The organism is Colwellia psychrerythraea (assembly GCF_000764225.1).
In the GTDB taxonomy this organism is placed as follows: Bacteria; Pseudomonadota; Gammaproteobacteria; order Enterobacterales; family Alteromonadaceae; genus Colwellia; species Colwellia psychrerythraea_D.
This window is the reverse complement of the sequence record NZ_JQED01000056.1, coordinates 1-57,671: the sequence shown is the minus strand read 5'-3', so window position 1 is coordinate 57,671 and position 57,671 is coordinate 1. Positions and strand designations below refer to the sequence as shown.

At 38.1% G+C, this 57,671-nt stretch carries 47 protein-coding genes and 1 pseudogene (1 of these 48 running past the window's edge); 23 read left to right on the top strand and 25 right to left on the bottom strand.

The features are described from left to right. A protein-coding gene (gene cysI / locus ND2E_RS01135; RefSeq protein WP_033095853.1) for an assimilatory sulfite reductase (NADPH) hemoprotein subunit crosses the window boundary here: on the bottom strand, positions 1-973 show its 5' portion. It extends 758 nt beyond the left edge of the window; the window shows 973 of its 1,731 coding nt (coding positions 1-973); it begins with the start codon at positions 971-973; its stop codon lies beyond the left edge, outside the window. Then, positions 973-2,784 (bottom strand): assimilatory sulfite reductase (NADPH) flavoprotein subunit, encoded by a 1,812-nt coding sequence (locus tag ND2E_RS01140; RefSeq protein WP_033095852.1) that lies wholly within the window; start codon positions 2,782-2,784, stop codon positions 973-975. The genes cysI and ND2E_RS01140 overlap by 1 nt, the downstream gene beginning before the upstream one ends. Positions 2,785-3,159: 375 nt before the next feature. Here ND2E_RS01140 and ND2E_RS01145 point away from each other — a divergent pair, with 375 nt between their 5' ends. Further along, positions 3,160-4,575, top strand: coding sequence for an aminotransferase-like domain-containing protein (locus ND2E_RS01145; RefSeq protein ID WP_033095851.1), 1,416 nt, complete (start codon positions 3,160-3,162; stop codon positions 4,573-4,575). A 574-nt stretch (positions 4,576-5,149) separates the two neighbouring features. Here ND2E_RS01145 and ND2E_RS23225 read toward each other — a convergent pair. The 4 genes from ND2E_RS23225 to ND2E_RS01160 all read right to left on the bottom strand — a co-directional run bounded on the left by ND2E_RS23225 (position 5,150) and on the right by ND2E_RS01160 (position 9,130). Further along, positions 5,150-5,317, bottom strand: coding sequence for a hypothetical protein (locus ND2E_RS23225; RefSeq protein ID WP_011044058.1), 168 nt, complete (start codon positions 5,315-5,317; stop codon positions 5,150-5,152). A 414-nt stretch (positions 5,318-5,731) separates the two neighbouring features. Next, entirely contained in the window at positions 5,732-6,655 is a 924-nt protein-coding gene (locus ND2E_RS01150) for a universal stress protein (protein ID WP_033095850.1), read from the bottom strand. 431 nt (positions 6,656-7,086) lie between these two features. Continuing rightward, on the bottom strand, positions 7,087-8,259 hold the full coding sequence (locus ND2E_RS01155; RefSeq protein WP_033095849.1) for a vWA domain-containing protein: 1,173 nt from the start codon (positions 8,257-8,259) through the stop codon (positions 7,087-7,089). 25 nt (positions 8,260-8,284) lie between these two features. Beyond that, complete coding sequence (locus tag ND2E_RS01160; protein ID WP_033095848.1) at positions 8,285-9,130, bottom strand: AAA family ATPase; 846 nt, start codon at positions 9,128-9,130, stop codon at positions 8,285-8,287. 448 nt (positions 9,131-9,578) lie between these two features. Here ND2E_RS01160 and ND2E_RS01165 point away from each other — a divergent pair, with 448 nt between their 5' ends. From ND2E_RS01165 to ND2E_RS01175, 4 genes are all read left to right on the top strand, one after another. Then, positions 9,579-11,186, top strand: a complete 1,608-nt coding sequence (locus tag ND2E_RS01165) for a methyl-accepting chemotaxis protein (RefSeq protein ID WP_033095847.1) — start codon at positions 9,579-9,581, stop codon at positions 11,184-11,186. A 288-nt stretch (positions 11,187-11,474) separates the two neighbouring features. Beyond that, on the top strand, positions 11,475-12,929 hold the full coding sequence (locus ND2E_RS0122065) for a cytochrome c peroxidase (protein WP_190277875.1): 1,455 nt from the start codon (positions 11,475-11,477) through the stop codon (positions 12,927-12,929). Positions 12,930-13,357: 428 nt separating this feature from the next. Further along, positions 13,358-14,809 carry an ATP-binding protein gene (locus ND2E_RS01170; RefSeq protein ID WP_052057033.1) on the top strand — a complete coding sequence of 484 codons (1,452 nt, stop codon included), beginning with the start codon at positions 13,358-13,360 and terminating at the stop codon, positions 14,807-14,809. Positions 14,810-14,840: 31 nt separating this feature from the next. Continuing rightward, on the top strand, positions 14,841-15,533 hold the full coding sequence (locus ND2E_RS01175) for a response regulator (RefSeq protein WP_033095845.1): 693 nt from the start codon (positions 14,841-14,843) through the stop codon (positions 15,531-15,533). A gap of 81 nt (positions 15,534-15,614) precedes the next feature. Here ND2E_RS01175 and ND2E_RS01180 read toward each other — a convergent pair whose 3' ends face one another. Further along, positions 15,615-16,436: a class I SAM-dependent methyltransferase gene (locus ND2E_RS01180; protein ID WP_033095844.1), complete on the bottom strand. Its 822-nt coding sequence runs from the start codon at positions 16,434-16,436 to the stop codon at positions 15,615-15,617. A 169-nt stretch (positions 16,437-16,605) separates the two neighbouring features. Here ND2E_RS01180 and ND2E_RS01185 point away from each other — a divergent pair, with 169 nt between their 5' ends. Continuing rightward, on the top strand, positions 16,606-17,694 hold the full coding sequence (locus ND2E_RS01185) for a Solitary outer membrane autotransporter beta-barrel domain (RefSeq protein WP_033095843.1): 1,089 nt from the start codon (positions 16,606-16,608) through the stop codon (positions 17,692-17,694). Between the two features lie 362 nt (positions 17,695-18,056). Beyond that, complete coding sequence (gene yghU, locus ND2E_RS01190) at positions 18,057-18,953, top strand: glutathione-dependent disulfide-bond oxidoreductase (RefSeq protein ID WP_033095842.1); 897 nt, start codon at positions 18,057-18,059, stop codon at positions 18,951-18,953. Positions 18,954-19,108: 155 nt separating this feature from the next. Here yghU and ND2E_RS01195 read toward each other — a convergent pair whose 3' ends face one another. Beyond that, positions 19,109-19,921: an enoyl-CoA hydratase/isomerase family protein gene (locus tag ND2E_RS01195; RefSeq protein ID WP_033095841.1), complete on the bottom strand. Its 813-nt coding sequence runs from the start codon at positions 19,919-19,921 to the stop codon at positions 19,109-19,111. A gap of 145 nt (positions 19,922-20,066) precedes the next feature. On the opposite strand from ND2E_RS01195, the gene ND2E_RS01200 reads away from it, so the two are divergent. The 3 genes from ND2E_RS01200 (at position 20,067) to ND2E_RS01210 (ending at position 24,215) form a co-directional block, all read left to right on the top strand. Further along, the gene (locus tag ND2E_RS01200; protein WP_033095840.1) at positions 20,067-21,017 is read left to right on the top strand and encodes a LysR family transcriptional regulator; all 951 of its coding nucleotides are present in this window, start codon (positions 20,067-20,069) and stop codon (positions 21,015-21,017) included. A gap of 325 nt (positions 21,018-21,342) precedes the next feature. Continuing rightward, positions 21,343-22,020 carry a DUF2913 family protein gene (locus ND2E_RS01205; RefSeq protein WP_033095839.1) on the top strand — a complete coding sequence of 226 codons (678 nt, stop codon included), beginning with the start codon at positions 21,343-21,345 and terminating at the stop codon, positions 22,018-22,020. Positions 22,021-22,382: 362 nt separating this feature from the next. Then, a complete protein-coding gene (locus ND2E_RS01210; RefSeq protein WP_033095838.1) occupies positions 22,383-24,215 on the top strand; it encodes a monovalent cation:proton antiporter-2 (CPA2) family protein in 1,833 nt (610 codons plus the stop codon). Between the two features lie 89 nt (positions 24,216-24,304). Here the strand turns inward: ND2E_RS01210 and ND2E_RS01215 are convergent, their stop codons facing one another. After that, complete coding sequence (locus ND2E_RS01215) at positions 24,305-25,225, bottom strand: MBL fold metallo-hydrolase (RefSeq protein WP_223303713.1); 921 nt, start codon at positions 25,223-25,225, stop codon at positions 24,305-24,307. Between the two features lie 344 nt (positions 25,226-25,569). Between ND2E_RS01215 and ND2E_RS01220 the strand changes: the two genes are divergently transcribed. Next, positions 25,570-25,749 (top strand): hypothetical protein, encoded by a 180-nt coding sequence (locus ND2E_RS01220; RefSeq protein ID WP_033095836.1) that lies wholly within the window; start codon positions 25,570-25,572, stop codon positions 25,747-25,749. Between the two features lie 59 nt (positions 25,750-25,808). Here ND2E_RS01220 and ND2E_RS01225 read toward each other — a convergent pair whose 3' ends face one another. Beyond that, entirely contained in the window at positions 25,809-26,744 is a 936-nt protein-coding gene (locus ND2E_RS01225) for a DMT family transporter (RefSeq protein WP_033095835.1), read from the bottom strand. A 393-nt stretch (positions 26,745-27,137) separates the two neighbouring features. Here ND2E_RS01225 and ND2E_RS01230 point away from each other — a divergent pair, with 393 nt between their 5' ends. Next, positions 27,138-28,031, top strand: coding sequence for a DMT family transporter (locus tag ND2E_RS01230; protein WP_223303712.1), 894 nt, complete (start codon positions 27,138-27,140; stop codon positions 28,029-28,031). Further along, the gene (locus ND2E_RS01235) at positions 28,024-28,863 is read left to right on the top strand and encodes a methylated-DNA--[protein]-cysteine S-methyltransferase (RefSeq protein WP_033095834.1); all 840 of its coding nucleotides are present in this window, start codon (positions 28,024-28,026) and stop codon (positions 28,861-28,863) included. Before ND2E_RS01230 ends, ND2E_RS01235 begins: the two co-directional genes overlap by 8 nt. 79 nt (positions 28,864-28,942) lie before the next feature. On the opposite strand, the gene arsJ is transcribed toward ND2E_RS01235, so the two are convergent. The 6 genes from arsJ to ND2E_RS01265 form a co-directional block, all read right to left on the bottom strand. After that, positions 28,943-30,226 (bottom strand): organoarsenical effux MFS transporter ArsJ, encoded by a 1,284-nt coding sequence (gene arsJ, locus ND2E_RS01240; RefSeq protein ID WP_033095833.1) that lies wholly within the window; start codon positions 30,224-30,226, stop codon positions 28,943-28,945. A 6-nt stretch (positions 30,227-30,232) separates the two neighbouring features. Continuing rightward, complete coding sequence (locus ND2E_RS01245; protein WP_033095832.1) at positions 30,233-31,243, bottom strand: ArsJ-associated glyceraldehyde-3-phosphate dehydrogenase; 1,011 nt, start codon at positions 31,241-31,243, stop codon at positions 30,233-30,235. 81 nt (positions 31,244-31,324) lie between these two features. After that, complete coding sequence (gene arsB, locus ND2E_RS01250; RefSeq protein WP_052057031.1) at positions 31,325-32,392, bottom strand: ACR3 family arsenite efflux transporter; 1,068 nt, start codon at positions 32,390-32,392, stop codon at positions 31,325-31,327. 19 nt (positions 32,393-32,411) lie between these two features. Then, on the bottom strand, positions 32,412-33,239 hold the full coding sequence (locus ND2E_RS01255; protein ID WP_033095831.1) for a metalloregulator ArsR/SmtB family transcription factor: 828 nt from the start codon (positions 33,237-33,239) through the stop codon (positions 32,412-32,414). 160 nt (positions 33,240-33,399) lie between these two features. Continuing rightward, complete coding sequence (locus ND2E_RS01260; protein ID WP_052057029.1) at positions 33,400-34,827, bottom strand: aldehyde dehydrogenase family protein; 1,428 nt, start codon at positions 34,825-34,827, stop codon at positions 33,400-33,402. 55 nt (positions 34,828-34,882) lie between these two features. Continuing rightward, positions 34,883-36,523, bottom strand: coding sequence for an acetolactate synthase large subunit (locus ND2E_RS01265; protein ID WP_263281893.1), 1,641 nt, complete (start codon positions 36,521-36,523; stop codon positions 34,883-34,885). Between the two features lie 259 nt (positions 36,524-36,782). Here ND2E_RS01265 and ND2E_RS01270 point away from each other — a divergent pair, with 259 nt between their 5' ends. After that, a complete protein-coding gene (locus ND2E_RS01270; RefSeq protein ID WP_033095980.1) occupies positions 36,783-37,610 on the top strand; it encodes a DUF3108 domain-containing protein in 828 nt (275 codons plus the stop codon). Between the two features lie 18 nt (positions 37,611-37,628). On the opposite strand, the gene ND2E_RS01275 is transcribed toward ND2E_RS01270, so the two are convergent. Beyond that, positions 37,629-38,048, bottom strand: coding sequence for a hypothetical protein (locus ND2E_RS01275; protein ID WP_052057026.1), 420 nt, complete (start codon positions 38,046-38,048; stop codon positions 37,629-37,631). 222 nt (positions 38,049-38,270) lie between these two features. Next, positions 38,271-38,531 (bottom strand): annotated as a pseudogene (locus ND2E_RS23430) (hypothetical protein). Between the two features lie 130 nt (positions 38,532-38,661). On the opposite strand from ND2E_RS23430, the gene msrA reads away from it, so the two are divergent. Beyond that, the gene (msrA, locus tag ND2E_RS01280; RefSeq protein WP_033095829.1) at positions 38,662-40,017 is read left to right on the top strand and encodes a peptide-methionine (S)-S-oxide reductase MsrA; all 1,356 of its coding nucleotides are present in this window, start codon (positions 38,662-38,664) and stop codon (positions 40,015-40,017) included. 233 nt (positions 40,018-40,250) lie between these two features. Here the strand turns inward: msrA and ND2E_RS01285 are convergent, their stop codons facing one another. After that, entirely contained in the window at positions 40,251-41,885 is a 1,635-nt protein-coding gene (locus ND2E_RS01285) for a peptide MFS transporter (RefSeq protein ID WP_190277874.1), read from the bottom strand. Positions 41,886-42,160: 275 nt separating this feature from the next. Here ND2E_RS01285 and ND2E_RS01290 point away from each other — a divergent pair, with 275 nt between their 5' ends. Continuing rightward, positions 42,161-43,573, top strand: a complete 1,413-nt coding sequence (locus ND2E_RS01290; RefSeq protein ID WP_052057024.1) for an alpha-amylase family protein — start codon at positions 42,161-42,163, stop codon at positions 43,571-43,573. A gap of 92 nt (positions 43,574-43,665) precedes the next feature. On the opposite strand, the gene ND2E_RS01295 is transcribed toward ND2E_RS01290, so the two are convergent. After that, positions 43,666-44,082, bottom strand: coding sequence for a MaoC family dehydratase (locus ND2E_RS01295; RefSeq protein WP_033095828.1), 417 nt, complete (start codon positions 44,080-44,082; stop codon positions 43,666-43,668). Between the two features lie 91 nt (positions 44,083-44,173). Next, the gene (locus tag ND2E_RS01300) at positions 44,174-44,542 is read right to left on the bottom strand and encodes a PH domain-containing protein (RefSeq protein WP_033095827.1); all 369 of its coding nucleotides are present in this window, start codon (positions 44,540-44,542) and stop codon (positions 44,174-44,176) included. A gap of 775 nt (positions 44,543-45,317) precedes the next feature. On the opposite strand from ND2E_RS01300, the gene ND2E_RS01305 reads away from it, so the two are divergent. Continuing rightward, positions 45,318-47,147, top strand: coding sequence for an SLC13 family permease (locus tag ND2E_RS01305; RefSeq protein ID WP_052057022.1), 1,830 nt, complete (start codon positions 45,318-45,320; stop codon positions 47,145-47,147). Positions 47,148-47,245: 98 nt separating this feature from the next. On the opposite strand, the gene ND2E_RS23655 is transcribed toward ND2E_RS01305, so the two are convergent. Then, positions 47,246-47,347: a hypothetical protein gene (locus tag ND2E_RS23655; protein ID WP_395858456.1), complete on the bottom strand. Its 102-nt coding sequence runs from the start codon at positions 47,345-47,347 to the stop codon at positions 47,246-47,248. A 624-nt stretch (positions 47,348-47,971) separates the two neighbouring features. Here ND2E_RS23655 and ND2E_RS01310 point away from each other — a divergent pair. The 3 genes from ND2E_RS01310 to ND2E_RS01320 all read left to right on the top strand — a co-directional run bounded on the left by ND2E_RS01310 (position 47,972) and on the right by ND2E_RS01320 (position 51,396). Continuing rightward, a complete protein-coding gene (locus tag ND2E_RS01310; protein ID WP_033095826.1) occupies positions 47,972-48,499 on the top strand; it encodes a cupin domain-containing protein in 528 nt (175 codons plus the stop codon). Positions 48,500-48,613: 114 nt separating this feature from the next. Beyond that, positions 48,614-50,479, top strand: a complete 1,866-nt coding sequence (locus ND2E_RS01315; protein ID WP_052057019.1) for an acyl-CoA synthetase — start codon at positions 48,614-48,616, stop codon at positions 50,477-50,479. Continuing rightward, positions 50,479-51,396: an SDR family NAD(P)-dependent oxidoreductase gene (locus ND2E_RS01320; RefSeq protein WP_033095825.1), complete on the top strand. Its 918-nt coding sequence runs from the start codon at positions 50,479-50,481 to the stop codon at positions 51,394-51,396. The genes ND2E_RS01315 and ND2E_RS01320 overlap by 1 nt, the downstream gene beginning before the upstream one ends. Before the next feature lie 80 nt (positions 51,397-51,476). On the opposite strand, the gene ND2E_RS01325 is transcribed toward ND2E_RS01320, so the two are convergent. Beyond that, positions 51,477-52,487 (bottom strand): AraC family transcriptional regulator, encoded by a 1,011-nt coding sequence (locus tag ND2E_RS01325; protein ID WP_033095824.1) that lies wholly within the window; start codon positions 52,485-52,487, stop codon positions 51,477-51,479. A 162-nt stretch (positions 52,488-52,649) separates the two neighbouring features. Here ND2E_RS01325 and ND2E_RS01330 point away from each other — a divergent pair, with 162 nt between their 5' ends. From ND2E_RS01330 to ND2E_RS01340, 3 genes are all read left to right on the top strand, one after another. After that, positions 52,650-54,848, top strand: a complete 2,199-nt coding sequence (locus tag ND2E_RS01330) for a TonB-dependent receptor (protein WP_033095823.1) — start codon at positions 52,650-52,652, stop codon at positions 54,846-54,848. Between the two features lie 79 nt (positions 54,849-54,927). Then, on the top strand, positions 54,928-55,461 hold the full coding sequence (locus ND2E_RS01335) for a hypothetical protein (RefSeq protein ID WP_033095822.1): 534 nt from the start codon (positions 54,928-54,930) through the stop codon (positions 55,459-55,461). After that, positions 55,424-56,089, top strand: a complete 666-nt coding sequence (locus ND2E_RS01340; RefSeq protein WP_033095821.1) for an alpha/beta hydrolase family protein — start codon at positions 55,424-55,426, stop codon at positions 56,087-56,089. The genes ND2E_RS01335 and ND2E_RS01340 overlap by 38 nt, the downstream gene beginning before the upstream one ends. 562 nt (positions 56,090-56,651) lie before the next feature. Here ND2E_RS01340 and ND2E_RS01345 read toward each other — a convergent pair. Together ND2E_RS01345 and ND2E_RS23650 are read right to left on the bottom strand one after the other, a co-directional pair. Beyond that, positions 56,652-57,110 carry a UPF0158 family protein gene (locus tag ND2E_RS01345; protein WP_033095820.1) on the bottom strand — a complete coding sequence of 153 codons (459 nt, stop codon included), beginning with the start codon at positions 57,108-57,110 and terminating at the stop codon, positions 56,652-56,654. Positions 57,111-57,227: 117 nt separating this feature from the next. After that, positions 57,228-57,530: a DUF6933 domain-containing protein gene (locus tag ND2E_RS23650; protein ID WP_395858455.1), complete on the bottom strand. Its 303-nt coding sequence runs from the start codon at positions 57,528-57,530 to the stop codon at positions 57,228-57,230. Positions 57,531-57,671: the final 141 nt, after the last annotated feature.

Sequence of the window (57,671 nt, the reverse complement as noted above, 5' to 3'; positions counted from 1 at the left end):
TAAACGTTTCAATGCCTACCCGATCTAAAGTGTATTTAGTTTTAGCATTTTTTCGGTTTACACGATTACCCCAATCACGTTGAGTAGTAACAACTGCAGCAGCAATTACTAAAGTATCTTTTAATGCGACATAACCAAAGTCGTCAGCTTTACGAGGGTAAGTTGATTTATCTCCATGAGTCATGGCTAAGCCACCTCCCACTAAAACATTGAAACCAATTAGTTTGCCATTTTCGGCTATTGCAACAAAATTTAAGTCGTTAGCATGAACATCAATGTCATTCTGCGGAGGTATAACAACGGTTGTTTTAAACTTACGAGGTAAGTAACTCTTACCCAGAATAGGTTCTATGTCATCAGTTTCCGTACCCCCTTCAATTTTCTCACCATCTAGCCATATTTCAGCATACGCGCGAGTTTTTGGTAATAAATGTTCACTTATTTTTTTCGCCCATTCATATGCTTCTTGGTGAAGTTCTGATTCAACAGGGTTACTGGTACATAAAACATTTCGGTTAACATCACCTGCAGTAGCAATAGCATCAATACCATAGTCATTTAACGTTTGATGCATTAATTTAATATCAGGCTTTAGTACACCATGAAACTGAAACGTTTGACGGGTTGTTAAGCGAATACTGCCGTAACTTGTTTTATCTTGTGAAAATTTATCAACTGCGAGCCATTGCGTTGGCGTGATAATACCCCCAGGCATACGAGCACGAAGCATTACATTGTGTAATGGTTCTAATTTTTGTTTCTGACGCTCTGCACGAATATCACGATCATCTTGCTGATACATACCATGAGTACGAATTAACTGGTAATTATCTGGCGTAAACCCTCCTGTCAGATTGTCTGTTAAATCTTCAGCAATCGTTCCGCGTAAATAGTTACTATCTAACTTTAAACGCTCGTTATCTGCATGTTTACCTTCAACAATCAGATCTTTTTCGTTGTTTGAATCACTCATTAGTAAACATCCTTCTGGTATCGTTTGTGACTACGTAATGATTTTAAGTAGTCTTGTGCTTGTTCTCTGGTTAATTGGCCGTGCTCAGCAATGATTTCTACCAAGGTTTGGTGAACATCTTTTGCCATACGATTTGCATCACCACAAATATATAAATGTGCGCCACGTTCTAACCATTCAAACACTTCTTTAGCGTTTTCTTTAATACGGTCTTGAACATAGATTTTCGCGGTTTGGTCACGAGAGAAAGCTACATCCATTTTAGTTAATAGACCTGACTTAAGGTAACCTTGCCATTCAACCTGATATAAAAAGTCTTGGGTTAGCGTTTGATCACCAAAAAACATCCAGTTGTCACCTTGAGCTTCTGAAGCTTCACGCTCTTGCATGAATGCTCTAAATGGAGCGACCCCCGTACCGGGCCCAACCATAATAATGGGCGTATTGCCGTCAGCAGGTAAACGGAAGTTGTCGTTATGTTCTACAAATACTTTAACCGTAGCGCATTCTTCTACATCGTTTGCTAAAAATCCTGAAGCACCACCAAAACGTGTAGCGCCTTCATGTTTGTAACTCACTAAACCAACAGTTAAATGAACTTCTTCTTCAACTTCTTTTTGGCTCGATGCAATTGAATATAAACGCGGAGTAATTTTACGAAGTGCATCAACAAAAGCTTGTGCTGTTACATCAGCTGACGCCGCTTTAACGATATCAACAATTTGATGCTTTGCAGAATATTCACGTGCTGCATTTTTATCTTTAGCTAGTGCTATTAATTTCTTATCACCTGAAACACCAGCCCAAAAGTTAATGAAGGCAGGAGGCGTTTGCGTAATTTCTAATTGAGCAGTAAGAGCTTCACCTAACGGTAAGCTTAAACCTTTAATACTTACTTTTTCGTCAGCACTTAATTTTAACGTTGTAATTAATTCTTTAACTAACGAAACTGAATTTACGAACCACACTCCTAACGCATCACCCACTTGGTAAGTTAAACCTGACTCACCTAAGTCAATTTCAACGTGACGAACGTCTTTAGCAGAGTCTCTACCGGTTATTTTTTGGCTGACTAAAAGTTCAGCTGGATATGGGTTTTGCTTAGTGTACTGACTTTCAACTTCAACATTACTTGGTAAGTTAACGACAGGCGCTGCACCTGTATCATCTGATTTAGTTAAGCCGTCTTTTAGTGTATCGGTAATACTCGTAATCCACGCTTGTGTGTCGTCTTCATAATCAACATCACAATCAACTCGAGGAGCAATAGATGTGGCGCCTAATGCTTTTAAGCGCTCGTCAAAATCTTTGCCTGTTTGGCAATAAAATTCGTAACTACTATCACCTAATGCTAATACGCTGTATTGCAAAGAAGGTAATTTAGGGGCTTTCTTAGAGCCTAAGAATTCATGGAATTCAATAGCATCGTCTGGAGCTTCACCTTCACCGTTAGTACTTGTAACGATAAGTAAATGAGTTTCTGACTTTAATGATTTTGGTTTGTATTCTGAAACATTTTTAATGTTAACAGTAATACCAGCCGCTTTTGCATGTTCAGCTAACTTTTGAGCAACGCCTTTTGCATTACCTGTTTGAGATGCATAAAGTATGGTTAATTTTTTAGCTGCAACAACAGCGGCAAGTTGAATACCACCTTGTTCACTTTTAGCTGCTAAGTAACCACTTGCCCACGCAAGTTGTAGTGGAGATAACTCAGTAATGGTTTGTTGTAAAGAGACTATTTGATTAGCATCTAACACACTATGGGTATTTGCTGAGTTTTGATTTAATGAACGTTGCTTTGGCAACATAACTATTTTCACCTATGTCAATCGATGGATGGGTCACGGCAAAATAAGATCCCAATATAATGTATTAAGGTAATTAACAAGGACGTGACTTTCTTAATTTACTTTTATTTAATTTCTTGAATACTAAGCCTCACGGCAATTATAAAAACTTACTTTTTTATAGTGATTTGCTCGCGATAGCATTAAATATAATATTCATTTTTATATGGGATAAGTTGGTCGTAACTTTTTTAATACGAATAGAGATAATAGTCATAATTATATCTACTGACACTGTCATTAAAATAGACAATAATATAAAAATATATAGGTACAGAATTAAGTTTGATTCTTTACGTTAGACATATCAAAGATTTATGTACTAGAAGGCTAGTAATGAAAGAGTTTGTTTATCAAAAATTAGCAACAACACTAAAAGAAAAGATAATGAGTAATGTATGGCGTGAAAATGAGCGCTTACCTTCTATTCGAAAATTAAGTGAACAATATGCCATTTCAAAAATTTCGGTACAAACGGCTTTACATAAGTTAGAAGCAAGTGGCCTTATTAAGGCAAAGCCTAAGTCAGGCTATTATGTACTTTCGCGGCAGAATAAAAGCCCAATATTAGACAAAGAAACTGAAATTAAATCTCCTTGTTTAGTTAAGGTGCCAAATGTTTTTCATGAAATAATGGAAAATGGAGCCGCATTTGATATTTATCCTTCGGCTAAAGTTCAACAAAACACCAACCATATTGAATTGTTGAATCGTCATATAAATAGAGCAATGCGCCAACAGCCAATAACAAACAGCCTCTATTATGATAACCCTGAAGGTGTAAAAGAATTACAAATACAAATTAGCGAACATTACCGCTCTCGAGGTTTATTTATATTACCAGATGAAATATGCATTACCTCAGGATGCCAAAATAGCTTATTTCTAGCGTTGTCTACATGCTGTGAACCTGGAGATATAGTTGTAATTGAAAGTCCTGCTTTTTATGGATGTTTACAGCTTTTACAATTATTAAAATTGAAAGTTATTGAATTACCTTCTTCATCAGACAGCGGTATTAAATCTGCCGATTTACAAAATATTTTAGATAAATGGAAAGTTAAGGCGTGTATTGTTACTCCTAACTTTTCTACCCCTACAGGTGTTTGTATTTCTTTAGAAGAAAAGAAGTCCTTGATTAGACTAGCTAACACACATAACTTTACGATTATCGAAGATGATATTTATGGTGACTTAGGGTTTCACTTTACACCTGAACCGTTAAAAAGTTTTGACACATCTGGCAAGGTAATATTATGTAGTTCGATTTCTAAATCCCTGTCTAGAGATTTACGTATTGGTTGGATAGTTGGAGGAGAAAAGCATAGTCAAATAATCCATCAGAAGTTAGTGAACTCTTTGGCGACTAATAAAACTATTCAACAAGGTTTGGCTAGTTTTATGGCAGAAGGGTTTTATCGACGACATTTAATACAATATCGACAAACCTTAATAGAACAACGAGATTTATTGATTAACAGTGTCAATGAGCATTGGCACTTTCCTTTTTATTTTACAATTCCTGATGGTGGCTTATCTATTTGGATTGAATTAGAACCGCACATACATACTACTTCGATTTATAAAAAAGCACTTAAATTAGGCATAATAATAACCCCAGGTATGTTGTTTTCTTCGAACAAAACATTTTTAAATTGTTTACGATTAAGCTTCGCTCATAAAGTTAGTGGCCAGCGATTAGAAGCTTTAAAAAGAATAGGCAGTATTATAGAGCATGAAAGTTTGTTGTAGAAAATCGAATTAGAGATTTTATTGATAAGGACTTTTGTTTCCAGATAAATAGGAAAAGTGTGGACTCTATATTGCAAGAAAACATAATTTGATCTGATCTAATGGCATAGGACACTTTGATAAAGGATAGTATCCTAACTAATCGAGATGTTTATAAGTTATGTCAAAGCATGTTACCTGATTACCATCAATTAGAATTTCGTATTTACCTGACTCATGTAGAGTTAATTGGTGATATTTACGCTTGATACTAGTTCCGTCGTTGATTTCTACATCTTTGCTCAGTTAACTTTATATAAATTAGGCCAATATAATCAAAAATAAAATGATTTACATGCCTGAAACTAAATTGAAGTTCGAACTCGAAAAAGAAACAATGGACAAAAGTGGTATGCAGGTAGTAGTAAATTCCTAGAAGTGACTGTAAATAAACTTGATTAGCTGACTGTAATACTTATCGTAATAAGATTATTTACTGCATTATAAAAAGCAAAAAACCAGAATTCCTTATCAAGGTCATTCTGGTTTTATTGGGTTAATCGATAGTAAATCTAACGATTATGACTTCTACTTGTTATGCTTGATATAACATAGCTAGAAAATCTTTAGACTCATTCAACTGGCTAAATTTAAACAATTTTGAACCTGCTTGGTCTTTAACAACAACATTTAATTTATTGATAGAAATAGACTTTACTGGTGCTTCAATAGCGTAAATCTTACCTTGATAAGTATAAGACATAATGTAACTCCTTTAGTTGCTTTGAGCGCAACATTAAAAAGCCGATAACTGCATATACATAAATGATAATAATACAATGAACTAACCGAAAATGACTCGGGATCTCATGCAGCAAAAAGCTTTAATTTAATAACTTTTTCTTAAGGTGTTGGCTGACTGTGAAAGGGAAAGACAAAACACGAAAAATCACTGGGGATTAACATCAATTAGATGAGGTAAGCTAATTGATGTTGGGCAATATACGGACCTTTGTTGATAAAGTAAACATTTATTTTAAAAAGGTACCGTAATCGATCGATCCCCTTCAAAATTTACTAGATAATCCTCGGTAAATAGCTATCGAGTAAAACTCAATAAAATCATAGAATAAAGGCATTCACAAACACTAGCGTTAATCATCCATGCCAATATCAATTACTTTAGACACCTGATTGATAAAATATCACATTCAACATTATCAAGAATTTTTTCAATAGTATTACCAATAAATTTTCCGTTATTACCCATACCCATTACTAATAAGTCTACCTCATGGGTTTTAACCAATTCAGGTAGCTCATATTCAGGTGAGCCTGCAACGAGATGAGTTGATTTTTCATCAAAAGTATACTGGCTTAGCAGTTCATCGAACACAACTTGGTGATGAAATTTTATTGCATCGCTATAGTCATTAAAATCACCGCTCGCTATGCTGTGATCCATACCTACTGCGTTTAATCCCTGCCATAACTCTATACCCATGGGCTGATAACAATGACAAACGTGAACTTCGCTATCAAATAACTCAGCCATAACCAACTCCGCTTGAAGTATATTAGCATCCAACATTTCAGGTTTATCATGTGTTCTTTCAGGATCAACAGCAGCCATCATTGTGCGGTAGGAGTAATTACAAACATTTTTAGTTAGTAACAGAGGGACGGGGCAGTGTTCAAGGAGTTGCCAATCGGCAGGAGTAAAAAATATTCTATTAAGTGTTGAATCTTGCTTCGTCGATTTTATCACTATCGATGCGCCTATACTGGCGATCTTAGCTAAAACAGCACAACTTAAGTCTGAATGCCATACAACATCAGTATTAACAACTATATCGAGTGATTTCACTTCAAGTGAATACGTTTCTAACCAACGTAATTTCGAAGCTATATATTCTTTTTGTAAAACATCTAGTTGCGCTTGACTAAAATTCCAATGGCTGACAAATTGACTATTATATGCCACGAGGAAAAGCTCGATATTTGCAGATGTTTTCTCCGCGATATTAATCGCCTGCACTAATGCAGATTGGTGGTCACTCGCTGCGTCCATCACCACTAAGATATTGGCAATTTTTTTCATAATATTCCCTTAATTCCCATTATGTCAATTAACAACAACCTAAACAAAGCCTTTGCATATTTATACAATGATAATAATAGCTTACTACATAAAAAATAGTTGAGTTAGTAACTTATAGCAACGTATTTCCTTTAATTTTGCACGTAAGTTGATCTAAATATGGTATCACTTGTTTCTAGGAGAAAGCTGGCTGAGAACAATAAAAGTGGCGTGAATTTTGAAATAGTATTATTGATATAAGACTATCGAATAATAAGCAGATATAAATGTTTATTTGACGCAAAGCTAATGACTTTTTAAATAATTTTTAGCTTAAACAACACTAGGTCCCACCAAAATAATCACAGTGCTTACCCATAGAAATCGCAACTAAGAGAGAAATAGGTACTCTTTGCTGATTTCTAACATGGTAAACACTAAAGCCTGACACATTATAACAGTGCTTTAATACCTTGCGTTAATCCATCAACCGTTAATGGATACATTTTATTGGCAACAATATTTTTCATAATATCAATTGAGCTATAATACGACCAATGTTTTTCTTCCTGGGGGTTTAACCAAATACTTTTATCGAAGTGAGTTACTAACCTTGTCATCCACACACTACCCGGCTCGTCATTCCAATGTTCAACGCTACCACCTGGATAAGTGATTTCATAAGGTCCCATTGTCGCATCCCCAATAAATATCACTTTGTAATCACTACCATAGGTGTGAATGACTTTATGAATGTCTACTGGTTCGCTCGTTCGACGGTTATTGTCTCGCCATACATGCTCATAAACACAATTATGGAAATAAAAGAATTCTAAATGTTTAAATTCTGTATGCACTGCTGAAAAAATCTGTTCACATACCTTTATGTGATCATCCATTGAGCCACCAACATCAAAAAACATCAATAATTTAATAGCATTATGACGCTCAGGTTTCATCTTAATATCGAGATAACCCGCATTACGTGCAGTAGCCGATATCGTATCATCAAGTGCCAATACATCACTGGCACCTGTGCGTGCAAATTTTCTAAGCTTTCTTAGCGCCACTTTAATATTTCGCGTGCCAATCTCAACATTATCATCGAGATTTCGATATTGACGCTTGTCCCATACCTTCACGGCTTGGCGATGACGCGAATTTTCTTGACCTATTCTGACACCCTCAGGGTTATAACCGTTAGCACCAAACGGTGATGTTCCCCCCGTGCCAATCCACTTATTACCCCCTTCATGACGCTTTTCTTGTTCCTTTAAACGCTCAGCAAGGGTTTCCATCAGCTTATCTAAACCACCCAATGCGGCTATTTTTTCTTTTTCTTCAGCAGAAAGCATTTTTTCAAAATGTTTCTTTAACCAATCTTCAGGTATTGCCGATAAATCAAGTTCAATGGTTGATACACCAGTAAAGTAGTCAGCAAAAGCGCGGTCAAATTTATCAAAGTAACTTTCGTCTTTGACCAATACCGCGCGACTGACGACATAAAAATCATCAATATCAGCAAAAACAACATGCTGTTCTAATACCCGAATTAAGTCTAATAATTCACGGATAGTACAAGGCACTTTGTAGTCTCGTAATTTGCAGAAAAAATCAATTAACATATGCTTATGACCTTTAGTGATTTATCTATCGGATAGAGCGGTGCATAAAAGCGAGCTTTTCAAACAAATGAACATCTTGTTCGTTTTTTAATAAAGCGCCATGTAAAGGTGGAATGACTTTTTTAGTACGTGTTTCTTGTAAAACCTCAATATCAATATCTTCAGCTAACAATAACTTCAACCAATCAATTAACTCAGAGGTAGATGGTTTCTTTTTAAGTCCTGGTATCTCGCGTAAGTCAAAGAATAATCCTAATGCTTCATCCAACAGTTTTTGTTTGATGTTAGGGAAATGCACATCAACAATCGCTTTCATCTCTTCCGCTTCAGGAAAGTTAATGTAATGGAAAAAACAGCGACGTAAAAAAGCATCAGGTAATTCTTTTTCGTTATTTGAGGTAATAATAATGATAGGTCTTTGCTTAGCTACTACTTTCTCTTGGGTCTCATAAACAAAGAATTCCATTTTATCGAGTTCTAATAATAGATCATTGGGAAATTCAATATCGGCTTTATCAATTTCATCAATTAATAAAACAGGTCTTTGATCAGCGGTAAAGGCATGCCAGAGCTTGCCTTTTACTATGTAATTACTAATATCATGCACCTTGTCATCGCCGAGCTGACTATCTCTAAGTCGGGATACCGCATCGTACTCGTATAAACCTTGCTGGGCTTTTGTCGTTGATTTGATATGCCACGGAATCAACTCCGTGGCTAAACTCAAGGCGAGCTCTTCGGCTAACATTGTTTTCCCTGTGCCAGGCTCACCTTTAATCAGCAAAGGTCGTTCTAGTGTAATTGCTGCATTCACAGCGAGTTGCAATGCTTTAGAAGCAATATAATTACCTGTGCCATTAAATGATTTCATGTTCTTCCTATTTTTTACCAGTTTAACTAAGGTGTTGATTAAAAATGCCATTTCTAGTTAATACAATAGATAAATGGCAACTAATATCGTCGTATCTGCCCTACTTTAACTTGTTAATAAAATTTTTCCATAGGATTTCACGAATAGTTAAAATAACTCAACTATATGAAAACCATTCTTTGTTATTCATTATGTTCAAAAAGAAGCTTTAGATGATATGAGTATTAATTAGTGAGCTAAATATGTTGTCATTAATCAGTCGCGCTAAAAGATTACAATCAGGGATAAAAATAAACTCATCAAATTAGACAGACTAGATCAAGGAATCTGTAACTAATGGTTATATTTATAGTTTAAGCTATATACAATCGAGAAAGATGAGAACTTGCTCAGGATGAGCAGTGTTCACTACATGGAATTATTTATAATAATAATAGGAACTGTCAATATGTTAAAAAACCTGTCACTGGCTAAAAAAATTCATTTAGCATTAACCTTGATTGGCGCCATATTTTTAAGTACAACAATTTTCTTTTTTCATCATGATGAAAAGGAGTTAGCAGAGCACTTTGTTGAGCGAAATTTAGAAAGCCTGGCCCTTAATTATTTTGACTCCGTCAATACCATGATGTTGACAGGTACTATCGCTAACCGACAACTTATTCAAAACAAAATTCTTAGCCAAGATGATATCGTAGAAGCAAGAATTCTGCGTACTGAAGCCGTTAATAAGATATTCGGTAAAGGCTTTGCTGATCAGAGTGCAAAAAGTGCATTTGAAAAAGAAGGGTTAGAGGGCAAAAGAGCTTTTAAGAAATTTGAACTTGATGGTAAGCGTATGATGAGTTTTATCATACCTGTTAAAGCGAGTTCAGATTATCGCGGCACCAATTGCTTAACTTGCCATCAAGTCAGCGAAAATGAAATATTAGGCGCCGTAAAACTCACCTATGACTTATCTACAGTAGATAAAGATATTGCCAACTCTATTACCCAAGCAGCGGTATTACAGCTCATCATTACTCTCATTTGTTTTACTTTATTAAGCCTTACTTTACGAAAAATAATTTTCTTCCGCTTAAAACGACTAAGTAATTCGATTAAAACGGCGGCCGAAGAACTCGATTTAAATAAAGAAATAAAAGTTAATTATCCAGATGAATTAGGCTCTGTTAGCATTGCTCTCAATGACATGATGAGTAAATTTAGAACTAGCTTCATGTCTATTGCTCACGCCAGTGAGCAACTGACTGAATCAGCAAAAGAAGTGGATAAAATATCTTCTTTAACACTCGAAGCTGTTTTAGAACAAAAAAATGGTACCGACTCTGTCGCTGCGGCAATTAACGAATTAGACAGTTCAGCTAATGAAGTACAGCATAATACGCAAAGTGCTGCGGATAAATCGGTTTCCGCAAATGAAAGAACTTCACAAGGTTTAGTACTCGTTGAGCAAGCGAGGGTTGGCATTAATGATCTCAGAGACAAAGTGGTTGAAAACACTGCCATGATCACCGACCTGAGTAATAAAACTAATGAAGTAGGCAGTGTATTAGAAGTCATTACAGCAATTGCTGAACAAACTAACTTATTAGCGTTAAATGCAGCGATTGAAGCAGCAAGAGCGGGAGAACAAGGCAGAGGTTTTGCCGTAGTCGCCGATGAGGTCCGTTCATTAGCAACCCGTACACGTGAATCAATTGAACAAATTCACGAGACAATGAGTCGATTACAAGTTGGCGCAAAAGGGGCTGTTGACTCAATGAATGTGGTTAGTCAGGAAGCCAGTGAAAAAGCTGAAGATGTTTCTAATGTGGCCGACTTATTGACAAATATAAGTGCTGAAATTCAGGAATTAGACGATCTAAATTGTCAGATTTCAGATGCAGCAACACAGCAAAATTTAGCGGCTGATGAAATTAATGTCAACGTTGTCAATATCAGTAATGTTGCTGAAAAATCAAGTGATGATGCTATTCGCGGTAAAGAAATTAGCGAAAATTTGTTATCACTTGCCTATGAATTAAACACCCAATTGACCAAGTTTAAATTATAAATTGAGCAAGCGTTATGCTGAGTAATGGTTAACTTATGGTGCTCATTACTCAGTGCCACTTTGATATGCTAGTCTCAATGAATCGAAAAATTAATTCATAATACGGCTAGCTCAATTGTCGTTAGTATCATCCCATGTGAGTTCCCCTTTCATTTGCACATTTCTTTCTTATTTGTTCCATAGTATTTACACTTTTCATAGTTAACCTAAAGCTAACCCTATTTACTAGCGATGTTAGCCATGCCTATTAACACATTAATGCTTAAGCCCCAAAAAAAAGTAAAACTAGTGTTACTTTCCGTAGTAATGTTCACCCTACCACTACTGACTTTGTCAGGATGTAATTCAGATAACTCATCAAGTGAAGGCGTCGAAGATACAATGCCGGTATCAACTCAAAGCGCGCAAGCCACAGACAATAACAATAACCAAGCGCCAATCGCTTTTGATGATGTAGTCGTACTGCAAAGTAATGAGACAATTACTATTACTTTAGTGGCAACAGACAATGAAAATTCACCGCTGACTTTCTCTATTGGGAATGAGCCTGAAAATGGTGCTATCAGCCAAAATGAAAACATTATCATATACACTACTCACAATAACTTCATAGGCAGTGACAATTTCACTTTCATAGCCAATGACGGTGATGACAACTCAAACATTGCGACAATATCGATTGAAGTATTATCGCCAAGCCTAACAACGACATTGCTTGATGGCAGTATTGTTGATACCGCCATGTTAGTCAGTCTAGGAAACCAACTCTATCATGACACTAACTTATCAACCCCTATCGGACAATCTTGCGCAAATTGCCACGATTTAAACTCTGGATTTGATGATCCTAATACTGCTAATCCAACCTCAGTAGGTGCCGATGGGAGAAGTTTTGGTACGCGTAATTATCCCACCGCAAGCTATAGTGCTCATATCCCAGAACCGCAAAATAGAATAGCTGGTGGACCACAAGGGTTAATAGGCGGATTATTCTTAGATGGCAGAGCAGCGTCCTTAGAAGAGCAAGCAAAAGGTCCCTTTCTTAACCCGATAGAAATGGGCAATGCAAGTGTTAACGAAGTGATTAGTAAAATAGCACAAAGTTCCTATGCTACAGAGTTTGAGTTACTCTTTGGTGAAGGCATTTTTCTCGACACAGAGCGAGCATATAACTATGTTGCTGATGCGATTGCCGCTTTTGAAAGAAGCCCAGTTTTCTCACCATTTACTTCAAAATTTGATCGAGTCCAAGCGGGTATCGCAACCTTTACCAGTGCAGAGCGTCAAGGACAAGACATTTTCAATAACAAAGGTGATTGTCGACGTTGTCATAGCACGAATGCTGCAACAGCGATTGCCGAAACTAATACCCCTGAAATATTTTCAGATTTCAGTTATAAAAATATTGGTGTACCAAGCAATCCTCTGTTGCCCGCATTTATTGAGGACCCGCTATTCATTGATTTAGGCTTAGGTGCACAGTCTGGAAATGATCGTAACAATGGTCAATTTAGAGTATCAACCTTACGTAATATCGCTAACAGGGCACCTTACATGCATAACGGTGTATTCTCCTCACTTAGCGAAGTGATTAATTTTTATAATACCCGTGACACCAGCTTTACCGATGTGCCTGAAGTGAACCAAAACATCGATCAAGGAGGACGCATTGGTGAACTTAATTTAACAGACAATGAAATTGAGAATTTAATAGCTTTCTTAGAAACATTAACTGATGAATAACAGCAATACTTTTGTTAAACAACGCGACACTATCAACTTTAAAAAAACTTAAGGGGCAAATTTAAGGATGAGCAAAATGAGTTTACATAAAATAATGCGACTTAACTACTTAATGGAAAGAGTGCTTGCCAAGCAATTAAAGAATGATGATCTAGAGTATTTGACGCTCTTAAAACAATGGCATAATGAGTATAAAAATGAATAAAAATAGGGGATTATATGGAATATATAGCTAAATCCTTTATTCTGTAGGATTTACACTGAATACAGCGTATAACAATACTCTATTCATTACCTATGATAACTAGCCTTGACTGCTAATTTGAGCCATGAAGATATTTACTAAATTAATACTGACACTATTGTTTATTAGCTTATTATTGCTGAGTCTTATATACATTGCAGTACAGTGGAGTTTCGATCGTGGTATGTTGGACTATATCAATAAAAAGGAACTCGCAAGTTTACAGTTATTGTCAAACAACTTAGCGACTTTTTATCAACAAGAACAACGATGGACAAGTTTAGTGGAGTCGACTCATGAGAGTAGACGTCCGCCTCATAAAAGACCAAATCGTTTGTCTCCTCCTCCTTTTCCAGCTAAAAGCGTGCAATTCAGACCTAGCCAAACTTGGCATCAGCTTTTAAAATTTTCACATGATGGTATTACGCTTCCAACGGATGCGGAGCAATACTTAGCTAACCATGGCGACTTTATCCGCAATCATGATAGGCCTCCCTATCGAAAAAAGCGTCCGCTGCGTTCTAGAACTGAAGAACATCAACCAAGACCAGCCCAAAACCAAAACACATTACATCCAAGTTTACTCGATGCAGAAAAAAAGTTGATCTTAGGAAGATTGACAGCCGATTTTAGTTTACAAGCCATTAATTTGAACGGTGAGCTTATTGGCTATTTAGCCTTACCGCCTAAAACACAACTAACTGATGAATTTGATTTAGCTTTTCTTGCCCAAATTAAAGCTAACTTGCTTTATATTGTTCTTGGGCTTTTCCTAATCATTGTCATAATTGCTGTACCGCTCTCTCGTCACTTTGTTACGCCCATTAAACGGTTAGAGCATGCAATGCGAGCTCTAAACAATGGTGACTTCAACGTTAAAACAGACGTAGTTGGTAAGGATGAATTAGCATCACTGTCGCTACACTTTAATGATTTAGCTAAAACTCTAGAACAAAATGAAAGTTCTAGAAATACCTGGTTAGCTAATATATCCCACGAATTACGAACCCCCATTGCCATTATTAAAGGAGAAATTGAAGCAATTGAAGATGGTATTAGACCTTTAGATTTAAAGAGCTTATCTTCTCTAAATGATGAAGTTAACCATTTGCATAAACTGGTTAATGATTTATCTACATTATCAAATGCCGAAATTGGTGCGATGCGTTATCAAAAAGATCAACTAAATTTAGCTGACATTATTGAACATAATTTACTACGCCATCACCAGCACGCTAATGACACTAGCATCATAATCAATCAACAAATCACTAAAGGTGATGTAATTATATGGGCCGATGAAACCCGAGTTAATCAATTGATAGACAATTTAATTAATAATAGCCTTAAGTACACACAAGCACCGGGCACAATTTATCTGTCACTATCAAAAGAAGCCTCTTATGCGATATTAACGATTTGTGATAGTGCTCCTAGTGTGCCAGATAACTCGCTCCCCAAATTGTTTGATCATTTGTATCGTGTTGAAAGTTCTAGAAATAGAAAAACAGGCGGCTCAGGACTGGGTTTAGCATTATGTAAAAAAATAATGTCTGCTCATCAAGGAACGATTACAGCATCCCATGCTAAATATGGCGGACTTGAAGTCACCTGTACCTTTCCACTCATAACATAAGCAACAAAGATATTATTAGGATTGAATATACATGTCACATATATTAATTGTTGAAGATGAAGAAAAAATTGCTTCTTTATTAGCAGATTATTTAACTAAAGCAGGCTATCAAACGACTACAATGTATGAAGGAACTGAGGTGGTTTCCACCGTTAAAAACAATCATTTTGACTTAATATTGTTAGACTTAATGTTGCCCGGCAAAGACGGATTAGCTATTTGTCGCGAAATACAAGAGTTTAGCAATATAGCGATGATCATGGTAACCGCTCGTGTTGACGAAATTGATCGGTTATTGGGATTAGAACTAGGCGCTGATGATTATATTTGCAAACCTTTCTCTCCCAGAGAAGTGGTTGCGCGAGTAAAAACAATACTCAAACGGGTGAACCCTTCCCTAAGATCAAGCAATCACACGAGTATTGCCGAGCCAACGGCTACCTTAGAATTAAATAGCGAAAACTACCAAGCAACAATTAACCAACAGCCGGTAGAGCTCACTGCAATAGAATTCAATTTGCTCAATATATTGGCTAGAGCGCCTGGTCGTATTTATTCTAGATCACAATTAATTGATCAAGTGTATCAAGACAACCGTATAGTCAGTGAGCGCACCATAGACAGCCACATTAAAAAATTGCGTAAAAAGCTCAATGCGATTGAGTCAGACAACGAATTAGTTCAGTCCGTATACAGCGTAGGATATAAATTAGTACTAACGTAACCCGAGAACAGGGAAAGCAGTACCTACTCCAGGTTCACTGTAAACCATAATCTATACTAACTTTGGCTGCATTGTTTTCATTTACCTAGGTTTAACCGCTAAAATCTCAATCAAACTAATGCGTGCATCATCAAGATTACGACGCATATTATAGGATTTAGTCTTAATGTCATTACCGATTAATAAATGTAAACCTAGCTCTGGCATTATCGATTCACCTTTTGGTGCTCTCATACGTGCAAAGGCATTTTGTGCAAGAACAGTCTTATCATTCCACACTTCAACCTTAAAACCAGCGCCTGTGATAGTATTACGAAATAATTCTTTGGGTGCCAGAAAGCTCATCGAACTGTCTTGAGCCCATGGCACAGGAAAATAAATAGGTTTTTCTTCATGGCCACATACCTCATACAACACGGCTCGCGCACCTGGCTTAAGTACACGGTACATTTCCTTTAACCAGCCTTGTTTGTCTTCAACATTCATATTCATTTGAATTGACCAAGCCCCATCAAAAGTATTGTCAGCGTAGGGTAATTCGAGCGCACTGCCAATATTAAACTTAACGCGATCTTGCATCTTTAGTAATTGCGTCAGCCTTTGTGCGGTATCAATGTACTCATCACTCAAATCAATGCCCGTGACATGACAGCCTGTTTCATGGGATAAACGACGGGTTGAACCACCAACACCACATCCCACATCGAGAATATTCATTTCAGGAGTAAAATTGCTCAACTCAATCAGCTCTTTAGTAGCGATATCACCACGAATATGAAATTCATCAACTGGCTGAAGATCATCGGGTGTGATCTTCGATAAATCTTTACCAAGTTTATTGAGACCTTCAATTATTTGATTATATAAATTGTTCGGAGAGTAATAACTGTGGATATGCTGCATAGCGTTAATCTTACTTGAAAATAATGTGAAAAAACTATCTACAAACTATACATGATAATTGATGAAAATTGATAACAAATATAAACTTATTTAGTTGTGATACTTAACTATATCAATAACATGCGATATCCAGCCTTTGCTAAAACATAAGGTAAAAAAGGTTGTTGTCGTGGTGGATTTCATTTTTATTATTTATACTAGTTACATTACAGGCCCACCGTATGAAACAGCTAATCAGATGTTAATTAGACAAAAATTTTATTTTAAAGCACTGGTTATCTTAATTTCATCTTTATTAAGTCATCATGCAAGCGCTAATAATACAACGCATTTTGAAGAGGTATTTTCCACTACTGTCGTACTAACCGATTCAGAAACAATAAGCTTAGGGGTTGGTAACTTTGATCCCGATAAGTTATTAAAACCTCATGAAAACAGTTTTTCCGATAGCGAGTCAATTAAACTGAGAAATGAATTAACCGTTTACAGCATCCCTTATACTTGGCGTTTAAATGACTATAAAGCTCAGAAAAAAGGTACATCAACAGAAACCCCTAGCTATTTTTATCTAGATGAAATAACCGCATCTCTCTCTTACCTTAGGCAAAAAAATACCAGTGACTTGTTATCTAACTCTGCGACAGAAGATGAAAATAAAGATGAGATTTTTTCAGCTTACCTAGCCTATAGCCTGCATAGAAAGTTAACTGAAAATTGGAACTTAAGAATAAGGCTTGGTTCATATCTAATGCACCATAAAAATACTTATCGCTATAACAGTGACGAATCAGCGCAATACAGGCCTGAGTTAGATGGTGTTTATTTGAACCTATCGGCCAATGCTTTCATTATTGAGCCCAATTTAAAGCTAAGTTATCGACAAAAAAAATCTTGGGGAAAGTGGGAGCTTAACAACGATTTAAACCTATTTTCAGGCACAACCTTTAACGGAGCTAAATCTAGTCAAGGTGCTAAACCTAGCGGTTGGCGATTAAACAATGGTTTTAAATTTCACTTTAACGTTAATCAATCAAAATTTCATGCTGAATCTATTTATGTAAAAATTCAGCGGTCCGATATTGGTGGTGACATGGTTAATAGCTTAGGGACTGATCACTTTTATGAGTTTGGGTTAGGTTTATTACTCGACACCCGTAAGTTCACTAAATTAGCTGACAATATCGGCATCGGTATAAACATTCATAAAGGCAGTGCTCTCAGTGGTGGCAGTATTGTATTTTACTTTAATGAGCTTTAACATCGCTTTTGTTCTGAGATAACGTTGTATTTACTAAACCCGCTCATCCCACCCGAAAGAGAGTTACTCATTTGTCAGCACGACTTATACCACTGATCTTATCCCCTTTAAAGTTTCAATTAGCAGACAGTTTTTAATATACAAAGATGTGTGATAATGCGCTAAAAAAGTAAAAACAGAGCAATCAATAACTTTATTCTACTATCAAAATACAATTAATACATTTACTCTGGTGAAATAAAACAAACTTAAGTAATGTCTACTCAACCATGTGTATCTTAAATATTACTATTATTAGTCAGTGATAAACTGTTTTCATTAATAACAATTTTGAAAAATTAATTAACATTATGGAGCTGAACATGTCTGAATCTACCTACGTACCACCAAAAGTATGGCAATGGAAAACAGAAAGTGGTGGTCAGTTCGCCAGCATCAACCGCCCTATTGCTGGCGCGACCCATCAAGCAGAATTACCCGTAGGAAAACACCCGCTTCAGCTATACTCTTTAGCGACCCCGAACGGCGTCAAAGTGACAATTCTACTTGAGGAATTATTAGCCTTAGGTATCAAAGAAGCCGAATACGATGCCCATTTAATTGAAATTATGGAAGGAGATCAATTTGGTTCTGGTTTCGTCGACGTAAACCCCAACTCTAAAATTCCCGCTTTGGTTGATACTTCTACCAGTACGGTTGATAAAAAAAGTGGTGCAAATAAACTGCCTATTTTTGAATCTGGCGCGATATTGCTGTATTTAGCAGATAAGTTTGATGCTTTTATACCTAAAGAGCCGTTATTGAAATCGCAATGCTTATCTTGGTTATTTTGGCAAGTGGGCAGTGGTCCCTATTTAGGTGGCGGCTTTGGTCATTTCTACGCTTACGCACCTGAAAAGTTTGAATACCCGATAGAACGATTTACCATGGAAGTGAAACGTCAACTTGACGTACTAGACCGGCATTTAGCGAATAATAAATTCATGTGTGGCGAGCAATACACAATTGCCGACATCGCTATCTGGCCTTGGTATGGCGCATTAATGCAGGGTGAACTTTATGAAGCAGCAGAATTTCTGCAGACGCAAGAATATAAAAACCTTGCGCGATGGACTGAAGAGATTAGTAACCGCGCGGCAGTGAAGCGTGGAATAAAAGTCAACCGCACTTGGGGAGAGTTAGACGAACAGTTACATGAACGTCATGATGCCAGCGATTTCGAGCTAAAAACGCAAGATAAACTCACTGTCACTGAGTAAATGATTTATTAACCACTGTGAGAAAAATAGCTATCCATGTAGACGAGCGTTTTTTATAAAAATATATCACGCATAAGACCGTTCGATCTTCAAACGTCCGAAACTAAATATCAGCGGCAAGCCCTTTTGAGTCTGCCGCTGATACTGCGTTAGCTTTATTTTGAAAGCTCTGAGGCGGTATCAACAAAAATACCTTGCATATCTTTCGCCTCACGTTCGGTTTGACCACCATGTTTAAGAAACGCAGCAATAATGGTTTGTGTTTTCTCCTCCTTCGCACGATCTAAAAAGTATCTAAGCTCAAGCTCAGTACCAGCCGATTCATCTATTATCGAGGCCGCGATAATTTCTTTATACATCACAATATCACGAATCTCCCAACCAACAATGATTGCTAATAATTGCGCTAAAAAGGCATCAAGTTGGTCTTTAGGAACAAACTGAGTAATGATATTTAACGCTTCAGCTTGTTGCGCGGTAAAATCCGCACCTGTAAGCAATGCTTGCAGTGCTTTACCTTTTCCTAAACGGCGGGCAAACTGCACTGCGCCTTGGCCACCCGTTGGAATATTTATATATAATTCTGGTTGAGCATAAGCTGAATTTTCAGTGCCATATGCTAAGTCACACGCCATAACAAACTCATTACCGCCTCCACGAGCCACACCATCAACAATGGCAATAGACAGCTGTTTCATCGCTTTGATATTAGCAATCAAATGATTAAACTCTATTGATGCGGCTTGTCCACCTGACGTACCGTTAATGACATTAAGGTCTAGGTGGGCAATAAAAAATGCCTGATGAAAAGATTTAAATACAACAACTTTAGTGTCACGGTCATCTTTTAATGACAGGATAAATTCGTTTAATTCGTTTATTAAATCAATCGTTAAAATATTTACAGGAGGGTTTTTAATTAACACAGTAGCCACGCCAGCTTCTTGGGTTATCATTAATTTTTTCATTTTACTCTTCCTCTTAAGGTAGTCAGTGCTGCAACAATTAATTCGTCACTTCGTATTTACGCAATTATATTACGATTAAGATATGTAGCTAAAAACAAGGCAAAGTGAACTATACTGATGCCAATCAGGAACCAATGGAGTATTTATGGATCTCGCTAGTCGACTACTGCTTTTACTTGAAGTCTCAGAGTTAGGTAGTTTTGTAAAAGTCTCAGAGCATAGAAATGTCAACAGATCTGCCATTTCTAAGCAGATCAGAAAACTTGAAAACGAGCTTGGCGTGCAATTATTGAATCGCACAACACGCTCATTATCATTAACAGCCGCTGGCGCTGAAATGGTGAATCAAGCAAAGCAACTGAGAGACTTACTTAATAACTCAAAACGCTTAGCAGAAAACTATCACTGTGAACCCAGAGGAGAGCTAAAAATTTCCAGCTCTTCCTTGTTTGGTCGCCAATATGTGCAGCAAGCTGTTTTGGCCTTCCAGGCGAAGTACCCTGATATACGCATAGAGCTGCTTTTAGAAGATCGAATGGTCGATTTAGTGGGTGAAGGCTTTGATATAGGCTTTCGAATAGGAGAGCCAAAAGAGTCTAACCTCATTGCTAAGCAAATAGCCAAAAATAGAATGCTGATCGTCGCCGCACCTGCATTTATTGAAAAATACGGAAAACCGAACACAATACCAAAATTAGAAAGCCTACCTGCAGTGGTCTATTCGGCTCAAGGTTTATTGATTGACAAAGTGAAATACCTTGATGGAAAAGATAATGAAGCATTTATTCAGCTCAATAGTACTTATAAGGTAAATGAAGTTGAAATGCTGATTAATACTGCTCTAGCTGGGGAAATGTTCACGGTAACAACCGCCCAAATGATTGAGAATGAGGTATTAGAAGGTAAATTATTACCAATCATGACGCATATCAATTTAGCAGATTACGGGACTTTTTATGCTGTATACCCACATCGTAATCCTCCTTTAAAAACCAAATTATTCATCGAAATCCTTAAACAAGTGGTTGGAGATGATAAACCCGTTTGGGAGACTCGAATACCTGGATTCGACAAGATGTATAAAAACAACACATAGTATGCTTCACATTGTTCACCCTTCATGTACAAAGCTGAGTATCTTATCTTTCAACATATTGCATCACCACCTAGTCAACACCTGATATTCCATTATTTGTAAAAAACATATGATCGATATATAAGATATCTTCAGTAAACGTAGGAGTAAATCTACCCATTGAAATATATATATGAGTAGAATTGTACTCATTTGACTGCCCATTCATTTTGGAATAAAAAGTATTTACAATATTATCAACCGCTTACTTAAATTTTAAAATTGGCTTGATATTCGCTTAAGTGAGTTTTATCTAATGATCCAGTAAGCAGAAAAATCGACCTTAATGAAAGAACTACAATTTAACAAATCAACCGATCTCTATAATTTGATTTTAGGTGGATTGATCGCACTTACCTCAGAGCAAAATATCGGCAAAGTTACTTATCGCCCTGTCAGTGAAAATATCTTTTTAGGGAAATGGTTAAAAAAAGCTAAGCAGCAAAAACGCTATCCAAAATCTATAGCAACCGAGATTGATACCCTCATAGAGCTATATGCAATTGAAGGAAGAAGTGCTGACTTAGCGGCATTGTTTAATCAATTTTTTAGCGAATTTAAGATGCTCAAAAATATGTCACAAAATGTCAACTTACCCCCAAAAACGAGATTTGATAATGCAATGAGTGAACTTACTCAAGATGACTGGCATATTTCACTGCCCATCATCCAAGATCAGAATATAAGTGAACCCTATAGAGCTAAATTTAATAAAGAGATTTTTACTACGAAATGGTATTGGGATGACGCTTTTAATTCAAAAGAAGAATTAACAAAACTAGTCAGTATTTTTGTTGTTTCAATGCCTCAAGATGTTATCGATTGCTTATATCATCATGGGTTTATTCTGATCAAAGGAGTAACAAGTAGAGATGATGATGGTAAGTATTATTATCAGTACAAAATTTTTCCAAATAATCAATGTATCGGTAACGCGGCCATTCCAACAGAATATCAAAATTAATCATTAAGATAGCGATATTGAAAACTCTGCTTAAAGCAAGAAGTAAGAAGTAAGATAAATTATAAAAATAATGAAAAATAGATTTAAACGTGATTAAAAAGTGAAAGCTATACCCGCCAATAAACAAACCGTCTTACATGTTATTAGGATGGTTACTGTGATAACTGCGCTGCCGCATAACCTCCGATTAGGGTCACATAAAGCCATAGTGCCTTCAATCCAGACTATAATTTCACTTTAAAATGATGTTAACAGTAAAAATTTAAATTAATCCCCATAAATCAAGCTACTATTGTTCATAGTATTAATAACAAAGTCTGCATGGCTCAGATGAACAAAAACAAACCTATCAGGAGTAAGCGATGTTAGAAATGGCTGTGATATATCTCGCCGCGGCAATCATTGCCGTGCCCATAGCTAAACGTATCGGCCTAGGCTCTGTATTAGGTTACTTGCTAGCAGGTATTTTGATTGGGCCTTTTTTGTTGGGCTTAGTGGGCGATCAAACTGATGTAATGCATTTTGCCGAATTCGGTGTTGTAATGATGCTATTTTTAGTCGGTCTTGAATTACAGCCTTCTCGTTTGTGGAAGTTGAGGCATTCAATTATTGGCTTAGGCGGCTTGCAAGTTGTGATAACAACTCTATTAATTTCGGCGGCCTGTTATACCATTTTATCACTGGCGTGGCAGACCTCGCTTGCTATAGGTTTGATGTTAGCCCTTTCATCGACCGCCATTGTTTTACAGACATTAAATGAAAAAGGTTGGATAAAACAAGAAGCGGGTCAAAACGCTTTCTCCGTATTACTTTTTCAAGATATTGCGGTTATCCCTATTTTGGCCTTAGTCCCATTATTAGCATTTAGTGACAACATTAGCGACTCAGGCCCTCACGAGAACTTAATAGAACATTTGCCGGTGTATATTCAAACAGCCATATCAGTCGGTGTAATTACGGCAATTATATTGGCGGGTAAGTATGTTTCTGCCCCTTTATTTCGTTATATCGCCGAGACACGCTTACGAGAGTTGTTTACCGTCTTTGCTTTATTTCTTGTCATTATCATTGCGGTAATCATGCAAAAAATAGGGCTATCACCTGCGCTAGGAACGTTTTTAGCCGGAGTGGTTTTAGCCGAAAGTGAATTTAGACACGAACTAGAAGTTGACATTGAACCATTCAAAGGGCTGTTACTTGGCTTATTTTTTATTACCGTTGGCGCTTCAATAGACTTTCCATTATTGTTTGAAGAGATGGCCGTAGTGACTTTATTTGTCGTATCGTTAATTGCCATTAAAGCCATTGTGTTATTCGTGTTATCTATTTTATTTAACATGGGAAAAAGGCAGAAGTTACTCTTTACGCTAGCCTTAGCACAAGGAGGCGAGTTTGCTTTTGTGCTGCTATCACTCACCTCTAGCTTACAGATACTCACACCAGAACAAAGTAAAATAACCACTTTAGTGGTGGCCATTTCAATGCTGATGGCGCCTGTGTTATTGATATTCTATGAAAAAGTACTCGATAAAGAGCCAGAAAACGCCAGAGAATTTGATAAACCAGAAGACATTGAAGCAACCAAAAGCGTTATCATTGCTGGTTATGGTCGTTTTGGGCAAATAATCGGTCGTCTACTTGGCTCTCAAGGCTACCACTTGTCAATTTTAGATCACAGTCCAACGCAAATAGAGCTGCTGAAAAAATTTGGCAACAAAGTCTTTTATGGTGATGCTGCACGAAAAGACTTATTAGCAGCTTCAGGCGCACAAGAAGCACAATTATTAGTCATCGCCATTGACGATGCCGATAAAATCATTGAAATAGCCCAACTCGCCCAAAAACATTACCCTAACTTACAAATTGTTGCCCGTGCAATTGATCGCCACCATGCCTATGAGTTAATGCGTATTGGCGTAAAAACGATTAAACGAGAAACCTTCGAGTCAGCCCTAGGTTTAGGTGTTGAAGCGCTAGAATTGCTCGGGAATAGTAAAGAAAGTGCTCAACGCGCAGGTCTATTATTTTCAGAGCATGATAGAGAATCAATGCATGTATTATCTGAGGTATGGGGTGATGATCATAGTTATGGTGTTGCCGTGAAACAACGTATGGAACTGCTAAAACAAGTACTAGTTAGCGATGAAGAAGAACAGAGTAAAATACAGACTTGTCAAAAATCCTCTAAAACCTAAATCCCTATGGCGCAAACAAACGATAACTTTACGCTGCTACTTTTGATTGTTAGCATACCTTTACACGTTTACTAACAATCAAGCTACCCTTACTGCTGCCTTTTATACATCAGTTCAACATATCGTTTAATTTCTGAGTCAAAATTATTGTATAAGAGTCTGTATGTTGGCCCCAACTCATTGCTCACCTCGCGCATAATTTCACCGGGCTTTTTATTCTCTTCATAGCCCTCTTTTACGAGTTTCCATACGCCCGCGATTAAATCGGCATCACGTATTATCGACTTGCCTGAAGTTGCTTGACCATGTCCCGTTAGAACTATCTCAGGATTCAATTTTGCTACCGCATAAAGAGTCTCAATCAGATGAGGTACATTGCCATGATAGGTAAGAATCGGCATCCATTGCGAGCTTAAAACATCGCCACCAAAGATAATTTTCTGCTTGGGCAACCACATTAAAACATCACCTGGAGAATGGCCGTCATTTGAGAAAATAAATTCAACATCCAGCCCGCCAACATTACGTTTTTCTCCTTGATACAATAATAAAGTCGGATATTTAACATGCGTGGTTCCGGTTGCTCCTTTCGTCATGCGGGAAAAAGCATCCACAGGTCCCATTCCGTCTTCTTTCATTACCCTAACCGCGCGTTCACTAGCAATAAACTCAGCACCGGTATTGATAAACCCTGCATTACCCAACCAATGATCGGCATGACTATGAGAATTAACCACCCAACGAACAGGTTTATCCGTCACAGATTTGACCGCTTTTTTAATTTCGTTACCAATGATTTCAGAAGATCCGGTATCAAATAACAACACGCCTTTATCAGTAACAACAAAATGACTATTAGAATTCCAGCCTTTATTCTCAGGAGTGGGCAAACCAAATGATGGTGAAACGATGCTATAAACATTATCGGCAATGGGTGTCACCGAAAAATTAAAGCTAGCATTCTCTGCCCATGCACTGTTAAACATAGCGCCAATTACGCAGGTAGACATTATAAATTTTTTAAAAGAGTTCAACATGTATTCCCGTTATGACACTTGATGAATTTAAGGGGTGGCTACGATCGATGACCTTATCGATGAGCTGAAATTTTTATATCAAAGTCCCCTTTTTAAATACATGCCTTTGAGGTGAACTAGCGGTTTTCTCAGATGAAAGCTATATTAACGTGGTCAAAAGCCCTGCACTCATTCCTGATAAATACGCTAATACAGACGTTCATATTCTGGCGCGGTTCAACCCCAGTAAATTAAAACATGAAAAGTAAACTATAATTAGGGCTATAGCTTGGATACTTAGGAATATTAACCGACCCCTAACGCTGAGGTTATCAAACATGAGTCAGTCTATTGAACATATCAAAGTAATTAACACTGTCGAAGTAAATGGCTGCTACTTAAAAGAGCATCGCCACCATAGCGAACGCCGTAAAATGTTAAAGCTACATTTTGTTTACTACGACAGACGCTCACACAATCGTCGTCAACAATCTATCGAACTCGACATTGAGGCTTAACGTCTAGTCAAAAATTAATGTGAAAGCGGTAAGATCATTACCCATTACCGCAGCAATTTCTACTTCGCTTGTTTGCTTCTATTTTTACTCAATGCCGTAACACCAGAGCCAATAACTAAGATCACCGCACCAATAATACTCATAGTATTAAGGGGCTCATTATCAATTGCGCCAGGTAAAATATAATTAGTCATCTGCATAAAAATTAATGTTAATAAGGGCGTTATTGCTAAGGTTGCACTGACTCGTGATGCTTCCCAATGCTCAAGTGCCTCTGCAAAAGCGCCATAAGCCACAAGAGTATTTGCCCCACAAAAGAGTAATAATAACCAACCAACGGTATCTAATTCGAGGACTAGCGAAGGTATTGAGGAAGGTAAAAATGCCAAGGTGCCCGCGATATAAATAAGTACCATGATCTCTTCTGAGGCAAAATGTTTTAATAATTGTTTCTGAGCTAAAGCATAAATAGCCCATAGAATGGCGGCCAGAACAACAAAGAACAAACCAAGCGCATAGTCCCCCTGAAAATTAAGTAACTGTTCAAATCGTTGATTGAAAAATAGCAGTAATCCTAAAAAAAAGGTGAACAATCCCATCTTTTGCTTAGCATTAAAGGTTTCTTTAAAAAGATACACACCGCCGATAAGCAATAACATTGGCGCAATTTGGATCATTACCTGTGTGCTTTCTGGCGAGGTAAATTCCAGCCCTATCATATAAGAAATGTAATTTGCTAAAAGCCCAGCAATGGTAAGTATCATTAACACCATTATGCGGTTATTTTTTAGAGGCGATAAGGAAGGTATTCGTTTGGTGACGATAAGGTATCCGCCTAAAAATACTGCCGCAATAAGAAAGCGATACCAAGTAATAGTATTCACATCCATATATTGTAATAAACCTTTGAGAGCAATGGGTAAAACGCCCCATAAAATGGCTGTAGTAAGAGATAAAAATAAACCCAGTCGCCATCGACCACTAATTTCATGCATAGAAAAACACTCAGTTAACAGCACCAACGTTGGCACTGTTTAAAAAAATGTGGATTATCTAGAAAGTGCATAGCAAAAGCTATTATTATTACCCCTTGTTCGCATTTAAATCGCTATCCTCATTTTTTTATCTTCGATGGCGCAAAAATGCATCTAATGAGACCATAGGATCATATTGGGCTGTGTTTTGTGATTTATGCTAGAGCCTAATCCCCCCCCCCCACTTTATTGTTCAAAGTCATCTTATCAAACAGCCACCTTTCGGTTAACATTAAGAAAATCTGCTTTAAATTTATAAAATAACCAAAATAAGTATTAAGTTCGCAAGAATCGGGTTGAGTAACAAACGTCCTTGGTTAAGAATTAACATATTATTATGTTTTAGGATCTTTTATGTCAGCAATGAGCTTAATCCGATTACTCGTTTTAGCCGCTTTGTGGGGCGCTTCTTTTCTTTTTATGCGTATCGCTGCAAATCCACTCGGGCCTGTCGTGCTTATTGAAGTAAGAGTCGCCTTTGCCGCTATTACATTACTACTCGTGTCTATTTATCTTAAAAACACATTGAAATTTACCGATAATTTCAAACACTTTTTTATATTAGGCTTGTTTAATTCCGCCTTACCTTTTTTACTATTTGCTTATTCCGCTCAGTTTTTAACAGTATCGACCCTAGCCATTTTAAATTCTACAGCACCTATATGGGCTGCAATAATAGGCGCTGTATTGTCAAAAAAGATGTTTACCAAACGGGTTTCAATGGGGCTTGTTTTAGGTAGTATTGGGGTAAGTGTCTTGGTCGGCATGGAAGGTTTAAGAATAGGAGAAAGTGCCGTATTCCCTATAACCTGCGCTTTGATGGCAGCATTATGTTATGGCATTGCATCCAATTACGCTAAAAATGCTCCACAGGTTAAGGCTTATGATAATGCTCATGGCAGTATGTGGGCGTCAGTTATTATCATTATGCCCTTATTACCCTTTTTTCCCGTCAGAGAGAGCTTTACTTTTGATGTTCTTACCGCGGTTATGCTACTTGGGGTATTCTGTACAGGATTAGCCTATTTACTGTATTTTCGCTTAATTGCTGAGTTAGGCGCTCCTTCAGCGCTCACGGTTACTTTTTTAATTCCTATCTTTGGTATCTTATGGGGACATCTCTTTTTAGATGAAGTCATTGGCTTAAATACGCTAATAGGTTCAATACTCGTCATTACGGGTATCATGTTTGTGACGGGCTTTTCGCCAGCAGCTGCCTTTAAAAAAAGGATTTTGAAAAATGGATAACCTTGAGTCACACCGTCACTACCAAATTGTTGAAAAAGCGATCCGTTTTATCAATAAAAATTTTAATAAGCAGCCAACACTTCTCGATATTGCGGCTTCAGTGCACATGAGTGAACACCATTTACAAAGAGTCTTTTCTCAGTGGGCTGGTATTTCACCTAAACGCTTTTTACAGTTTATTACTAAACAAGCAGCATTAGATGCTTTACAGCGCACCAACAGCTTACTTGAAGCCAGTCATACCATAGGACTATCAGGCTCAGGGAGATTACATGATCTCTTAGTAACATGTGAAGGCATGACACCGGGTGAGTTAAAAACCGGTGGTGAAGGTGTTTTGATTCAATACGGTATTTGTTTAACGCCTTTTGGTGAAGCCGTTTTAGGCTGGACTTTACGAGGGATTTGCTACCTTCAGTTTATAAAAGATAGGCAAAAAACAGTGATTGATGAGTTATATCGGCAATGGCCCAACGCCAGTTTAACACTGAACACAGCGGAAGCAGCTAAAAAGGCTAACAACATTTTTTCACCCTCGCTTGAAGGCGGAAAAATACATTTGCTACTCAAAGGCACAAACTTTCAAATAAAAGTTTGGGAAGCATTAATTAATACACATAGCTCACAGCAGCTATCTTATTCACAAGTTTCCCAACTGATAGGATCGCCAAAAGCATCAAGGGCTGTGGGCAGCGCCCTTGCAAATAATAGCATTGCTTATTTGATACCATGCCACCGCGTCATTAAACATAATGGTGACATGGGTAATTATCGCTGGGGCCTTGAACGTAAAACAGCCATGCTTGCGTGGGAGCAAGCTTTGCTGGAATAAAACATCGGTGTGTTACGCTTTAACTCATTTTATTACGGCTCGATTTACTAACACTGCTAAGTCATCATCAAACAATTAACTAATGTTTCAGTTTTAGCGACAGCAAAGCAGCCGTTGCCACAAAAACACTGGATATCCACAAACAGGCTGCCAAGCCATAGTTCTGATAGACCCACCCTGAAAGCACTGTTCCTATCAACCTTCCCATGGCATTAGCCATATAATAAAAGCCAACATCAAGAGATACACCATCACTGTCAGCATAGCTGACAATAAGATAACTATGCAGCGACGAATTAATAGCGAATACCCCGCCAAAGATTAACAAACCAATGATAAGGGAAGCTTGCACGTGAAAATTGAAATGTAATGCTAAAGCAATAGCCGCCGGTATTAGCGTTAAATAACTCGCCCATAAAAACGCATCTCTGCCCGTTGGAGGGTTACCTTGTTGTGTTGAAGTAACCTTATCTTCAGCTTTTTCTGTCCCGTGTTTTGCAGCTTTATTTGTACCTTTATTGGTAACTAAGGGCGCAGCAGATTGAACAAGGCCATAACCAATAATCCAAGTTGCCATAAAGCCACCTACTCCCCAATGGTCCCAATTAAAGGAGACAGCTAAAAACACCGGTAATGCGACGACAAACCAAACATCTCTCGCGCCAAACAAGAACAACCGTGCAGCAGAAAGTATGTTGATTGACGCACTTTTTGAGAATATGTCTTTAAATTTTGGTTTGTTTTTCGCTTTACCTAAGTCTTCTTTTAAGGCGAGTAAACTAAATAACCACACTATGGTTAACAGTGAAGCCATTAAAATAATGGCACCGTTAAATTCAAGTAAGGTAAGTAATAGTCCACCTAAAAAGAAGCCAACACCTTTCAACGCATTTTTTGAGCCAGTAAGAATAGCCACCCATTGATAGAGCTTACCTTCAGCGCCTTCAGGCACCAGCAATTTAATTGAGCTTTTAGCACTCATTTTATTCAGATCTTTAGCAATACCTGATAATGCCTGAGCAAGCATGACATAAAACACAGTCAACATTTCAGCAGGAACAGCAAGCATAGCCAGTGCGATTATCTGCAAGGCTAAACCAATATTCATGGTTTTATTTAACCCAAGCCTCGCGCCTAACCATCCGCCAATAAGGTTAGTGATAACACCAAAGATTTCATAAAATAAAAACAGCATGGCAATATTGAAAGGACTGTAGCCTAACTGATGAAAATACAGCACAACAAGCATGCGTAATGCACCATCAGTTAAGGTAAACGCCCAATAATTACCTGTTATCACCAAGTATTGCTTCACTTGAGGAGACAAGGAGGGTGATAGCCCTTTGCGTGATAAAAGCCCCATGATTAGTTAAACCTTGTCCGCCAGTCCAACCATACGAGCCAATTCAGCGGTTCTATTGGCATAACCCCACTCATTGTCATACCAAACATAAAGCTTAACTTGAGTATCATTTACCACCATAGTAGACAACGCATCGATAATGCTTGAACGGGGATCCGTTTTATAATCAATTGACACCAACGGACGTTCTTCATAGCCCATAATGTCTTTTAACTCACCTTCAGCCGCTTGTTTAAGTAACTGATTTACTTCCTCAACGCTGGTATCACGATCAACCTCAAATACACAATCAGTTATGGATGAATTAGCTAAAGGAACTCGTATCGCATGACCATTTAACTTGCCTTTAAGCTCAGGGAAAATATGGGTAATCGCAGTAGCAGAGCCTGTAGTTGTTGGAATTAAACTCATGCCACAGGCACGCGCTCTGCGTAAATCTTTATGCGGCGCATCTAAAATGGTTTGTGTATTGGTGATGTCATGAATAGTTGTCATTGAACCGTGCTTAATACCTATCTTTTCATGGATCGTTTTTACCACAGGTGCTAGACAATTCGTGGTACACGACGCTGCCGTCACAATAGGATGAATGGCTTTATCGTACAGCTCTTCATTCACGCCCATCACAATATTCAATACACCTTCTTCTTTGACTGGCGCAGTCACCACAACACGTTTTACCCCTTGGACAAGATAAGCTTGTAATAACGCTTTAGTTTTTATTTTTCCCGAAGCTTCAATTACTACATCACACTGCGACCAATCGGTGTCGGCAGTCGCTGTATTTTGGCTATACGCAATTTTTTTACCGTTAATAATGATTGAATCATCTTCATGTGTTGCCTCATGATGCCAACGGCCATGAATTGAATCGAATGTCATCAGGTGTGCCATTGTTTCTGCATTGCCGGCAGGATCATTAATGTGAATAATTTCTATATCATCCCAATCAAATGCTGCACGCATTGATAAACGTCCCATACGGCCAAAACCGTTAATACCAATTTTAATAGTCATAAGTCTGTCCTAAAGTTGCGTTAAAGCGGTTTAACATAATTGTATGACTTAAGGTCATCACTAAAGTCATAAAGTAAAGAATTAAGTTGTACGGGTTGTGTTAGTCGATGTTTTTACCTCTAGTGCTTGGCTTGCGCCAAACCAATGTGATGTACGGTTAATGATATAAACTAAAGACAACATCACAGGCACTTCAACAAGTACCCCTACCACCGTCGCTAAGGCTGCACCAGAGTGTAAGCCGAACAGCGATATTGCTACCGCGACGGCCAATTCAAAAAAGTTAGATGTACCGATCAAACATGCAGGCGCTGCAATGTTATGTGGTAATTTCAGCCATATAGCAGCTAAATAAGCAATGATGAAAATACCGTATGTTTGGAGCATAAGTGGAATGGCAATCAACCCAATAGTTTCAGGCTCAGATACGATAGTGTTCGCCTGAAAGCCAAACAATAGAATGACCGTTGCTAACAATCCAATCACCGACCAAGGTTTCATTGTCGATAGCAGCTGATTCACTTTCTGCCCACCATGACCTGTATTTAATATCTTTCGAGTTAATACACCTGCAATTAAAGGCAGTAAAACGTAAAGAACAACCGAAATTAACAGCGTTTCCCACGGTACTTGAATATCACTAACACCCAGTAAAAATGCAGAAATAGGCGCAAAGGCAAAGATCATAATAACGTCATTCACTGACACTTGAACTAAAGTGTAATTTGGATCGCCTTTGGTTAATTGTGACCACACAAAGACCATCGCAGTACAAGGCGCAACACCCAGTAAAATCATGCCGGCAATGTATTCTTGCGCTGATGCGGGATCAACTAAATCGGCAAAAATAAAATTAAAAAATAACCAGCCTAAGCCTGCCATGGTAAAGGGCTTAATAAGCCAATTGATCACAATAGTTAGTACAAGTCCTTTAGGGTTTTTACCAACATCTTTTATTGCCGAAAAATCAATTTGCACCATCATTGGATAAATCATCACCCAAATGAAAACGGCAACGACAATGTTAACGTGAGCAATTTCAAAATCGGCAATCATCTGGAAAGCATCGGGTTGCCATAACCCTAATACCACACCAAGAACAATGCTCATTCCAACCCAAACTGATAAGTAACGTTCAAAAATACCCATGATTAAATCCTAACACTCATTATTTACAAAAATTCGCTCTATCAGGTCTATTTTGCATTGTTGCTAAACGCTGGAGCTCGGTATATATCTGCAAAATATTATTTTCTGTCGTCTGTGCAATCACCGACTTTGCCCATAGTGGCAGTTCAGGGTTGATACGATAAAACACCCATTGTCCATGTTTTCTATCGGTTATCACCTTTGCTTTTTTAAGCACTGCAAGGTTGCGGGATACTTTAGGCTGACTGTCTTCTTCCAGTGCTTCCATCAACTCACACACACAAAGCTCACCATGATAATGCGCTAACATGACTGTTTTTAAACGAATATTATCGGTAAGGGTTTTATAGAAAGAAATAGGATCAAAGTCAGCAAGTAGACTCGGTTCGTTATCACTACTTGTGACACTCGGGTCGCTATCAGCATTAACAGTCTCTCTTTCAACTAAGATAAACATAGACAAGCGATTGTTTAGCTCGGCTAAGGTGGTAGAAAATGGATTATTGCCCGCGCGTTCTTTTGGATCAGCAAAATCCCATGCTAACTGCTTTACCGCATTAGGATAACTTCTGCATTCATTGTTGGCTTTATCACAGAGGGTAATAACGTAATCAAATACTTTACCTGCAAAACTCGTGACATTTTTAGACACTAAACCTGTAGCGTCAAGGCCAAACGTGACTATCGCCTCAACTGCACGACTATCAATAGTTTCAGGTTGGGTACCTGCACTATAGACGTCATAGCTATCACCTGCTTTATGCTTTAGTAACGCTTCAGCCATTTGTGATCTGGCAGAGTTACCCGTACAAAGAAAAAGAACTGATTGTCTGTTTGTATTTGCCATAAAAAATCAAGTGTAAAACAACATAACAAACATTGTATATATGAATTTCCATATATACAAGTCGTTTTATCATTAATCGTAACAAAGTTCTAGAAGATCAACTGCAAAAAAAAAGCCCTAAGGGCTTTAATTTAAGGAGTCATGCTTGAAGGAATAAAGCTTAAAGCTTGATCACTGCCATTTTATCCTGAGACATATCATGCATGGTGTATGCAATACCGCCAGTATTATAACCAGAGTGTTTGCGCCCAGCGAAAGGCATCCAATCAACACGAAAAGCGGTATGGTCATTCACCATCACAGCGGTAGCGTCTAATTCGCGTATTGCCTTGGTTGCAATATCGAGGTTTTTGGTAAATACAGCAGCTTGGAACGCATAATCTAATGAATTAGCTTGCTCAATAGCTTCGTCAATATCATCATAACCATAAACGCAAACAACAGGTCCAAAAATTTCCATGGTTGAAACTTTCGCATTAGCTGGCGGCTCAAACAGCACGGTTGGTGCATAAGTGCTTTCACCCAAGCGTTTACCTCCTGTCATCAAAATTGCCCCTGCCGCCACGGCTTCATCTACCCACTCTTCAACGCGATCAACTTCTTTAGGTCGAATCAGCGGGCCACATTCAGTCTTCTCATCGATAGCATTACCGACAATAAGTTTTGCTGCGCCCTCTGCTAACAATTGCGCAATATTTTTTGCTTTGTCTTTAGGGGCATAAATTCGCTGTACCGACACACACACCTGCCCTGAATGATAAAATCCGCCTTTAAGTAAGCTCGGGATCATAGCGTCAATATCGGCACTTTCATCAATAATTACTGGGGCAACTCCACCATGTTCTAACGCACAACGTGTACCGGGTGCTAACTTAGAGCGCAACATCCAACCAATGTTAGCTGAGCCTATAAAACTAAAAAAAGCGACTCGAGGATCGGTGATCATTTTTTCAGAGGTTGAAATATCACAGGCAACAAAACGACACCATTGCGGTGGCAGTCCTGCTTCATGCAAAATATCAACAAAGGCTTTACAGGATAATGGCGTATCTCGTGCAGGTTTAACTAACACAGGACAACCTGCCGCAACAGCCGGAGCCACCTGATGAACAATTAAGTTTAGCGGATGGTTAAATGCAGAAACAGCGACAACAACCCCAATAGGCTCTTTGGTAGTAAAGGCTATTCTGCCTGCGCCCGCTTGGGTTAAATCCATCGGAATTTGACTACCGATTAATTTTGAAATTTCTTTGGCGCACAGCTCTACGCCATCAATAGCTCTGGTCACTTCAACTCGCGCATCGGCCAGCGGTTTACCGCCTTCATTGGCAATTAAAAAAGCTAATTCATCAGCTCTTTGTGAGATAAGTACTGCTGCTTTTTTTAGAATACTGACGCGCTCAAATGCAGGAATCCACTGATTACAGTCTTTATAGAGCTGATGAGCCGTAGATAAATATTTATCAATATCACCCCATATCACTGTTGCTATAGACTCTATGTAAGTTTGATCATACGGGTTAACAACATCAAGTGTTTCAGGCACCTTGTTATTCTCTGCTACATCGCTATGTTCTACATTGTCCATGATATATTTCCTCCAAATCTAAGTTAAAATTTGTTTGCCTCTTAACAATGAAGCCTTATATCAAACAAACTTTTTGCGCTAATTCATCAATTAATACTTTTTGATTCTCAGAATAATCAACAGGCAATTCAACAAGGTGAACTCCCCCAGTTGAAAATGCTTTCTCATACGTCGGGATAATATCTTCAGCACAAGTGACACGATGGCCTGTTGCACCATAACTTTCAGCATATTTAACAAAATCAGGATTATTAAATTCTAATCCCCAGTCCTCAAACCCTGCACTGGCTTGCTTCCAACGGATCATGCCATATGAACTGTCATTTAAAATAGTTACCACTAAGTTTAGCCCTAGACGGATTGCCGTTTCGATTTCTTGTGAATTCATCATAAAGCCACCGTCACCACATATTGCCATCACGCGTTGGCTAGGGTTGAGCATTGCCGCCATCATAGCTGAAGGTAAACCAGCCCCCATGGTGGCAAGTGCATTATCAAGTAAAACGGTATTGGGTTGATACGCTTTATAATTACGGGCAAACCAAATTTTATAAATGCCGTTGTCTAACGCAATAATATCTTTATCACCCATCACCTTGCGTATATCAGCAACAAAACGTTGTGGAATGATAGGAAAACGCGCATCATTTGCCCCTTCTTCAATATGCACATCAATGGCATGCTTTATCATGTCAAAATAACTTCGATCAAACTTAACTTCCCCTCCAAGCTTTTCTTTCAATGTTTCAACAGAGGCAGCAAGATCACCAATAACTTCTAACTGTGGAAAATAGACTTGATCAACTTGCGCAGACTTATAATTAACATGAATAACCTTCTTCCCACCCTCTTCCATAAAAAATGGCGGTTTTTCAATAACATCATGGCCAATATTAATAATTAAATCTGCCCGTTCAATTGCGCAATGCAAATAATCGCCCGCCGATAACGCTGCGGTGCCTAAAAATAAATTTGAGCGTTCATCAACAACGCCTTTACCCATTTGGGTAACAAAAAATGGAATACGGGTTGAATGAACAAAATCACACATTGCTGCCCTAACATTTTGACGATTCGCACCTGCGCCAATTAAAATCAGCGGCATTTTGGCAGTTTTTATCAAGGTAACAGCCTCTTTAATACTGACCTCACTCGGGCTAGCATAATAGCGTTTATGTGGTTTCATCACATGCTCAGTACAGTCTTCAGCGGCAATATCTTCAGGTAACTCTAATAACACAGCGCCAGGTCGCTCTTCTTCTGACAGGCGAAATGCTTCACGCACTAAAGAAGGAATAGTATCACCGTGCACAATTTGTTTAGACAGTTTGCAAATAGGATCAAACAAGCCAACCACATCTATGATTTGAAACTGGCCTTGCTTCGATTTTTTAATGGGCTTTTGTCCGGTGATCATCAGTAACGGCATGCCACCTAAATGAGCATAAGCTGCAGGAGTAGATAAATTGGTGGCACCTGGTCCTAAGGTTGCCATACACACTCCCGTTTTACCGGTAAGACGACCATAAGTAGCAGCCATAAAACCTGCACCTTGTTCATGTCGAGTTAATACCAATTTAATAGAAGAGTTACGCAAGGATTCAACCATGTCCAAATTCTCTTCGCCAGGTACCGCAAAAATGTGATCGACTCCTTCAGCTGCCAGTGCCTGAACAAATAAATCCGATGCTTTTATCTTATTATTCTCACTCATAACTTTTCCCTAAATAAACTTAACACACCTTGTTAAATTGAATATTCTCCAATTACTAAAAGTGCGATATGCTGCCTTGAAATACGTTTAATTACAGCGAAACTTTCTCTACTATAAGATTCTAGACCATAGAAAAAATGCTTCCATCAAAGTGAGTATTAAAGACTCGTTTTTTATAGAGAAAATTTTCATCGATAAAAAATAACCGAGTACAGCTCAAGCAAACATGGCTAACCCGAACATGAATAAATCGAACACGACTAAAGTAACGAATAAAACCTTGAAAATCTCACCGACAATAGCTTTATTGGCTTTTTTCTTGTTTGGCTTTACGACCCAATTACAGGCCAATGCCATGGGTTCATTAACGGAAAAGGCACTGAATAACTTTCATCAGTGTAATAAAAGTTTTGAGTATGAAATTTATTTTCTCGGGGAAAAAGTGGGTTATTTACACCGAAAAATAAAATGGGATAACAGCACATCCGCGGCAACTAAAGCAACGGTAGCATCATACGGTGAAGTAACTTTTTTGTGGCTTGACTCAACTTACCAACAACAAAGTGTTATGCACTACTCTCCTCAATATCAGCATTTCTTAACACCGCATTTTTCACAAAAACTAACCGGGCTCAAATCACGAGAAATGACCGCTAAAATGTCTGATGACGGGCTATCATCGAAGGTAACGCTCGATACTAAGGTGTCTCACTACCAACAGAAAAATGACAAAGGGAATAATAAAGAAAATAGTGCATTATATGACTTAGATACTTTAGGCGCACAAATTCGGCTGAATTTATTGCAAGGGAATGACAGCTTTATCTTATATCGACAAGCCAGTAAGAAAGTTGAAAAGTATCAATTTGAAGTCGCTGAACAGGAAGTCATTGTTCATGAAAAATGGGGGGAATTAACAACAATAAAAGTGGTTGAGGTGGGCGAACATGAAAATATTGTTTTGTGGTTTTCAAGTCAACATGACCATCAACTGGTCAAGGCAGAATTAGATATGATATTTTCTCCTATCGTTTGGTTAACACACTTTAATAAACAGTGTAAATCATAGAGAAAAAAGTACGCTTAATTAGGTTTTTCGATTGGTAATAGTCCAAACATCAACATCAAGTTTATTATCCAATATAGCTTTATTTAAACGCTTTAAATACCTTTCTTTGGTTCTTGGATTAACAATTAACACAATACCCGCTTTTTTGCCTGTCATGGCAGAATAAAATAGTGCCTGCCCTAAGGACTCAGCCCATTTTTTCCCCCAATCATACTCAATGGCATGGGTAGCAGTTAAACAATCAACCCGCGTTTTATCCGCTAAGACATGCTCCACTTTTCCTTCACAGTAGGCTTCAACAAAGTCAGCCTCATGCCATTTGGCTGGCTTTTCTGACTTAGCGTGGGCATATGACAAAGTAAATAAACCAGTAAGCACGGCAAAAAGCTTGAATGCTGCGAGTAACGCACGCGGTATAGAGGAAAATAGCTTAATCATTAAGTTGGTTTCTAATCTTTTATTATTGTTATTACGTATTGAAATGGTGTCTTTTCGAGCAATAAATTACATGCAGCTCACTTTCAGCTGTCTATTGTAACCTAGAACACTTATTTTAGCGCTTTTATTACTCGTCTAGGTTTACACTTTTATACACTTTGAGTCGTTATTTTACCATTGTGATGAAATTGTGATATTTCAGTGACTTTATAGCGATATCAGTCATTTATACTTAGGGTCTGTTGAACTTTCGAGATTGTTTTTGCAGCGGTTTGTTGGGTATTTATACAAGGCAGAGCCTTTGTCATGTGGTTGTTCAGGACAATATGCTCCTGCATTGTCTAATAAGCGATATCCATATCGCGTCACATAAAAAGGTGATAACGCCGTAAAAATGACCAACAAACGCTGTCCAAAGGATTAAGCTAAAAGCGTTTTACTCTTTGTTGAGTAGTATTTGCTTAGAGTGACTAGGCTACACACTACTCGCCGCGATTAAAACGCTTTACTCCCTTTAAAAAAGGCGAACAAAATTTAACCGCGAAAGATCAACAGACCCTAGTTTAAGTTTAACAAATCAATCCCTTTCAAACGATTGAATCAGGATGGCATTATGAATTTATTATCATTAATCACCACTATCACATTAGTCTTTGCTTTTGCATTTTATACCGTGACACCCAGCTCTACTAGCTATGCCTCTGCCACGTCAACAAAAATCCAAAATGATATTGAAGAGATATTGCCTAAATCATCACATTCAACGAAGGAAATGCCTGCGACAATGCACCTCGATAGCATTGTACTGGGTGCAGGCTGCTTCTGGGGCGCTGAAAAAAGATATCAAGCCATTCCGGGTGTTGTTGATGCTATCTCGGGTTATGCCGACGGTAAAAATGTCAGAGCAAGTTACCGAGAAATTACCAAAAGAAAGAATAAGAACAATAAAAATAACCATGCAGAAGTCGTTAAAGTTATTTTTAACAGCTCAAAAGTTAACTTGGAAACTATTCTACAAAATTACTATGAAGGGCACGATCCCACGCAACTTAACCGTCAAGGTAATGATATCGGCACCCAGTATCGTTCAACGATTTTAACAAGTAATGAGCAACAAAATACTATTGCTTTGAAAGTAACTTCTCAGTACCAAACATTATTAAATGACGCGGGTTATGGCAAAATTGCCACTAAAATAAGCCCACTGACTGAGTTTTTTCAAGCAGAGCAGTATCACCAAGATTACTTAGTCAAAAATCCAAATGGTTACTGTCCAGATCATTCTACCGGTGTTAAATTTAATGATGATGCTAAAACAGAATTGGCCACTAAAAAGATTGATAATACGCCCTTATTAACTGGTAAACATATTGTTGTCATTGAATCAGAGAGTTACTGCCCTTATTGTGAAAAATTCAAAAAGAATGTTGCTAATGATTACAAAGGTACCATTGAAATAAATTACCGACTAGCAAGCCAATTAAGCGGTTTAAATATAAAAACTGAAACCTGGGCGACCCCCAGTATTTTATTTATCCAAGATGGTGAAGAAGTATTTGGTAAACAAGGATACATGAGCCCTGACTACTTTTATAAAGCATTAGGCGCATTTAAATTAGGTAAAAGTGAAGCCTTTAATGTTGCATTTGACGAAGGTACAGATAGACGTTTTTGCAAAGAGTATGAAATTTTCAAAAACACTCCCGATGGCGTTTTTGTTGATAAGTTAAGTGGCGCACCATTATTTAATACCGATGACCGTTTTAACTCAGGTACGGGTTGGTTATCTTTTACTAAAGCAGTCGATGGTTCAGTAATTGAAAAACCTGATAATCGTTACGGTATGGTGCGCACAGAAATTCGCTCTAAAACTTCTGGTATTCATTTAGGTCATGTATTTCCAGATGGTCCAAACGGACAACCAAGGTTTTGTATTAACGCTACGGTATTAGAATTCATACCTAGATAATAGCCACGTTATTCCATTAACTATTTTCACCTTTGCTATACTTAACTATGGAGACAATAAAGTATAGCAGAGGCAATTATGGCAATTTTATCCTTGGTCGTTGGCTTATGTTCAGTAGCACTCGTTATCGGGTTTGCGGTTCATGCGTATTATCAATACTTTAAACACTCAGACCAGCACATCAATAAGCATCATTAATACGCCTTATTCGCATTTCTTATCGCTAAAACAGCTTAGCGAACACCATGCATACCCCGTTTTAATAGCGGAGATATCAGCAGAATAAATACGCCTGTACCAATACCAATCCACGTTAAAAACTCGAATAGCTGGGTGTAAATAAGAAGATTGTCACTAACACTTCCGACTTCCCCACTATGGGTATCAATAGCCGCTAATTTTCCTAAACGCATAGCCAAGGTTTCAGACAACGCCGTTGCCAAAAACCACACCCCCATTGATAAACCGACCACGCGATGTATCGCCAGCTTAGTCACGGCCGAAAGACCGACCGGTGAAAGACACAACTCACCCGTTGTATGAATAAGATACGCTAGCACTAACCACCATAAACTGATTTTACCGGCCTCATTGGGATATTGTGCTCCAATAACCAAAACGCCAAAACCCAAACCCGCTTGCATAATTCCCAAGGCGAATTTTATCGGAATGTTGGGGTTTAACTTAAACTTATCTAACCACACCCACAGCGCTGCAAAAGGTAAAGACAACAAAATGATAAAGCCCGCATTAAGAGAGCCAAACTGACCCGCGGTTATCTCAATGCCCGCAATATTTCTATCAACAACTCTGTCGGCAAATAAGGTCATTGACCCCGCTGCCTGCTCAAACAAAGCCCAAAATACGATGGTAGAACCAATTAACACCATCAGCACTAACATTTGCTGGAACTCTTCTCTGCTGCCTTTTAATGCGGCATAGGCTATTAACCCGACGCCCGATGCAATCAATAAAACCTGCTGAGCTGCAAAGACTACGGGCTCATGTTGAATAACAAGCCAAAATACCGACAAGCTTAAAATAGCCGTTAGATAAATTAAGTGCTCACGGCTTATCAACCCCCAAACTTTATCTTTCAACACGGCAACATCGGGCGGCTCTGCCAAACCACGCAAATATTTAAGGCCCTTAGTAAACGTCACCAAACCAAATAACATACCAATGCCAGCAGCACCAAAACCGTAACGCCAGCCATAGGTTTCACCTAAGTAAACACAAATAATCGTTGCGGCAAAAGAGCCAAGGTTAATGCCCATGTAAAAAATGGTAAAACCAGAGTCTCGACGGGGATCATCCTTACTATAGAGTTGACCTACTATGGTGGAAATATTGGGCTTTAAAAAACCAACACCCACCACAATAAGTGATAATGCCAAGTAGAAAACATTCAGCGCTGCTAAATCTTGAATTTTAACCGTTTCCGTTAATTGAGTACCCGCGCTAAGTACAGTGCCATTATTCAGAGTAATATCTGCAGTTAAAATGGTACCCGCCACATATTGCACCGCTTGATGGCCCTCAACTGCCATCAGTAAATGGCCAAAACAGAGTAAGATACCACCGAATATCACCGACTTTTTCATACCAAGATAGCGATCAGCTAACATACCCCCTATCACGGGCAAGGTATAAACTAAACCAGCATAGGATCCTAAAACTTCCAAGCCTGCTCCGTCAGAGAATAAATGGTATTTAGTTAAATATAAGAGCAGCAAATACTTCATACCATAAAATGAAAACCGCTCCCAAAGTTCAGTCGCAAAACAAACGTATAAGCCTTTAGGGTGACCAAATAATTCATCTGTATTGCTTTGAATATCAATATCAATGTCGTTTGCTTTATCCATATGTTTGTTATGCCTTGCAACAGGGAAAGTCTTAGACGAAGTATAGAGTGACTATCAAGCTTATGCTAAGGATGACAGTGTTAATTCAACTAGTTACGCAGAATAATGCAGTATAAAGTGTCGATTCCCACGTTTTACTGAGCAAATAAAATTGGCTTATGAATACGTATGTAGGGGGATTGATAACTATCTTCGCTTAATTTACGCTCAATTTAGTTGCTCGATCAGCAGCCCAAAAAGTTTACAACAATAAAAATAATATAAACGAGGAATGCATGAAAACTACACCACTATTGAAAAAATTCACGCAAGCATCAATCATCGCCAGCTCATTATTATTCAGTCAAGGTTCATACGCTGATACCATACTGCATGCTTTTAACTGGACCTACGATGACGTTGCAACCAAAGCACAAGAGATTGCTGATTTAGGCTACAAAAAAGTACTAGTTTCGCCAGCATATAAATCCTCAGGCAATGAATGGTGGGCCCGTTATCAGCCACAAGACTTAAGACTTATTCATAGCCCTTTAGGTGATACCAACGACTTTAAAGAGATGGTTAATGCCCTTAAAGCCAAAGGCGTTGAGACCTACGCCGATATCGTATTGAACCATATGGCGAACGAATCATCCCAACGCTCAGATTTAAACTACCCAGGTGCTGCAGTACTTGCTACTTATGCTGCTGATAGCACTTACTACAACTCTATTAAGTTATTTGGCGATTTACAACAGGGTAGCTATGGCGCAAATGACTTTCACCCCGCAGGATGTATTACTGATTGGGGCAACCCCGGCCATGTACAATATTGGCGACTTTGTGGCGGTAATGGCGATACAGGATTACCTGATTTAGACCCAAATAACTGGGTAGTATCTCAACAACAAGCCTACTTACAAGCGTTAAAAACAATCGGTGTCACTGGTTTTCGCGTTGATGCCGCAAAACATATGAGCAACTACCACATTAACGCGGTATTTAATAACGACATCAAAAATGGCATGCATGTGTTTGGTGAAATCATCACTTCGGGTGGCGCTGGCGATAATAGTTACGACAGTTTCCTAGCCCCCTATTTAAATGATACTGGTCACGGCGCTTATGACTTCCCATTATTTGCTTCACTTCGTGGTGCCCTTGGTTTTGGCGGTTCAATGAATCAACTAGTTGACCCTGGAGCTTACGGTCAAGCATTAGCAGGCGACAAAGCGGTAACCTTTTCAATAACTCATGATATTCCAACCAACGAAGGTTTTAGGTATCAAATACTCGATGAGACTGATGAGCTGTTAGCTAATGCTTACATTCTGGGCCGTGATGGCGGTACGCCGATGATTTACTCTGATCATAACGAAAGTAATGACGGTAGCCGTTGGCAAGGTTTATACAAACGCGCAGACATTGCTGGTATGGTGAAATTTCATAACGCTGCACAAGGCCACGGCATGCAAGTGATGAGCTTTAACGATTGTGTGATTTTATTCAAACGTGATCACATTGGTGTGGTAGGTATTAACAAGTGTGATAACGGCCAAGACGTGTGGGTAAATACCGCAGAGCACAATTTATGGTGGCATAAAAACTACCGTGATGTTGTTGGTGGTGTTGATGTGCAAAATATTAATAGCCAATGGCATAAGTTTTACTTACCAGGGCGTAAAGCCAGAATGTGGTTAATGGAATAGATTCCAAAACCATTGGCACTTACACAAACGCTACTTAAATCCTTTACATTTAGATTAACGTAGCGTTTGTCATTTCAGGCAAGATATAAGTCCTAAATTTTAGGTGGCATCACGGTTGCCAGCCCTTCAGCGACTACGTTGCCGTTTTGATTAACTAAACTGCAATGTAATTTAACGATGTTTTTGTCTGTCATAAGTTCAACTACTTCACAAGTTGCGGTGACGGTATCACCAATAAATACCGGTGCTATAAACTTACTCTCTTGTCCCAAGTATATTGTGCCCTCACCTGGTAACTTTTCCCCTAACAATGCCGAAATAGTACTTAAGACAAATGCGCCATGAACAACACGTTGACCAAAGACACTACTTTTTGCTGCAATATCATTAATATGTACGGGATTCCTATCTCCTGAAATCTCAGCAAACAGCATCACATCGGAATCAGAGAAGGTTTTTTCAAAATGATCTTTTTGACCTAGATGTAGCTGCTCAATTGTATAAGACAAATTAACTCCTTTAATTCATACAATAACCACAGATAAAGCGATAACTGTTAGCAGCTATCTTCCCCCGATAAATTTACACTGAAGTTATGGTTTATAGCACATGATTAGAAATTACTTTTGAAATCTGAAGCATTGAAGACTCACCTGTAAATTCAAATTTTATTTTACCTATTGCTGAAAAGTATATTTCTAGCTCAGAATCAAGATCAAAAGTTCCTGAAGTTTCAATAGAGTAGGCTACGATATTTTTGTAAGGTAAGGATGTAAAATCTTTTTTACTTCCAGTTATGCCTTGAACATTAACCGAAATGATCCTTTTACTGGTAAATATCACCCCATCTCGCATAGATTTAAATGAATCAATGATTTCTTCGTCATCTAACAGTAATTCACTAACCTTTTCTGCATATTCAGAGTTCTGCTTTAACTTGAAAATGGCTTTATTATCAAAATCAATCATAAAAACTCCTTAAATAGACACAATGACTCCCCACGAGGTGCTAACCTCTGAGCGTGGGTTAGTTTATACATGTTAAACAATATAAACTGGAGACTAGCAAGTACAAACATAACATACTTTTTATTGACTTAAATACCCATAAAACATTCACTGAAGTCGCTTACATCGAAGACCAACGTGGCGCAAAACCAATTCACTTTGGCAAAATACTCAGCAATAAAGCCGCATTGAAATAACTCAAGCACTCTGAAACATACATCTTGATTGGTAACAGATTTATACCCGTTCCTCTTGAAGAGGCATGATTCAGCTGGAATTAGAAACGCCTTTTACTAAGCATTAATGCTTATTGTATTGCTTAGTTATTCACAAATTACCTATTATTAACACAAGAGTCTGTATATTAAATAGATTTTGGGTCTATACTGGCTTCTATACACGCTCCATTTGAAGATGATGCGTTATATACCCATTACCATTCAAAGTGTAGGATTTCAGTGGGAATTTAAATGACTTTAGCCAAGGAAAATAATTTAAGCATAGTCATTCTATGGTTTGATTTTTTAACGCCGTATAAAGTCATTTAAAACCCATCGAAGAAGCGCTTGAGCAACATCACTTCATCGTTGCTGTGACTTATAATGGAATGACCATTGTTTCATCACAGCGCCTTGAATTGACATTGCTCAAGCACTCTGAAACCTGCATCTTGATTGGTAACGGGTATAATTACTGACCTTAGAGGCTAAATAATTGAATCAACTTGGTATCCATTTTGAGTATTCCTGACCTACCCAATAACCACGCATTAGCCGCTTTATTCATTACCGTACTTGCGTTGTATTTATTTCGCCGAGAAGACACTCCTTTAGAAACCTCTTCGTTGGCTGTTATAACGATACTGTGTTTACTGTTTGCACTGTTTCCATTTTATGTCGATGGTAACCATTTCGAACCAAGTTCATTGTTTTTTGGTTTTGGGCATGAGGCCTTAATTACCGTTTGCTCATTAATGATTATTGGTCATGGTATTGTCAGTACCGGGGCGTTGGAGCCTATTGGTCGATATTTGGCTAAGTTATGGAAAATAAGCCCTAGCTTGTCATTATTGTTAACACTTATTCTTGGTGGCGGATTAAGTGCCTTTATAAACAACACACCCGTAGTTGTGCTATTACTGCCTATTTTAATCAACGTATCTTTACGTACTCAAACAGACTCATCACCCATGTTACTCCCAATGGGATTAGCAACCTTGGTGGGTGGAATGACGACCACAATAGGCACCTCAACTAATTTATTAGTCGTGAGTATTGCAAAAAATATGGGTGCAGTTGAATTTGGTCTATTTGACTTTATTCAGCCAGCACTGATTGCCTCTGCGGTAGCTGTATTCTATTTATGGCTAATTGCGCCCAAACTTTTACCGAATAGAACACCATCAATGCCTGATACGTCTCCTCGATTATTTAGTGCTTATCTTAATATAAACGAAGAAAGTGATGTTAACGATAAAACCATTGCCGAAATAATTAAATTGACCGATGGACAGCTCAAAATAGAATGTATTCAACGAGGTCCAGACTATCGAAATATCATACCTTTACCTGATACTGTACTCGTTACTGGTGATCGATTAAAGGTGCACGATTATCCTGATCGCCTTAAAGAATTCGAGACAGTTTTAGGCGCAACTTTATTTTCTGGGCTGCATAAAGTTGATGAAGAACATCCGTTAAAAGCTGACAAACAAACCTTAGCAGAGATTGTCATCATTGCGGGCTCTGGTATTGAAGGACAAACCTTACAACAAGCAAACTTCATTCGTAAATATGCTATTTCAGTGATTGCATTACATAGAGCCGGTAAAGCCATGGAAACGGGCCGCAATAGCATTGGCAACACACGTTTGAAGATTGGTGATGTCTTACTCGTACAAGGAGAAACAGAGCAGATTGATTTATTAAAAGCTAAACAAGGCATGTTAATAATAGATGGTGCTGAATCGTTACCACAAACGAGCAAAGCGCCGGTGGCATTAGGCACATTGCTCGCCGTCGTTGTATCTTCAGCGCTGGGAATTCTGCCTATTGAAATTAGTTCAGTATGTGGTGTACTCATCTTATTACTTACTAAATGTTTAAATTGGGAAGAAGCCGCATCAGCCTTAAGTACTCAAGTTATATTAATTGTTGCCGCGTCACTGGCTTTAGGCTCCGCGATGATGACAACAGGAGGCGCTGAATATATAGCACAGGTTTTTGTCGCCTTATCGTATGGACTACCACCAGGAGGAATTTTATCCGCCTTAATGCTGTTATTAGCTATTTTAACCAATATTGTTTCAAACAATGCGGCTGCCGTTATTGGTACACCCATTGCTATTTCTGTTGCTAGTCAACTTAACCTTTCACCCGAGCCATTTATTTTAGCCGTTCTATTTGGTGCCAACTTAAGTTACGCGACACCCATGGCATATAAAACCAATTTATTGGTGATGAATGCTGGTGGTTATCAGTTTTCTGATTTTATGCGTGTGGGTATTCCGTTGATTTTACTCATGTGGATAACACTTTCCTTGCTTTTAAATTGGCTATATTTATAAGTGTACACAGCGTAATTCAAATTACATTTCGGATTCGACCTTTATAAACACTGGTGCTATAAAGATACTCTCCGGCCCCAAATATATTGTGCCCTCACCTAGCAGCTTTTCCCTAACAATGCCGAAACAGTACTTAAGACAAATGCGCCATGAACAACACGTTGACCAAAGACACTATTTTTTGCTGCAACATCATTAATATGTACGGGATTCCTATCTCCTAGAATTTCCGCAAATAAACCATTTGGACTAATTAACCTGAACTCGGTTTAAGAGATACTTAACCCTATTGAAATATCCACACAAACTACTCTGATGAGATTCTGGCTTGATAGTTTTTCTTACTTCAAGGAAAATTTCGCCTCAATAGCTGTTATATTGCATGTAAATTTAACGCAGAGGTTAGGAAAAATAGCAGCTAGATAATCATTTATTAAGCCGAGTTCAGGTTATTTAAGGTTACAGAGTTCAATGAGAATAAATTTTCAAGAACAAGGCACATAATTGAGTCATAGGGAGTATTGGGATTGAAAGCAACGACGTTATTGGCTATTTAGGCCATTTGAAACTACTCCCTTACTTACTGCAATTGGTATAACATCACATAGGAATCAGAGAAGATTTTTTCGAAATGATCTTTTTAACCTAAATGTCACTGCACAATTGTAAAAGACAAATTGACTATGCCGATACACCTGCATTCGCAACAGAGTGCGTAATATATGTGATTTATTTCATAATATATTTAATTTTTAATGATTAGTCCCTTTAATATGAGGAGTAGTGAAAATCAAATAAATTAAATAGCTACATGAGGAAATCATATGAATATTCGTCAAATTGTTACTGGGCATGATGAACAAGGAAACTCAATTTTTTTATCTGAAAGTGATGTTTCTCCTGTACAAGGCAGCCTTCTTCTGGGCTTTAAGTCATTTGAACTTTGGTCAACTAAAAAAGACAGTGTTGTACCGCACAAGGGAGAACTAAACAACGTTAATAATTATTTTCCTGAAACAGGTGGTAGTATTTGCAGAGTCATTACATTCCCCCCTCAAGAAGAGAGTTCATTTAACTTTTCACCAGAAGCTATCGCAGAAACTAAAGAACTTTTCCCAGGACTCATTGAACACCTTGACCCAACAAGTCCCGGTATGCACACCACAAACTCTATTGACTACGGCATTGTCCTCCGAGGTGAAATTTACCTAGAACTTGATAATGGTGAAGAACGTTTATTAACACCAGGAAGTTGTGTTGTTCAAAATGGTACTCGCCATGCGTGGGTCAATAAATCAAAACAGCCAGCAACCATGGCATTTATTTTACTTGGTGTGAATAGAGAAGAATAATTAGTACGCCTAATTTAGCTAAAAAGCTGTTTCAAAGGGCGGATCTCTCACTAAATCCGTCCTTCTTTACAACACAAAGCTTTTCAATTTTACTTTGTTGCAATAGGAATGATAATGCTTGCAGACAATATAACTAATCCACGCAATAACAACTTAATCAATATAAGAGATGAGTTTGCTCTGAATGAACCTCCCTTTTCCACGACTTATGACATGTTTAGGTGGTGTGCAGATAAATATGAAGACCTTGATGCTATCTGTTTTCAACATACCGCAGCACTAGATTCTCCTGTAGAGAAATATACTTATAGCGCTTTGTTTAAGAAAATAACGCAGGCTGCTAATCTTTTTACATCAATTTCTGATAAAACACCTATTGTTTCATATTTATTACCTAACTTACCGCAAACACATTTTACTATTTGGGGTGCTGAAGCCGTTGGTATAGTGAATGCAATAAACCCACTGTTAGAGTCGAATAAAGTTATAGATATCATCACGGCAGCAAATTCAAATGTTCTGGTGACACTTGCCCCTGAGTTCAATCCTGAATTATGGAATAAAGCGCTTGATGCGATTAGAAATTCGCCACAAATAGAAGTTGTACTCTTAGTTGGCACTGCGCAAGTTAGCGAGGATGTTAGTAATCAAGTAGGCATTCCTGTTATTAGCTTTGATGCAACATTAGCACAACAAAATGAGTTCAATTTAGATAACGAACAATGTGTTTCTGCAAATGATGTTGCTGCTTATTTTCATACAGGTGGTACAACAGGTACACCAAAAGTTGCTCAACAAACCCATGCTAACCAAATAGCCAATGCTTGGAGTTTAACGCAGTTCTATCCTGGCAATGTTGGTGATGTATGCTTGGTAGGGCTGCCACTGTTTCATGTTAATGCTGTTATCGGAACAGGGTTAGCAGGTTTCATGAAAGGTAACTGTATTGTGCTACTCACTGCAATGGGTTACAGAACACCAAATGTTATTAATAATTTTTGGCAATACGTAAAAAAATACCAGGCGACTATTTTTTCATGTGTGCCTACTATTTTAACCGCTTTGCTCGATTCGCCTATGCAAGATGCTGACATTAGTTCACTAGAGTTTGTTATTTGCGGTGCAGCTCCGCTTTCACAACAGTTGATGACAAATTTTGAAGCAACGACAGGAGCCAAAATACTTGAAAGTTATGGGCTAACAGAAGCAAGCTGCATTAGTACCTTAAACCCAATAGAAGGAGAAAGAAAAGTAGGCTCTATTGGTGTTTGTTTACCCAACCAACAAATCAAAATAGTCGAACTGGATGATGCAGGTAAGATTATAAAAGAATGCCAAACTAACGAAGTCGGGGCATTATTAATAAAAGGCGACAATGTATTTCCTGGTTACTTAGAGGCAAAAAGTAATATAGGCACCTTGCTTGACAATGGTTGGTTAAATACCGGCGATCTTGGCCGATTAGATCAAGACGGCTTTATTTGGCTAACTGGGCGAGAAAAAGATCTTATTATCCGTGGTGGTCATAACATTGACCCCTCGTGTATTGAAGAAACATTAATGTCGCATCAAGATGTTGCCAGTGTAGCTGCTATTGGCCAGCCCGATGCTTATGCTGGTGAATTGCCTTGTGCGTATATCACCTTAACCCCCAACGCCACGGCAAGTCTTGAAGAAATAGAAACTTTTGTACGAAAAAACATTCCTGAACGTGCAGCAACGCCTGTTTACCTAGAAGTAATGGCTAGTTTACCCGTTACCGCTGTAGGTAAGATTTTCAAACCTAGCTTGCGTGCAAAAGCAGCTGAGAGAGTTCTAAACAGACTATTTAATGAAGAAAACATAAAAGCAGCCGCTAGCGTTTCTCAACAAAAGACAGGGCTAATTGCTGAGATAATCACCTCAGTTGATAGCGAGCGAATAGCTAAGGTTATGTCTCAGCTAACAATAGAATACAAAATTTGTTTAGAGGAAAAATAATGACAATCAATTTTGAGGGAAAAGTCGCTATTGTAACAGGCGCAGGAAATGGCTTAGGCCGCTCTCATGCGCTAGCGCTAGCAGCGCGCGGCGCAAAAGTTGTGATAAATGACTTAGGTGGCGCTAGAGACGGTAGTGGTGCTTCATCATTAGCATCACAAGAGGTTGTGCGCTTAATTGAAGAAAATGGTGGTGAAGCTATAAGCCATGGTGCCAATGTTGCAAACTTTGAAGAAGTGCAAGATATGGTACAACAAACCATAGCCAAGTGGGGACGAGTTGATATTTTAATCAACAACGCTGGGATTTTACGCGATAAATCCTTTTCCAAAATGAGTATAGATGATTTTAAGCTCGTAATTGACGTGCATCTTATGGGTTCTGTCAATTGTACCAAAGCCGTTTGGGACATCATGCGCGAGCAGAATTATGGCCGCATAGTCATGACGACTTCTTCAAGTGGTATGTATGGTAATTTTGGCCAATCAAATTATGGTGCCGCTAAAATGGCCGTTTTAGGCTTAATGAATACCTTAGTTATTGAAGGTGCTAAAAATAATATTCGAGTAAATGCCATAGCCCCTACAGCGAGTACGAGAATGACAGAAGATTTGATGCCAGAAGATGTAGCAAAAATATTCACATCAGAAGCGGTATCAGCAGGGTTGATGACTTTATGTGATGATGATGCCCCTAACCGATTTGTTTTATGTGCCGGAGCCGGTGGTTTTTCTAGAGCGAGGATATTTGAAACTGAAGGTTGTTTCATTCCTCAGCAGTCACAAACGCCAGAAGCAGTACGCGCACTTTGGTCTGAATTGACAGAGCAAGAAGGCCAGACAGCATTTGAGTCTGGTATTAATCAAAGCGAAAAGTTTGTTAAGAAAGCCGTCACTTATATGGCATCACAACGATAGCTTTAAAGGTTCATAATATATAAAAGCAGATTGTTTAGCGCAAAAATAAATTGATGGTTTTATCTGGCAGAGTAGCTAGGCTAATTTTGTGATAAAAAACTTTTCTTCCATTGAGAAGGAGTCATCTTATAGCGATTATTAAATGCTAAAGAAAAGGCTCCGCCACTTTTATAGCCTAGTAAATCTGCAATTTGATATAACTTAAGTGATGAGTCAGCAAGGTAGAGTTCTGCTTTCTTAAAGCGAATCTCGTCAAGAACCTCTTGATAACTAGTGCCATGTTTTTTAAATCTATTTTGAAATGTTCTCAATTCCATTGGGAAATACTTTAACACTTCACTTTGCGCAGTAATGCCTAGTTCTAAATTCTTAGCAATGTAATTTTTAACCTCATCAATGAAGTTTGGCGCACTAGTATATTCAGGTTTTATCACTTGATTTGAAATAATTTGATGTAATTGTTTATCGCCTGTTGCTAGTTTCATTTTTAGATCAGCTTCATGAAAAGCAATACCGTCATACTCGGCATTAAAATAGATATGTGTTTTAAAAAGCTTACGATAAAAGACTCTGTCTTTGGGCTCTGAGAAAGTAAAGGAAATAGAAATAGGACGCCAAGGTTCAATGGTTAAGTTAGTGAGTACTGCCCACATTAGAGAAACTGTTAGTTGTCGAGCTTGTCTTGACAACCCTATTTTAGATGAATCATAGTTGGATGAGAGTACTGCAATACCTTCATTTATGGTTAACGTTCTTTTAAGTCCAGTGACATTTAACGACAAATACTTAATTGTATCCTTTAGACCTTCATGAAAGGATGAAGCAGAGTGAACCATTACGCCTAATATCCCTAGGCTTTTTAGGCCAACCCTAGAGCCTATCAATAAGCCTATATGCTCACATTTAGCCTCAAGGGCGGCAGCCTCCATGACCTGAACAGCAGTATCAAGTGGTACAAATGATTCAGGCTCTAAAAGCATATCTTTTGATAAGCCTGCATTATCTAGTAACAAGCTAGTATTAACCCCTAACTCTTCAACTACTTCTAAACAAGACTTTAAAAATGCCGCTCTAACGTGATGGGCAGTCATTGAATTACCTTAATGCATATTGCGTAATTTATACATATTATTGCGTAAAATATAGAACTTGTAAACAAGGTGAATGCTAATCTCTTATAAAAATAGAAATTACAATAAGCATTAAATCTTTATACAAATAAAAATATGAGATTTGCCAAAGAGGAAAAAGCCATGAAAAAGAGTTATTTAACTTCAGCTATTTTGTTAGCCGTATTTTCTTCTGCACATGCAGAAGAGGTAACAACGGATAGCGACAGTGCAGCTAACAGCAAAGGTACTTTAGAAACAATCACGGTAACTGCTCGTAAAGTTGTTGAAAACTTACAAGAAGTCCCTGTTGCCGTCAACACGATGACCAGTGGTGATATTCGCGCTAACAACCTAGCAACCTCACAAGACGTTTTAGGTTTCACACCTGGCGCAGAATTCACAGCAGCAACGCCTGAAAATTCCGGCTTAAGCATACGCGGTGTTGACTCTGGTGGCGGCGGTGCTTCAAGTGATACTGGTGTTCTAGTTATGGAAGATGGCGAAGTTATCTCTCGTAGTTTTATGCAAAACAATAAAACATTTGATATTGGCCGTATCGAAGTGTTACGCGGTCCACAAGGGACAACGTATGGACGAAATGCGACTGCGGGTGTTATCCATTTTATTGGCAATCGCCCTTCTGATTATAACGAAGGAAAAATTACCCTGAATATTGGCAATTATAATTTAAAATCTATCGAAGGCTTTATTAATGGTGAAATTACTGACGGTTTTTCTGGTCGTTTAAGTGGGATTTATGAAAGTCGCGATGGCTATTATGAAGATGCAAACACAGGTAACAGCCTAGATAATGAAGAGTCTTATGCGGTGAAAGCTCAAGTGCTTTATGAGCCAAGTGATACATTAAGTGTATTATTCAAAACGCATGCTTCTGATTTACATAATGAACATCCTTTAGCACGTAAAAATGCAAAATATGATGAGCCTATGGTTACTTCAATCCCAGGTGTTGGCCCTATTTCTGCTTATATGGAAGTGAGTGATGATCCATGGAAAGTAGTAAACAGTGAAGCTGACTACAAACTAAAAATTTGGGGCGCTAGTGTTGAAATTCAAAAACAATATGAGACTTTTAACTTATACTCTTTAACAAGCTTCAGAGACGGTGAAAACTCTGCAAGAGTTGATCTTTTTGGAACACCTGACGACCTTGTTATTGAAAATTCAGAAAACGATGCACAAACAATTTCACAAGAGTTGAGAATTGATAATGCTGGCAAAGGTGAAGCATTAGAATGGCAATTAGGGCTTTTCTATTTAAACGAAAAGCATACGCGCAATGAAGTTAAAGAAGCACTTCCAGCCGTCACTTTCACTTATCAAACCATTGCAGCAACAAACAAAACTAATAGTGTTGGTGTATTCAGTGAGCTTACCTATGACTTTACCGAGCAAACTAAACTCTTGGTAGGTGCACGTTATAGTTATGATAAAAAAGAGTACGATTTTTACCATACAGCATCCGGGTTACTTGGATTTGTCTTTGTTGATAACCCACTTCAACCCGTTATCTCAACACCAGAAGATTCTTGGTCAGCGATTTCAGGTAAAGTCTCTTTAACGCACCAATTTACCGATAATATCATGGGCTATGCTTCATGGGGCTCGGGCTTTAAAAGTGGCGGTTTCAATGATGAAGCCTCTAATAATGAACTTGCTAATAAATCATTTGATGAAGAAACGGTAGAAACCATTGAAATTGGCGCAAAAATGGATCTGCTCAAAGATCGCTTACGTTTGAACCTGACTGCTTTTGATTCAACCTATGACGATATTCATGGTGATTTTTACCTACCGTCAGGCGGTAATATCACCAGTAACGTAGGTGAAGCATCGATAAAAGGGGTTGAAGTTGAAATTCTGGCATTATTGACAGAAGACATACAACTGCAAGCCGTGTTGTCTGACTACGATCATGAATATACTAACTATAGTGCTGGTGTAGATAACCCTGAGAATGTTATAGGTAACCCAGTTCAAGGAGCACCAGATTGGACCGCAACTATCGCATTATCACATGATTTATGGCTAGAAAGCGGAGCTGTCATTCGTTCTCGTGTCGACTATCGCGGCCGTGGCGATGTAACGCAAGTCTTTATTGATGACCCAGATTCTGTAAGAAGAACAACGGGCAGTTATAATGCACAAATTGGTTATCTTTCAGAAGATGAAAAATGGGGTATTACGTTATGGGGAAGAAACTTAACTAACGAAGTCGCCAGCACCGCTTTCTCTCCTGAAGTAGCATTTTTTAGTCAAAACGCGACAACTTATAAAGCACCTAGAACCTTTGGTATTACGCTTGATTATAGTTTCTAAAGTCAACATTAACCTTAACTATTAACTGCTACGCCTATTTAGGGAGTAGCGGTCACACCTCAAACTATTAGGAATTATCATGTTATCTTTTTTAAAAGGTTTAACTTACCTACTCTGTAATTTAACTGGCGCAACCAATTTAGTCGCTAAATTTACTGGTGTTAGGTTTTTTCTTCCACAATTGTTTCTTCTACGCTATGCAAATTTTGCTGGTTTATCAGCCATTGATATGGAAAAAAAGTTAACTAACTGCAATTCATTTGAAGAAAACTCTTGGTGCAATTACTGGGGCGCCTTTGCTGAGCAATATGAAAATAATGCACAAAGCTTTCTAGCAAAAGATGATATAGAAAGTGCTTGGAAAGAGCGTAAAAAAGCAATAGCTTTATATTCTGTAGGAGCTTTTCCTGGTACAACACCACTACGCTTGTCTTTGCATGCAAAGGCGAAAAGTTTATTTGAACAAATGTTACCGCTTTGGGATAACCGCTGGGAAAAAGTTGAGCTGACTATTGAGCAAGAGGATATAACGGGTTATATATTTATACCTGATAAAAGTAAAAAAATCACCGGTTATGTTGTTAACCAATGGTTTAGAAGGCACATCTCCTGAATTAATTGCCCCTATGGTTGATCTTGAAATAGACCAAAGAAATCTAGCAATTTTTGTCATGGAAATGCCAGGTACTTATGAATATAAAACGCCTATGTCGCTTGACTCGCATAAAATATATTCCGGTGTTATTGACTACTTGGCAGCGCATGACAACATTGATGGAGATAATATCGCTATGCTAGGAATGAGCTTTGGCGCCCACTGGAGCGCTAGAATGCCTGCATTTGACGACAGAATAAAGGCTAGTGTTGTTAACGGTGCGCCACTGTTATTTAATAAACCGGGCGCTCGTCCTGAAATTATTATTAAAGCGATGAAGAAAGTATTAGGGGCTCACTCTGTTGTAGATTTGATCAAGTCGCTTAAATCGCTCACGTTCAATAACAATAACGGAGAAATATTTAACAAGATAAATATCCCGGTGATGGTGATTAACGGTGACAATGATACGCTGATCCCAACAAGTGATTCGGTTTATTTATCTGAAAAAGTAAAAGGCGCAGAGCTGAAGCTTTACGAAAATGATGACCATTGTGCCATTGCTCATTACGATGAAATGATTTTATTTAGTGTCGATTGGATCGAAACAAAAATATCTATTAGTCAAAAAGCATCAAACAAGTAAGATTATCCACCATGAATAATTTTACAGTAAACAACTTTCCTTAAAAACTAACCCCTACTGCTGATTGAAGTATCCATAAATAAGTCCTAATAGTGTTAACCTATTTCAGGGCGAGTCGCACACTTAATTAAGAGCCCAAATATCACTATGCGGGCTTTCGTTTAAATGATTGGAATTGAAAAAATAGAGTTTAAACCTAACTACCTCATGCCGCCCATATAGCGCTTACCTATTTGTTTTTATTAACTTAATTACGTGAGAGTTAGTTATGATACCCCACTTCATCCCCCTGAGAACTAAAAATTTAAGTTAACCTATTGAATAATAAAAAAACACCTTTGTTTCACACATTTTTTAAATTACTTATACAATTTTATCTTTTTTAGAAATTGACTACCATAAAATATAGATATTTATGCTCTTTCTACTAAACAAGAGAAGTACTCTGATAATTTTTCAATTAGCTGACCTTAAGTGCTCTTTCCTATGGCGCTATCGCCCTTTGAGCGAGTTAGAGTTACGACTTTTTTAGTGGCACTTCAAAGTTGCTCCTAAGAATTACTTACTCAAAATCAATTTCGTTTTCTTTGCACCAAAACTCAACAAACTCTCGCAACTTTTGACCTCGATATTTATACCATTCATCTAGCAAACCTAGCCTTTCCAGCATAGTTTTAAACCGTCGGAATGCACCTCTACCCTTTATAGATTGGGATAACATTTCTGACTGCTTAGAAATAATTACTCGCGAGATAAATTTTTCCATGATGCGGTACTCATTACAATCGTATTTTTCAGGCAAAGGCAAATAGTCATCCGGAGTCTCTAAATAATGCTTGGCACTAGCAACCGCTTCACAATACCAATCAGCAGAATCAGATATATCTTCGTCGTTTTCTGCTGCTCGGAGCTCCTCATAGGTAAACATACAAACTTGCTTAGTCTTAGTGTTTAAAAAAGACTCGCTCATATCACTATCAAAATCTACAGCGTCAATAATATCGTCTATTTTTACTTTCATGAAGGGTACTCACCGATTAGGGATAAATTCTGACGCCCAAATAACGGGCAAAAAATAGTTGGTTAAATAGCTATGATGGAGCAAAAACCGACTACTTTTTTATCCCAGTTTATTTTCTTATGTTGCGCATTTCAACAATGCTTTAGTTACCGTTATTGAATTTTCCCAATCTAATACACGTTGAGGTGTACGATTGATATTCATTATTATTGAAGTCATATCGCAATTAGCTAAACCTCCTTCAGCTGTAATTAGAGATTGATATAAGTATATTAAATCATTCATATTACCCAGTAGTTTTCTGCTATTAGTGGGCGTTATCTCAATATTACAGCTATCTTGAATTACAAGTTCAATTACACTTGCATTGACGTCTTCAAAATTTAGTAGTTGCTCTAGACCTACAGGAAAAGATTTTATCGCTTCTTTGGCTTTTGCATATTCTCATGCATCGCGATCACCTAATACCATCTAAGCCGATCACCTAATACCATCCATCGCGATCACTCAATACCATCGATGCCGATCACTTTTCGGTCAAAATGGTATTGAGTGATCGGC

Excerpts from the sequence above, each read along its gene's own strand:
- ND2E_RS01140 (WP_033095852.1), bottom strand. The coding sequence starts at position 2,784 with ATGTTGCCAAAGCAACGTTCATTAAATCAAAACTCAGCAAATACCCAT.
- ND2E_RS01145 (WP_033095851.1), top strand. The coding sequence starts at position 3,160 with ATGAAAGAGTTTGTTTATCAAAAATTAGCAACAACACTAAAAGAAAAG.
- ND2E_RS23225 (WP_011044058.1), bottom strand. The coding sequence starts at position 5,317 with ATGTCTTATACTTATCAAGGTAAGATTTACGCTATTGAAGCACCAGTA.
- ND2E_RS01150 (WP_033095850.1), bottom strand. The coding sequence starts at position 6,655 with ATGAAAAAAATTGCCAATATCTTAGTGGTGATGGACGCAGCGAGTGAC.
- ND2E_RS01155 (WP_033095849.1), bottom strand. The coding sequence starts at position 8,259 with ATGTTAATTGATTTTTTCTGCAAATTACGAGACTACAAAGTGCCTTGT.
- ND2E_RS01160 (WP_033095848.1), bottom strand. The coding sequence starts at position 9,130 with ATGAAATCATTTAATGGCACAGGTAATTATATTGCTTCTAAAGCATTG.
- ND2E_RS01165 (WP_033095847.1), top strand. The coding sequence starts at position 9,579 with ATGTTAAAAAACCTGTCACTGGCTAAAAAAATTCATTTAGCATTAACC.
- ND2E_RS01170 (WP_052057033.1), top strand. The coding sequence starts at position 13,358 with ATGTTGGACTATATCAATAAAAAGGAACTCGCAAGTTTACAGTTATTG.
- ND2E_RS01175 (WP_033095845.1), top strand. The coding sequence starts at position 14,841 with ATGTCACATATATTAATTGTTGAAGATGAAGAAAAAATTGCTTCTTTA.
- ND2E_RS01180 (WP_033095844.1), bottom strand. The coding sequence starts at position 16,436 with ATGCAGCATATCCACAGTTATTACTCTCCGAACAATTTATATAATCAA.
- yghU (WP_033095842.1), top strand. The coding sequence starts at position 18,057 with ATGTCTGAATCTACCTACGTACCACCAAAAGTATGGCAATGGAAAACA.
- ND2E_RS01195 (WP_033095841.1), bottom strand. The coding sequence starts at position 19,921 with ATGAAAAAATTAATGATAACCCAAGAAGCTGGCGTGGCTACTGTGTTA.
- ND2E_RS01200 (WP_033095840.1), top strand. The coding sequence starts at position 20,067 with ATGGATCTCGCTAGTCGACTACTGCTTTTACTTGAAGTCTCAGAGTTA.
- ND2E_RS01205 (WP_033095839.1), top strand. The coding sequence starts at position 21,343 with ATGAAAGAACTACAATTTAACAAATCAACCGATCTCTATAATTTGATT.
- ND2E_RS01210 (WP_033095838.1), top strand. The coding sequence starts at position 22,383 with ATGTTAGAAATGGCTGTGATATATCTCGCCGCGGCAATCATTGCCGTG.
- ND2E_RS01215 (WP_223303713.1), bottom strand. The coding sequence starts at position 25,225 with ATGTCTACCTGCGTAATTGGCGCTATGTTTAACAGTGCATGGGCAGAG.
- ND2E_RS01220 (WP_033095836.1), top strand. The coding sequence starts at position 25,570 with ATGAGTCAGTCTATTGAACATATCAAAGTAATTAACACTGTCGAAGTA.
- ND2E_RS01225 (WP_033095835.1), bottom strand. The coding sequence starts at position 26,744 with ATGCATGAAATTAGTGGTCGATGGCGACTGGGTTTATTTTTATCTCTT.
- ND2E_RS01230 (WP_223303712.1), top strand. The coding sequence starts at position 27,138 with ATGTCAGCAATGAGCTTAATCCGATTACTCGTTTTAGCCGCTTTGTGG.
- ND2E_RS01235 (WP_033095834.1), top strand. The coding sequence starts at position 28,024 with ATGGATAACCTTGAGTCACACCGTCACTACCAAATTGTTGAAAAAGCG.
- arsJ (WP_033095833.1), bottom strand. The coding sequence starts at position 30,226 with ATGGGGCTTTTATCACGCAAAGGGCTATCACCCTCCTTGTCTCCTCAA.
- ND2E_RS01245 (WP_033095832.1), bottom strand. The coding sequence starts at position 31,243 with ATGACTATTAAAATTGGTATTAACGGTTTTGGCCGTATGGGACGTTTA.
- arsB (WP_052057031.1), bottom strand. The coding sequence starts at position 32,392 with ATGGGTATTTTTGAACGTTACTTATCAGTTTGGGTTGGAATGAGCATT.
- ND2E_RS01255 (WP_033095831.1), bottom strand. The coding sequence starts at position 33,239 with ATGGCAAATACAAACAGACAATCAGTTCTTTTTCTTTGTACGGGTAAC.
- ND2E_RS01260 (WP_052057029.1), bottom strand. The coding sequence starts at position 34,827 with ATGGACAATGTAGAACATAGCGATGTAGCAGAGAATAACAAGGTGCCT.
- ND2E_RS01270 (WP_033095980.1), top strand. The coding sequence starts at position 36,783 with ATGAATAAATCGAACACGACTAAAGTAACGAATAAAACCTTGAAAATC.
- ND2E_RS01275 (WP_052057026.1), bottom strand. The coding sequence starts at position 38,048 with ATGATTAAGCTATTTTCCTCTATACCGCGTGCGTTACTCGCAGCATTC.
- msrA (WP_033095829.1), top strand. The coding sequence starts at position 38,662 with ATGAATTTATTATCATTAATCACCACTATCACATTAGTCTTTGCTTTT.
- ND2E_RS01285 (WP_190277874.1), bottom strand. The coding sequence starts at position 41,885 with ATGGATAAAGCAAACGACATTGATATTGATATTCAAAGCAATACAGAT.
- ND2E_RS01290 (WP_052057024.1), top strand. The coding sequence starts at position 42,161 with ATGAAAACTACACCACTATTGAAAAAATTCACGCAAGCATCAATCATC.
- ND2E_RS01300 (WP_033095827.1), bottom strand. The coding sequence starts at position 44,542 with ATGATTGATTTTGATAATAAAGCCATTTTCAAGTTAAAGCAGAACTCT.
- ND2E_RS01310 (WP_033095826.1), top strand. The coding sequence starts at position 47,972 with ATGAATATTCGTCAAATTGTTACTGGGCATGATGAACAAGGAAACTCA.
- ND2E_RS01315 (WP_052057019.1), top strand. The coding sequence starts at position 48,614 with ATGCTTGCAGACAATATAACTAATCCACGCAATAACAACTTAATCAAT.
- ND2E_RS01320 (WP_033095825.1), top strand. The coding sequence starts at position 50,479 with ATGACAATCAATTTTGAGGGAAAAGTCGCTATTGTAACAGGCGCAGGA.
- ND2E_RS01325 (WP_033095824.1), bottom strand. The coding sequence starts at position 52,487 with ATGACTGCCCATCACGTTAGAGCGGCATTTTTAAAGTCTTGTTTAGAA.
- ND2E_RS01330 (WP_033095823.1), top strand. The coding sequence starts at position 52,650 with ATGAAAAAGAGTTATTTAACTTCAGCTATTTTGTTAGCCGTATTTTCT.
- ND2E_RS01335 (WP_033095822.1), top strand. The coding sequence starts at position 54,928 with ATGTTATCTTTTTTAAAAGGTTTAACTTACCTACTCTGTAATTTAACT.
- ND2E_RS01340 (WP_033095821.1), top strand. The coding sequence starts at position 55,424 with ATGTTGTTAACCAATGGTTTAGAAGGCACATCTCCTGAATTAATTGCC.
- ND2E_RS01345 (WP_033095820.1), bottom strand. The coding sequence starts at position 57,110 with ATGAAAGTAAAAATAGACGATATTATTGACGCTGTAGATTTTGATAGT.